51 protein-coding genes and 2 pseudogenes (1 of these 53 only partly in view) are annotated in these 56511 nt (G+C 72.2%); 23 read left to right on the top strand and 30 right to left on the bottom strand.

Annotated elements, in window-relative coordinates:
• A protein-coding gene (locus QIT00_RS29120; protein WP_282538431.1) for a transposase crosses the window boundary here: on the top strand, positions 1 to 1588 show its 3' portion. It extends 41 nt beyond the left edge of the window; the window shows 1588 of its 1629 coding nt (coding positions 42–1629); its start codon lies beyond the left edge, outside the window; it ends in the stop codon at positions 1586 to 1588.
• Between the two features lie 19 nt (positions 1589 to 1607).
• Here the strand turns inward: QIT00_RS29120 and QIT00_RS29115 are convergent, their stop codons facing one another.
• Complete coding sequence (locus QIT00_RS29115) at positions 1608 to 1799, bottom strand: hypothetical protein (protein WP_282538411.1); 192 nt, start codon at positions 1797 to 1799, stop codon at positions 1608 to 1610.
• Positions 1800 to 1885: 86 nt separating this feature from the next.
• Here QIT00_RS29115 and QIT00_RS29110 point away from each other — a divergent pair, with 86 nt between their 5' ends.
• Entirely contained in the window at positions 1886 to 2029 is a 144-nt protein-coding gene (locus QIT00_RS29110; protein WP_282538410.1) for a hypothetical protein, read from the top strand.
• 70 nt (positions 2030 to 2099) lie between these two features.
• On the opposite strand, the gene QIT00_RS29105 is transcribed toward QIT00_RS29110, so the two are convergent.
• Positions 2100 to 3809, bottom strand: a complete 1710-nt coding sequence (locus QIT00_RS29105) for an IclR family transcriptional regulator domain-containing protein (RefSeq protein WP_282538409.1) — start codon at positions 3807 to 3809, stop codon at positions 2100 to 2102.
• Positions 3810 to 3990: 181 nt separating this feature from the next.
• On the opposite strand from QIT00_RS29105, the gene QIT00_RS29100 reads away from it, so the two are divergent.
• Positions 3991 to 5184 (top strand): 4-hydroxybenzoate 3-monooxygenase, encoded by a 1194-nt coding sequence (locus tag QIT00_RS29100; protein WP_282538408.1) that lies wholly within the window; start codon positions 3991 to 3993, stop codon positions 5182 to 5184.
• A 288-nt stretch (positions 5185 to 5472) separates the two neighbouring features.
• Here the strand turns inward: QIT00_RS29100 and QIT00_RS29095 are convergent, their stop codons facing one another.
• A complete protein-coding gene (locus QIT00_RS29095; protein WP_282538407.1) occupies positions 5473 to 6816 on the bottom strand; it encodes an MFS transporter in 1344 nt (447 codons plus the stop codon).
• A 252-nt stretch (positions 6817 to 7068) separates the two neighbouring features.
• On the opposite strand from QIT00_RS29095, the gene QIT00_RS29090 reads away from it, so the two are divergent.
• Positions 7069 to 7806 carry a GNAT family N-acetyltransferase gene (locus QIT00_RS29090; protein ID WP_282538406.1) on the top strand — a complete coding sequence of 246 codons (738 nt, stop codon included), beginning with the start codon at positions 7069 to 7071 and terminating at the stop codon, positions 7804 to 7806.
• Between the two features lie 157 nt (positions 7807 to 7963).
• Here the strand turns inward: QIT00_RS29090 and betA are convergent, their stop codons facing one another.
• Positions 7964 to 9622 carry a choline dehydrogenase gene (gene betA, locus QIT00_RS29085; RefSeq protein ID WP_282538405.1) on the bottom strand — a complete coding sequence of 553 codons (1659 nt, stop codon included), beginning with the start codon at positions 9620 to 9622 and terminating at the stop codon, positions 7964 to 7966.
• Between the two features lie 273 nt (positions 9623 to 9895).
• On the opposite strand from betA, the gene QIT00_RS29080 reads away from it, so the two are divergent.
• Complete coding sequence (locus QIT00_RS29080) at positions 9896 to 10696, top strand: VOC family protein (protein ID WP_282538404.1); 801 nt, start codon at positions 9896 to 9898, stop codon at positions 10694 to 10696.
• 281 nt (positions 10697 to 10977) lie between these two features.
• Here QIT00_RS29080 and QIT00_RS29075 read toward each other — a convergent pair whose 3' ends face one another.
• The 4 genes from QIT00_RS29075 to QIT00_RS29060 all read right to left on the bottom strand — a co-directional run bounded on the left by QIT00_RS29075 (position 10978) and on the right by QIT00_RS29060 (position 13432).
• The gene (locus tag QIT00_RS29075; protein ID WP_282538403.1) at positions 10978 to 11388 is read right to left on the bottom strand and encodes a PTS-dependent dihydroxyacetone kinase phosphotransferase subunit DhaM; all 411 of its coding nucleotides are present in this window, start codon (positions 11386 to 11388) and stop codon (positions 10978 to 10980) included.
• Positions 11385 to 11990: a dihydroxyacetone kinase subunit DhaL gene (gene dhaL / locus QIT00_RS29070; protein ID WP_282538430.1), complete on the bottom strand. Its 606-nt coding sequence runs from the start codon at positions 11988 to 11990 to the stop codon at positions 11385 to 11387. The genes QIT00_RS29075 and dhaL overlap by 4 nt, the downstream gene beginning before the upstream one ends.
• A gap of 71 nt (positions 11991 to 12061) precedes the next feature.
• On the bottom strand, positions 12062 to 13054 hold the full coding sequence (dhaK, locus tag QIT00_RS29065) for a dihydroxyacetone kinase subunit DhaK (RefSeq protein WP_282538402.1): 993 nt from the start codon (positions 13052 to 13054) through the stop codon (positions 12062 to 12064).
• 147 nt (positions 13055 to 13201) lie between these two features.
• Positions 13202 to 13432 (bottom strand): hypothetical protein, encoded by a 231-nt coding sequence (locus tag QIT00_RS29060; RefSeq protein WP_282538401.1) that lies wholly within the window; start codon positions 13430 to 13432, stop codon positions 13202 to 13204.
• Between the two features lie 227 nt (positions 13433 to 13659).
• On the opposite strand from QIT00_RS29060, the pseudogene QIT00_RS39035 reads away from it, so the two are divergent.
• Positions 13660 to 13815, top strand: a pseudogene (locus QIT00_RS39035) (SLC13 family permease); the annotation flags it as partial.
• Between the two features lie 202 nt (positions 13816 to 14017).
• On the top strand, positions 14018 to 14566 hold the full coding sequence (locus QIT00_RS29050) for a hypothetical protein (RefSeq protein ID WP_282538399.1): 549 nt from the start codon (positions 14018 to 14020) through the stop codon (positions 14564 to 14566).
• Between the two features lie 81 nt (positions 14567 to 14647).
• Here the strand turns inward: QIT00_RS29050 and QIT00_RS29045 are convergent, their stop codons facing one another.
• From QIT00_RS29045 to QIT00_RS29025, 5 genes are all read right to left on the bottom strand, one after another.
• A complete protein-coding gene (locus tag QIT00_RS29045; RefSeq protein ID WP_282538398.1) occupies positions 14648 to 15133 on the bottom strand; it encodes a hypothetical protein in 486 nt (161 codons plus the stop codon).
• Positions 15134 to 15388: 255 nt separating this feature from the next.
• Positions 15389 to 16273 carry a geranyl diphosphate 2-C-methyltransferase gene (locus QIT00_RS29040; protein WP_408909877.1) on the bottom strand — a complete coding sequence of 295 codons (885 nt, stop codon included), beginning with the start codon at positions 16271 to 16273 and terminating at the stop codon, positions 15389 to 15391.
• A gap of 32 nt (positions 16274 to 16305) precedes the next feature.
• Positions 16306 to 17601 (bottom strand): family 2 encapsulin nanocompartment cargo protein terpene cyclase, encoded by a 1296-nt coding sequence (locus tag QIT00_RS29035; protein ID WP_282538396.1) that lies wholly within the window; start codon positions 17599 to 17601, stop codon positions 16306 to 16308.
• Between the two features lie 100 nt (positions 17602 to 17701).
• Entirely contained in the window at positions 17702 to 19114 is a 1413-nt protein-coding gene (locus QIT00_RS29030; RefSeq protein ID WP_282538395.1) for a family 2B encapsulin nanocompartment shell protein, read from the bottom strand.
• 493 nt (positions 19115 to 19607) lie between these two features.
• Positions 19608 to 19973 carry a hypothetical protein gene (locus QIT00_RS29025; protein ID WP_282538394.1) on the bottom strand — a complete coding sequence of 122 codons (366 nt, stop codon included), beginning with the start codon at positions 19971 to 19973 and terminating at the stop codon, positions 19608 to 19610.
• 130 nt (positions 19974 to 20103) lie between these two features.
• Between QIT00_RS29025 and QIT00_RS29020 the strand changes: the two genes are divergently transcribed.
• From QIT00_RS29020 to QIT00_RS29000, 5 genes are all read left to right on the top strand, one after another.
• Positions 20104 to 20307: a SpoIIE family protein phosphatase gene (locus QIT00_RS29020; protein WP_282538429.1), complete on the top strand. Its 204-nt coding sequence runs from the start codon at positions 20104 to 20106 to the stop codon at positions 20305 to 20307.
• Positions 20308 to 20541: 234 nt separating this feature from the next.
• On the top strand, positions 20542 to 21051 hold the full coding sequence (locus QIT00_RS29015) for a hypothetical protein (protein ID WP_282538393.1): 510 nt from the start codon (positions 20542 to 20544) through the stop codon (positions 21049 to 21051).
• 84 nt (positions 21052 to 21135) lie between these two features.
• Entirely contained in the window at positions 21136 to 21978 is an 843-nt protein-coding gene (locus QIT00_RS29010) for a DUF4097 family beta strand repeat-containing protein (RefSeq protein WP_282538392.1), read from the top strand.
• A 58-nt stretch (positions 21979 to 22036) separates the two neighbouring features.
• Positions 22037 to 23098 carry an ATP-binding cassette domain-containing protein gene (locus QIT00_RS29005; RefSeq protein WP_282538391.1) on the top strand — a complete coding sequence of 354 codons (1062 nt, stop codon included), beginning with the start codon at positions 22037 to 22039 and terminating at the stop codon, positions 23096 to 23098.
• Between the two features lie 83 nt (positions 23099 to 23181).
• The gene (locus QIT00_RS29000) at positions 23182 to 23934 is read left to right on the top strand and encodes an ABC transporter permease (RefSeq protein WP_282538428.1); all 753 of its coding nucleotides are present in this window, start codon (positions 23182 to 23184) and stop codon (positions 23932 to 23934) included.
• 274 nt (positions 23935 to 24208) lie between these two features.
• Here QIT00_RS29000 and QIT00_RS28995 read toward each other — a convergent pair whose 3' ends face one another.
• The 11 genes and pseudogenes from QIT00_RS28995 to QIT00_RS28950 form a co-directional block, all read right to left on the bottom strand.
• The gene (locus QIT00_RS28995) at positions 24209 to 25747 is read right to left on the bottom strand and encodes an ABC transporter ATP-binding protein (protein ID WP_282538390.1); all 1539 of its coding nucleotides are present in this window, start codon (positions 25745 to 25747) and stop codon (positions 24209 to 24211) included.
• Positions 25744 to 26241, bottom strand: a complete 498-nt coding sequence (locus QIT00_RS39030) for an ABC transporter permease subunit (RefSeq protein ID WP_408909878.1) — start codon at positions 26239 to 26241, stop codon at positions 25744 to 25746. Before QIT00_RS39030 ends, QIT00_RS28995 begins: the two co-directional genes overlap by 4 nt.
• Before the next feature lie 39 nt (positions 26242 to 26280).
• A pseudogene (locus QIT00_RS39025) lies at positions 26281 to 26400 on the bottom strand (ABC transporter permease); the annotation flags it as partial.
• Between the two features lie 152 nt (positions 26401 to 26552).
• On the bottom strand, positions 26553 to 27488 hold the full coding sequence (locus tag QIT00_RS28985) for an ABC transporter permease (protein ID WP_282538427.1): 936 nt from the start codon (positions 27486 to 27488) through the stop codon (positions 26553 to 26555).
• A 272-nt stretch (positions 27489 to 27760) separates the two neighbouring features.
• A complete protein-coding gene (locus QIT00_RS28980; protein ID WP_282538388.1) occupies positions 27761 to 29344 on the bottom strand; it encodes an ABC transporter substrate-binding protein in 1584 nt (527 codons plus the stop codon).
• Positions 29345 to 29390: 46 nt separating this feature from the next.
• Positions 29391 to 30185, bottom strand: coding sequence for a class I SAM-dependent DNA methyltransferase (locus tag QIT00_RS28975; protein ID WP_282538387.1), 795 nt, complete (start codon positions 30183 to 30185; stop codon positions 29391 to 29393).
• On the bottom strand, positions 30182 to 31456 hold the full coding sequence (locus tag QIT00_RS28970; protein WP_282538386.1) for an MFS transporter: 1275 nt from the start codon (positions 31454 to 31456) through the stop codon (positions 30182 to 30184). The genes QIT00_RS28975 and QIT00_RS28970 overlap by 4 nt, the downstream gene beginning before the upstream one ends.
• Positions 31453 to 32502, bottom strand: coding sequence for a dipeptide epimerase (locus QIT00_RS28965; protein WP_282538385.1), 1050 nt, complete (start codon positions 32500 to 32502; stop codon positions 31453 to 31455). The genes QIT00_RS28970 and QIT00_RS28965 overlap by 4 nt, the downstream gene beginning before the upstream one ends.
• On the bottom strand, positions 32499 to 33707 hold the full coding sequence (locus QIT00_RS28960) for a PLP-dependent cysteine synthase family protein (protein ID WP_282538384.1): 1209 nt from the start codon (positions 33705 to 33707) through the stop codon (positions 32499 to 32501). The genes QIT00_RS28965 and QIT00_RS28960 overlap by 4 nt, the downstream gene beginning before the upstream one ends.
• Positions 33704 to 34546 (bottom strand): Rossmann-like domain-containing protein, encoded by an 843-nt coding sequence (locus QIT00_RS28955; protein ID WP_282538383.1) that lies wholly within the window; start codon positions 34544 to 34546, stop codon positions 33704 to 33706. The genes QIT00_RS28960 and QIT00_RS28955 overlap by 4 nt, the downstream gene beginning before the upstream one ends.
• Positions 34543 to 35802, bottom strand: a complete 1260-nt coding sequence (locus QIT00_RS28950; protein WP_282538382.1) for an ATP-grasp domain-containing protein — start codon at positions 35800 to 35802, stop codon at positions 34543 to 34545. The genes QIT00_RS28955 and QIT00_RS28950 overlap by 4 nt, the downstream gene beginning before the upstream one ends.
• 162 nt (positions 35803 to 35964) lie before the next feature.
• Between QIT00_RS28950 and QIT00_RS28945 the strand changes: the two genes are divergently transcribed.
• Together QIT00_RS28945 and QIT00_RS28940 are read left to right on the top strand one after the other, a co-directional pair.
• Entirely contained in the window at positions 35965 to 37473 is a 1509-nt protein-coding gene (locus tag QIT00_RS28945; protein ID WP_282538381.1) for an alpha/beta fold hydrolase, read from the top strand.
• Positions 37474 to 37538: 65 nt separating this feature from the next.
• Positions 37539 to 38114: a GNAT family N-acetyltransferase gene (locus QIT00_RS28940; protein WP_282538380.1), complete on the top strand. Its 576-nt coding sequence runs from the start codon at positions 37539 to 37541 to the stop codon at positions 38112 to 38114.
• Here QIT00_RS28940 and QIT00_RS28935 read toward each other — a convergent pair.
• A complete protein-coding gene (locus QIT00_RS28935; protein WP_282538379.1) occupies positions 38099 to 38953 on the bottom strand; it encodes a LysR family transcriptional regulator in 855 nt (284 codons plus the stop codon). The genes QIT00_RS28940 and QIT00_RS28935 overlap by 16 nt on opposite strands.
• Before the next feature lie 162 nt (positions 38954 to 39115).
• Here QIT00_RS28935 and QIT00_RS28930 point away from each other — a divergent pair, with 162 nt between their 5' ends.
• The 5 genes from QIT00_RS28930 (at position 39116) to QIT00_RS28910 (ending at position 46451) form a co-directional block, all read left to right on the top strand.
• A complete protein-coding gene (locus QIT00_RS28930) occupies positions 39116 to 39916 on the top strand; it encodes an EamA family transporter (protein WP_282538426.1) in 801 nt (266 codons plus the stop codon).
• A 97-nt stretch (positions 39917 to 40013) separates the two neighbouring features.
• Positions 40014 to 42800, top strand: a complete 2787-nt coding sequence (locus QIT00_RS28925) for a SpoIIE family protein phosphatase/ATP-binding protein (protein WP_282538378.1) — start codon at positions 40014 to 40016, stop codon at positions 42798 to 42800.
• A gap of 250 nt (positions 42801 to 43050) precedes the next feature.
• Positions 43051 to 44058 carry a zinc-dependent alcohol dehydrogenase family protein gene (locus QIT00_RS28920; protein WP_282538377.1) on the top strand — a complete coding sequence of 336 codons (1008 nt, stop codon included), beginning with the start codon at positions 43051 to 43053 and terminating at the stop codon, positions 44056 to 44058.
• Positions 44055 to 45404, top strand: a complete 1350-nt coding sequence (locus QIT00_RS28915) for an MFS transporter (protein ID WP_282538376.1) — start codon at positions 44055 to 44057, stop codon at positions 45402 to 45404. Before QIT00_RS28920 ends, QIT00_RS28915 begins: the two co-directional genes overlap by 4 nt.
• 12 nt (positions 45405 to 45416) lie before the next feature.
• The gene (locus tag QIT00_RS28910; RefSeq protein ID WP_282538375.1) at positions 45417 to 46451 is read left to right on the top strand and encodes an NAD(P)-dependent alcohol dehydrogenase; all 1035 of its coding nucleotides are present in this window, start codon (positions 45417 to 45419) and stop codon (positions 46449 to 46451) included.
• Here the strand turns inward: QIT00_RS28910 and QIT00_RS28905 are convergent.
• From QIT00_RS28905 to QIT00_RS28890, 4 genes are all read right to left on the bottom strand, one after another.
• Entirely contained in the window at positions 46423 to 47229 is an 807-nt protein-coding gene (locus QIT00_RS28905) for a DeoR/GlpR family DNA-binding transcription regulator (RefSeq protein WP_282538374.1), read from the bottom strand. The two genes, QIT00_RS28910 and QIT00_RS28905, sit on opposite strands and share 29 nt — an antisense overlap.
• 153 nt (positions 47230 to 47382) lie before the next feature.
• Positions 47383 to 48837: an argininosuccinate synthase gene (gene argG, locus QIT00_RS28900; protein ID WP_282538373.1), complete on the bottom strand. Its 1455-nt coding sequence runs from the start codon at positions 48835 to 48837 to the stop codon at positions 47383 to 47385.
• A 165-nt stretch (positions 48838 to 49002) separates the two neighbouring features.
• On the bottom strand, positions 49003 to 50349 hold the full coding sequence (gene gdhA / locus QIT00_RS28895; RefSeq protein ID WP_282538372.1) for an NADP-specific glutamate dehydrogenase: 1347 nt from the start codon (positions 50347 to 50349) through the stop codon (positions 49003 to 49005).
• A gap of 131 nt (positions 50350 to 50480) precedes the next feature.
• Positions 50481 to 51347, bottom strand: coding sequence for a class I SAM-dependent methyltransferase (locus QIT00_RS28890; RefSeq protein WP_282538371.1), 867 nt, complete (start codon positions 51345 to 51347; stop codon positions 50481 to 50483).
• A gap of 140 nt (positions 51348 to 51487) precedes the next feature.
• Between QIT00_RS28890 and QIT00_RS28885 the strand changes: the two genes are divergently transcribed.
• Complete coding sequence (locus QIT00_RS28885) at positions 51488 to 52090, top strand: TetR/AcrR family transcriptional regulator (protein ID WP_282538370.1); 603 nt, start codon at positions 51488 to 51490, stop codon at positions 52088 to 52090.
• A 240-nt stretch (positions 52091 to 52330) separates the two neighbouring features.
• Here the strand turns inward: QIT00_RS28885 and QIT00_RS28880 are convergent, their stop codons facing one another.
• Positions 52331 to 52762, bottom strand: coding sequence for a (2Fe-2S) ferredoxin domain-containing protein (locus tag QIT00_RS28880; protein ID WP_282538369.1), 432 nt, complete (start codon positions 52760 to 52762; stop codon positions 52331 to 52333).
• A 197-nt stretch (positions 52763 to 52959) separates the two neighbouring features.
• Here QIT00_RS28880 and QIT00_RS28875 point away from each other — a divergent pair, with 197 nt between their 5' ends.
• From QIT00_RS28875 to QIT00_RS28865, 3 genes are all read left to right on the top strand, one after another.
• The gene (locus QIT00_RS28875; RefSeq protein ID WP_282538368.1) at positions 52960 to 53682 is read left to right on the top strand and encodes an HNH endonuclease family protein; all 723 of its coding nucleotides are present in this window, start codon (positions 52960 to 52962) and stop codon (positions 53680 to 53682) included.
• A gap of 375 nt (positions 53683 to 54057) precedes the next feature.
• Positions 54058 to 54693, top strand: a complete 636-nt coding sequence (locus QIT00_RS28870; protein ID WP_282538367.1) for a PadR family transcriptional regulator — start codon at positions 54058 to 54060, stop codon at positions 54691 to 54693.
• Between the two features lie 37 nt (positions 54694 to 54730).
• On the top strand, positions 54731 to 56455 hold the full coding sequence (locus QIT00_RS28865; protein WP_282538366.1) for an acyl-CoA dehydrogenase family protein: 1725 nt from the start codon (positions 54731 to 54733) through the stop codon (positions 56453 to 56455).
• Positions 56456 to 56511 lie beyond the last annotated feature (56 nt).

The following is a 56511-nucleotide window of genomic DNA, read 5'->3' as shown; positions in this document are numbered from 1 at the left end:
GATCGAGGATCCGTTCGTGGCGACAGGCCCGTCGGGCGTGGCTGTACGTGACCGGCTCAAGCACCTCACCCCGGAAGACGACAAGGTCCTGCGTGCGGTCGGCGAGCACCAGGGCCGGTTGGCATCGGCTGATCTCAGGGCCCGTTGCGAGGCGGGAAAGGATCAGGACAAGGACGCGTGGGCGGCCAGGAAGCGGGAGTTGACCGCGCAGTCCTCGTCCCGCATAGCCGGGACGATCACGAAGGCCACGCATGACCAGTTCGGTCTGGCCCGCCGCTGCCTCCTCGCACACATCCACAACCTTGAGGCCGGAATCAGGACGCTGATGCACCGGCTGTCGCAGCCGATCGGTTCCCATGGCACCAAGAGGGCGCCGGGCGGTTACCGGTCCAGGCGGGAGTGGTTCGTGAAGTCCCGCCGCCTCGCGTGCCTGGAGGCACGTCTGGAACGCGCCCGGCACGACTGGGAGACCGGGCGCGTGCACGTGGTGCGCGGCGGCAAGCGGCTGTTGAAGAACCGCCACCACCTCGAAGCGGCCCAGCTCACCGTGCAGCAGTGGCGGCAGAGGTGGGAAGCCGAGCGCTGGTTCCTGACCGCAGACGGCGAATCTGGGAAACGGTTCGGGAACGAGACGATCCGCGTCACACCCGACGGTGAAGTCTGTATCAAACTCCCCGCGCCGCTCGCCCATTTGGCGAACGCCCCGCACGGCCGGTACGTCCTGTCCTGCAAGGTCGCGTTCGCGCACCGCGGCGCCGAGTGGCGCGACCGCACCTCGGCGAACCGGGCCGTCGCGTACCGCATCCACTACGACGTGGCACGTGGGCGCTGGTACCTCACCGGGGCCTGGACTCGGCCCGTGGTGAAGACGATCCCGCTCGACGCTGCCCGGGCCCAGGGCATGGTCGGTGTAGACACCAACGCGGATCACTTCGCCGCCTACCGGCTCGACCGGCACGGCAACCCGGTCGGTGACCCCAAGCGGTTCCCCTACGACCTGTCCGGGTCGGCCGGCCACCGGGACGCCCAGGTGCGGCACGCCATCACCCGCCTGCTGCACTGGGCCAAGAGGTGCGGCGTGGCCGCGATCGGTATCGAGAACCTCGACTTCACCGCCGAGAAAACCCGCGAGAAGCACGGCCGCAAGAAGCGATTCCGGCAGCTGATCTCCGGCATGCCCACCGGCAAGCTCAAAGCCCGCATCGTATCCATGGCTGCCGAACTGGACCTGGCGGTCGTCGCCGTCGACCCGGCCTACACGTCGAGGTGGGGCGACCAGCACTGGCGTAAGCCGTTGACCAGCAACAAGCGCAAAACGACTCGCCATGACGCCGCTTCCGTGGCGATTGGCAGGCGCGCCCTCGGGCACCCGATCCGGAGACGGACGGCACCGCCCCGGCATCACCAGAGTGATGATGCCGGGCATCGGACCGTCCAGGCCGATCGAGTCAGCCGGGGACGTGAGGAACCCCGCCCACCCGTCACGGAACGTGCACACGATGCACGCAGCCCGACGGGGGTAACGAAACCGCGGGAATCCAGCCGGACATCCAAAACCGTTCGGGATGTCCGCAGTGACCAGGAATAGGCCCGAGGGGCACTCTTGATCACTTAGTTGGAACGGTACAGCCACTCCAGGATGCCCGGCGCCCGGAGAAGAACGCATACAGCGAGAAGCAGCCGAGGACGACCGCGACCGGGGCGTCGGCCCAGGCGCTGAGCACGAACAGCGGCAACGCCATCAGCGCGAAGGTCCAGGTGATGAAAGGCCGGCGGCCGACCGTCTCCAGGAGGCGCATCCCGGGGACGCAGCCCGCCAGGAAGAGCAGGCTGACGGGGGCGGCCCCGAGCGTGCCCGCGGTGTGCTCGTCGAAGCAGTTACGTTTTGCGGAATAAGGCTAGGGACCCCCGGCAGCGTGCCGTCTCCGACTTCCTCCGCGACCGCAGCGCCCTGCGCCGCTACATCACTTGGCTGGCCACGGCGCGGGGCCCGGTCGCCGGGGCGGCGATCGAGGCCCGGTTGCTGTGAGCGCGGTCAGGGCCCTTTACGTACGGCCGGGCCCGTACGGATCGACAACCCACGCCCGGGTGGGCGCCCCTCAGGCCACCGCAATCCGCGAGAACCGCCCCGCGATCCGCAGATCCGCCTCGATCCGAGCGGCCGTGGCCCGCAGCTCCGGCAGCACCTCGTCCCGGACCTGCGCGGGCGTACGACGACTGCTGTGCATGGCGACGTTCACGGCCGCCACCGCGCGCCCGGACGCGTCCCGCACAGGCACGGCGAGGGACCGCAGCCCTTCCTCCAACTCCTCGTCGACCAGGGCGTGCCGGGCCGCACCCACCTCGTCCAGGAGGGCGTCGAGCGCGGCCCGGTCGGTGACGGTGTGCGGGGTCAGCGCCCGCGGTTCGCTCCGGTCGAGCAGGGCGGCACGCTCGTCCGCGGGCAGGTCGGCGAGCAGTACGCGGCCCATCGACGTGGCGTACGCGGGCAGCCGGGTGCCGATGGTGATGTGCACGCTCATGATGCGGCTGGTGGCGACGCGCGCCGTGTACCGGATGGCGTCCCCGTCGAGCACCGCGAGCGACGCCGAGTCGTGCACCGTCCGGACCAGGGCGGCCAGATGGGGCGAGGCGATCTCCGGCAGTGTGCTGCGCGACAGCGGCGCGTGCCCGAGGCCGAGGACGCGCGGCGTGAGCCGGAAGGCGCGGCCCTCGCGGCGGACGAGACCGAGGTGCTCGAAGCTCAGCAGGGCCCGGCGGGCCGTCGCGCGGGCGAGCCCGGTGGCCTCGGCGACGGCGGTCAGGCTCAGCGCGTCCCGGCCCTCGTCGAAGGCGGTCAGTACGGTCAGGCCCCGGGCCAGGGACTCCACGAACCCGGAGCCCAGCTCCTGCTTGGACGCCGTGGTCCAGTCGGCGAGCCCCGCCTCCGGCCGGGGGCGCCGGACAGGCCCTGGGGCCCGCAGCAGCCGCTCCATCGCGGCCACCGTGCGGCGCGCGCCGGGCAGCAGCGAGCGGCGCAGGGACGCGGCAGTGTGCCTGCTGGTGTGGCTGACCACGCTGAGCGCGCACACCGTACGGCCCTCCGGATCGCGCACCGGGAGTGCGACGGCGACGAGTCCCGGCTCGATCAGCTGGTCGTCCACGGCGAGCCCGGCGTCCCGAGCCGCTGCGGCGCGCCCCTCGAACTCCCGGGCGGCGAAGGCGAGTCGAGGAGACTCGGCATCGGCATCGGCATCGGCATCGGTCTCGGGGAGGTCGGGGATGGCGGGAAAGCCCCGGTCGAGCGGGTCCGCGGCGCGCCGCCCACGCCAGTGCGCCCACTGCTCGTCGGTCCAGTCGGCGGCGAACAGGGCGCCGGGCGCGGTGCGTTCGGCGGGCAGCAGGTCGCCGATGCGGAAGGAGAGCGACATGGCGCGGCGCCGGGTCGACTGGTGCACGAAGCGGATGCCGTCGCCGTCCGGCACGGCGAGGGACACCGACTCGTCCAGTTCGTCGGCGAGTTGCTCGGCGAGCGGCCCGAGCGGCCCCGGCACGTGCAGCGCCGCGAGGAAGGCGTTGCCGAGCTCCATCAGGCGCGGGGCGAGCGACGCGGTGTGCGCGTCGAGCCGTACGTACCCCATGCGGGCCAGGGTCGCGGTGACGCGGTCGACGGTGGAGCGGGCCAGGCCGGTCGTGCGGACCAGCTCGCCGACCGGGCAGCGGCCATCGGCGGCGCCGAGCGCACGCAGCACGGCGACCCCGCGCAGCAGCGGCCCGACGGCCTCGGTCGGCGGTCCGCTCGGGTCGGCGGGCGGGGGTGTGGCGGCCATGGGCTACTCCGCTGCGATGCCGGCCGAGCCGTACGGAACCGGCCGTTGACATCGGGACCGGGCGCGCGCAGACTCGGGGCGCTTCTTTAATGAACACAAGTTCACTGGGCGAACAAAGCTTAGCAGTCGGAGCCCTGAGGCGCCCGCGCCGCCGTCGCGCCCCGCACCGAGGAGGACCCTGATGCACCCCGAGCACACGAGTGTCGCCATCGTCGGCGCGGGACCGGCGGGCCTGCTGCTCGCCCGCCTGTTGCACCGCGCGGGCGTCGACACCGTCGTCCTGGAGGGCCGGGACCGGGAGTACATCGAGCGCCGCCAGCGGGCCGGAATCCTGGAGCAGGCCACCGTGGACGCGCTGCGCGAAGCCGGAGCAGGTGACCGTATGGACCGCGAGGGCATCCCGCACGACGGCATCGAGCTGCGCTTCGACCGACGCGCCCACCGCGTCGACTTCCCCGCCCTGACCGGCGGCCGGCGCGTGATGGTGTACGCGCAGACCGAGGTCGTCAAGGACCTCGTCGCCCTCCAACTCGCCGAAGGCGGACCGCTGTTGTTCGAGGCCGAGGTGCGGGAGGTCATCGGCGCGGACACCGCCCGGCCCGTCGTGCACTACCGCCACGGGGGCCGCGACCGCACCCTCGGCTGCGACTACGTCGTCGGCTGCGACGGCTTCCACGGCGTCGTCAGGAACGCCGTCCCGGACGCGGTGCGCAGCACGTACGAACGCGTCTATCCGTACTCGTGGCTCGGCATCCTCGCCGAAGCGCCGCCCGTCTACGACGAGTTGATCTACGCCCACTCGGAGCGCGGCTTCGCCCTCGCCAGCATGCGCTCGCCCCAGGTCGGCCGCCTCTACCTCCAGGTCCCCAACGGCACCGACCCCGCCGACTGGCCGGACGAGCGCGTCTGGGACGAGCTCGACGCCCGCTTCGCCCTCGACGCCGAACCCGGCTGGAAGCTGCGGCGCGGCCCGATCACCGCCAAGTCGGTGCTGCCGATGCGCAGCCACGTCACCGAGCCGATGCGGTACGGCCACGTCCTGCTCGCCGGCGACGCCGCCCACATCGTCCCGCCGACCGGCGCCAAGGGCCTCAACCTCGCCGCCGCCGACGTGATCGTCCTCGCTCGCGCCCTCACCGCCCGGTACCGCGACGGTTCGACGGCGCTGCTCGACGCGTACTCCGACACCTGCCTGCGCCGGGTCTGGCGCGCCGAGCACTTCTCGTACTTCATGACGACGACGCTGCACACCGACCCGGAGCAGAGCGCGTTCGACACCCGGCTCCAGCTCTCGCAGCTGGAGCGGCTGGCGAACTCGGAGCACGCGGCGGCCGAACTGGCGGAGAACTACACGGGGTTGCTGATCTCCGACTAGGGCCTGCCCGGCGGATCAGGCCGGACCCGGTCGACGGTGACCTGCCGGTCGAGTCGAGCCGGGGCGATGGGGGTACCCCCTGCTCGAACGAAGCCGAGAGCTTGGGGGAGCGTGCAGCTGCAAGGCGGAGGAGGGCGTCAACGCGGAGCGTTGGCAACCGACGACAACGCCGTGGGGGTGCCCCCTGCTCTGGGGGCACCTCCCGGCCGAAGGCTGGGGGAGGAGTCGAGAGCTTGGGGGAGTGCGTGCCAAGCCCCGCGACCCCGGCCTGATCCGCCGGGCACGCCCTTAGGCTGGCGTGGACGCGCGGCGGTCGCCGAGTCGGCCGGCGAGGGGGACCAGGGCGATCGCCGCAGCACCCACCAGTCCGGCCACCGCGAACGCCGTGAAGCCCCAGCTCTCGTTGCCGTTCGCGGCGAGCGCCCCGCCCAGCCACGGTCCGAGCACCGCGCCGGTGCGCCCGACCCCGGTCACCCAGCCGAGCCCGGCGGCCCGCTCGCCGGCGCCGTACACGGTGTCGGTCGCGGCGTACACCATCACCTGCGCGCTGAACAGCCACACGCCGGTGATCGCCACGACCGCGTAGGTGACGCCGAGCGGCAGCTGCTCCCTGAGGAGCAGCGCACCCGCGGCCGTGAGCACGAACCACAGCGCGGACACCCGCACCGCTCCGAACCGGTCCGCGGTACGGCCCGCGATCAGCATGCCGACGATGCCGCCCGCGTTGATGACCATCAGGAAGCTCACCGAGGACGTCAGTCCGTAGCCGGAGGCGCGCATCAGCTGCGGCAGCCACGTCGAAACCCCGTACACGAGCAGCAGCCCGCAGAACGAGGCGAGCCAGAGCAGCGGCGTCGACCAGCGCGTGCCCGGCGCGAACAGCGCGCGCACGGCGGCCAGTCGGCCCTTCGCGCCGCCCGCGGGCGCCTCCACCGGCGTGGGCTCCGGCAGCCCGTAGCGCACGGCCACCTCCCGCGCCCGCTCCCGCTGACCGCGCGCGAGCAGCACACCCGGCGACTCGGGCAGCAGCTTCAGGAGCAGCGGTACGGCGATCACCGCGGGCGCGACCCCCGCCCAGAACACCCAGCGCCAGCCGACCGCGGGCGCGACGGTCAGGCCGAGGCCCGTCGCCGCCATCCCGCCCGCGTGGTACGAGGTCATCAGGACGCCCGTGGTCAGCGCGGCCCGGCGCGGCGGCGCGAACTCCAGGACCATCGCCAGGCACAGCGGCATCAGCCCGCCGAGCCCGAGCCCCGCCAGGAACCGCCCGGCACCGAAGAGCCCCGGCGACATGGCGAGCGCGCACCCGGCACTGCCGAGCGAGAACAGGGTCACGCTCGCCACCAGCATCGGCCTGCGCCCCAGCCAGTCGGTGAGGTTCCCGGCGAGCAGCGCGCCGATCAGCATCCCGAACGTGGTCCAGCTCCCGATCGTCCCCGCCGACGCGGGCGTCAGGCCGAGGCCCGGGTCGTCGAGCATGTGTGGCATGACGGCGCCGTAGATGTTCACGTCCATGCCGTCGAAGAACACGGCGAGCCAGCACAGCGCGAGGACGGGAAGGACGGATCGGAAGGTGTGCGCGGGGGCCCGGCCGGGCGGCTGCGGCCCGGCGGACACGCGGGAAGAAGTCATGGCAGTCCCTGAATCCCTGGGAACGAGAGGCTTGTTCGCGTAGCGAACTTCGCTTCACTATTGGGGGCTGCATGAGTTTCGGGGCGGCGGGTGTGGCTGTCAATGAGTGGGACACGCCCTTTTCACACGCCCCTCCACGCGCCCTTTTCACGCGCCGTGATCACGAGCCCGCGGCGGCGGCCCTGCCCCGCTGCGAGCAACGTCACGATCCGGTACGGGAATACGAACGTCCCACCGCACCTTGCACGCGACATGACCGCAGCACACCCCGCCCTCGATCCGCACGCCCCGACGACCTCGGCTCCGCACCCCCTTGACCGGCCCACCCGTTCCGCGCTCACCGGGCCGCAGGCCCACCTCGCTGAGCGGCGCGGGCGGCTGCTGCGCTTCCCGGTCGACGTCTCACCCTGGCTCGCGCTGCCCGAGGACCCGCAGGCCGGGGACTGGGCGGATCTCGCCGCGCTCGTCGGCCCGGGCGGCACGTTCGCGCTCGCCGCGACGACGGACGTGACACCGCCGGCCGGCTGGGCCGAGACGTTCCGCGTCCCCGGCGTCCAGCTCGTCGACGACGGCGTGCGGGCCGCATTCGACGAAGAGGCCGTACGGCTCGGCCCCGCCGACGTCCCGGAGATGCTCGACCTCGTGGAGCGCACCCGCCCCGGACCGTTCCTGACGCGCACCGTCGAACTCGGCGGGTACGTGGGCATCCGCCGCGGCGGCGCCCTCGTCGCGATGGCGGGGGAGCGGCTGCGGCCCGAGGGGTACGCCGAGATCAGCGGAGTCTGCACCGACCCCGCACACCGAGGCCAGGGCCTGGCCGGCCGGCTCGTCCTGGCCGTCTCGGCGGGCATCAGGGCACGCGGCGAGGTGCCGTTCCTGCACACCGGCGCGGACAACACCGGCGCCATCGGCCTCTACGAATCCCTCGGCTTCCGGCTCCGCCGCGAGGTGCTGTTCTTCGGCCTGGAGGTGCCGAGGACGGTCTCTTAGCCGCACCGGGCCCCGTATCGCGCTGAGGCGCCCGTGCCCCGACAGGGGCGCGGGGCTGTGACATTTGCGGCTCCGCCGCGGGGCGCGACCAGCCACGATGGCGCGGCAGTAAAAAGACGGCCGAGAACCGGGGCCCGGGGGCGCAGCCCCCGAACCCTCAACCCTTCCGCGCCCGGTGCCGGTAGAACTCGACCGTGGACGGCGGCAGCGGAGTGTTGCCGAGGATCAGGTCGGCCGCCTTCTCGGCCAGCATCATGACCGGCGCGTAGATGTTGCCGTTCGTCAGGTACGGCATGGCCGAGGCGTCGACGACGCGCAGCCCCTCGACCCCGTGGACCCCCATGGTGGTCGGGTCCGTCACCGCCATGTCGTCGATGCCCATCTTGGCCGTGCACGACGGGTGGTACGCGGTCTCCGCGTCCCGGGCCACCCACTCCAGAACGGCCTCGTCGTCGCTCACCTCGGGGCCGGGCGACATCTCTCCCGCGTCGAACTCCGCGAAGGCGGGCTGCTTCAGGATGTCCCGGGCGACCTGGATGGCCTCGATCCACTCCTTGCGGTCGTTCGGCGTGGAGAGGTAGTTGAACCGCAGCGCCGGATGCTCGCCCGGATGCCCCGACTTGATCTTCACCGAGCCGCGTACATCGGAGTACATCGGCCCGATGTGCACCTGATAGCCGTGCTCGGCGTCCACCGGCGTGCCGTCGTAACGCACCGCGATCGGCAGGAAATGGAACATCAGGTTGGGGTAGTCCACCTCGTCGTTCCCGCGGACGAACCCACCGGCCTCGAAGTGGTTGGTGGCCGCCGGGCCGGTGTGGGACGTCATCCAGCGCATTCCGACGGCGGGCCGATTGCGCCATTTGATGAGCGGGTTGAACGAGATGGGCTGCTTGGAGGCGTGCTGCACATACACCTCCAAGTGGTCCTGGAGGTTCTCACCGACACCCGGCAGTTCATGCACCATCTCGATGCCGAGCCGGGTGAGTTCATCAGGATTGCCGATGCCGGAGAGTTGCAGCAGCTGCGGGGTGTTGATGGCTCCACCGGAGAGGACGACCTCGCCGCCGAACACCTCCTTCTGCTGCTTCCCGTACCGGCGATAGGCGACGCCGACCGCCCGCTTCCCCTCGAAAAGCACCCGGTCCACCTGCGCGAAGCACTGCACGGTGAGATTGGGGCGCTTCATCACGGGATGCAGATACGCCTGCGCCGCGGACCACCGGCGGCCGTCCTTGATGTTGCGGTCGAAGCGGGCGAAACCCTCCTGCTTGTAGCCGTTGACGTCCGAGGTCAGGTCGTACCCGGCCTGCTGGGCGGCCTCCAGGAACGCCTCGAACAGCGGGTTGTCCGCCTTCCCGCGGTCCAGCCACAGAGGGCCGCCCTGACCGCGCCATTCATCGGCGCCGGCCGCGCAGTGCTCCATTCGCTTGAAATACGGCAGGCAGTGCGCGTAGTCCCAGGTCTCCATTCCGGGATCGGCGGCCCAACGCTCCAGGTCCATGGGATTTCCGCGCTGGAAAATCATTCCGTTAATGGAACTCGAACCGCCGAGCAACTTGCCGCGCCCGTGACTGACCCTGCGGCCGTTCATGTAGGGCTCGGGCTCCGACTCGTAGCACCAGTCGTAGAGCGGATTCCCGATGATCATGGTGAGGGCGGCCGGCATGTGCGTGAGCACGTCCCACTTGTAGTCCGGCCGTCCGGCCTCGAGGACCAGCACCCGATTGGCGGGGTCCGCGCTCAGCCGATTCGCCAGGGCGCACCCCGCAGAGCCGCCGCCGACAATGATGTAGTCAAATTCTGCCCGGCCCATGTCGCTCCCTGGTTTCTGGTCGAACGTCTCGTTGCAATCTCGTTGCACGCCCCCGCGGCACGCGCCCAACGTAATGCGTAATCAATTCATCGCGCACAACGGAAGAGCCGAATACGGTGCAACCGGGAAGGGAATTCCCACGTCCAGTCCGTATATCGACGGAGAGCGAGTGGCGCCCGTGTCGGGGGCCACGCACCGTGACCGGTCGGCGCGCGATTGTCAGTGCCGGGTGCCACGCTGAACTCACCGACGACGCACGGAAGGAACCGCTTCATGATCACTACGGACTTCGCCAACGGCGCCCCCTGTTTCCTCGACCTCGGAGCTCCCGACGTCCCGGCCGCCACGGCTTTCTACGGCGCCGTGCTGGGCTGGGACTTCGAGTCCATGGGCGACGGCGGCGGGGACATGGAGGGCGGCATGTTCCGCAGCGACGGCAAGCTCGTCGCCGGGCTCGGCAAGCTCACCGAGCAGGGCGCCCGCTCCGCCTGGATGATCTACTTCAAGGTCGCCGACGCGGACGCGGCGAAGCAGTCCGTCGAGACCGCGGGCGGCACCGTCCGGGTCGAGCCGATGGACCTCGAGGACTGGGGCCGCATGGCGCAGTTCACCGACCCGCTGGGCGGCCAGTTCGCCGTCTGGCAGCCGCGCAAGGACGCGGGCGTCGAGAAGGTGGACGAGCCGGGCTCGCTGTCCTGGACGGAGCTGTACACGACCGACGCCGCGGCCGCGAAGGCGTTCTACACCACCGTCCTCGGCTGGCGGTACAGCGACATGGACCTGCCTGGCGGCGGAGGCACGTACTCGCTCATCACCCCCGCCGATCAGCCGGAGGAGCGGATGCACGGCGGCATCATGCAGATGCCCGCCGAGCACCTCTCGCTGGCGAACGGCAAGCCGTACTGGCACCCGGTCTTCAACGTCACCGACTGCGACGCCGCCGTCGCCAAGGTCACCGAGAACGGCGGCAGTGTGCAGATGGGGCCGGAGGACGCGGAGGGCGTCGGCCGGATGGCGGTCTGCGTGGACCCGGCCGGAGCGGACTTCGTCGTGCTCAAGCCGTCCGAGAGCTGACCCTCGGGCGCGGCTGTCGGGAACGCCCGGCCGGTTCCGTCCGAGCCACGAGCGTGCCGGACGGGCCACTCGACACCACCGACTAAAGAGCGAGCGCGATGGAACTCGGAGATGGTCCTGTGCACCGCGAAGAACGCCCCGAAACTGCACGCGCTGCGCCAGAACAACGCGCGGAGCGCCGGCGGGACTGAGCACCCTCGGTGCGCCGCTCCCCGTAGAGCCGTACGGAGGAGGGCCCGGCCGGTGCGCACCGGCCGGGCCCTCCCCTCGCCTCCGGAGGCTCACTCCTTGCGGTAGCCGTACGCCTCGCGGGCCGCCGTCTCCACCGCGTCCAGGTCCGCGCCCGCCGAGGCCGTGACCACCGCCGCGACCGCGCCCTCCACGAACGGGGCGTCCACCAGGCGTGCGCCGTCCGGGAGTTCGTCGCCCTCGGCGAGCAGGGCCTTCACGGTGAGCACCGCGCTGCCCAGGTCGACCAGGAGCGCGACGCCCGCGCCCCGGTCCACCGAGCGGGCCGCCCGCGCGATCAGCTCCGAGCTCGTACCCAGGTCGCCGTCCTCCGTGCCGCCCGCCGCCGCGACCGGGGCCGTTCCGGCGCCGCCCGCGAGGCCGTTCGCCAGCTCGGCGACGGACGAGGCGACGGCCGCGCTGTGCGACACCAGGACGACGCCCACCCGCTCGTCGTCGCTCATACGGCGCCTCCGGCGGCCTCGGCGAGCGCGGTGAACAGCAGGGCGGATGACGTCGCGCCGGGATCCTGGTGGCCGATGCTGCGCTCGCCCAGATAGCTCGCGCGCCCCTTGCGCGCCTGCAACGGAATCGTCGCCTCCGCGCCCTTGTCGGCGGCGTCGCGCGCCGCCTCGAAGGAGGCCGGCAGGGCGTCGACCGCCGGAATCAGCGCGTCCAGCATCGTCTTGTCGCCGGGCGCGGCCCCGCCCAGCTTCGCCACCGCGTCGACGCCCGCGCGCAGCGCCTGCGCCAGCTCCTCGCGCGACACCTCGCCCGCGTCGCCGAGGGTCTTGCCGGTGGTACGGAGCAGCGTGCCGTACAGCGGCCCGGACGCCCCGCCCACCTTCGAGATCAACTGCCGCCCCGCCAGGGCGAGGAGAGCACCGGGCGCGGTGGCGTCGCTCCCGTCGAGCGCCTCGGTCACGGCCGCGAAGCCGCGCCGCAGGTTGGCGCCGTGGTCCGCGTCGCCGATCGCCGAGTCGAGCTCGGTCAGCCGGTCCGCCTCGCGGTCCACGGCTGAGGCGGCGGTGGTCAGCCAGCGGCGGAAGAAGTCGCCGTCGAGCACGTCCAGCACGTCGTGCACAAGTCCTCCAAGTTCGGTGGTCACCGGCCTGATGCGAGCCCCGGGTTACCTGGTCACATGCCCCAACGCAGCCCGGGCGTGCGCACCGGAGCGTCCCACAGGCGCAGGAGTTCCTCGTCGATCTGGCACAGGGTCACGGAGGCGCCCGCCATGTCGAGGGACGTCACGTAATTGCCGACCAGGACACCGGCGACGACGACGTTCCGCTCCGCCAGGACGCGCTGCACCTCGGCGTGGAAGCCGTACAGTTCGAGCAGGGGCGTGGCACCCATGCCGTTGACGAGCAGCAGGACCGGGTTGCGCGGCCGCAGGTCCTCCAGGACGGCGTCCACGGCGAAGTCGGCGATCTCCCTGGACGTCATCATGGCGCGCCGCTCCCGGCCCGGCTCGCCATGGATGCCGACGCCCAACTCCAGCTCACCGGACGGTAGTTCGAAGGTCGGGCTGCCCTTCGCGGGGGTCGTGCAGGCGCTCAGGGCGACGCCGAGGCTGCGGGAGTTCTCGTTGACGCGCCGCGCGATCGCCTCGACCCGCTCCAGGGGCGCCCCGGCGTCGGCGGCCGCGCCCGCGATCTTCTCCACGAAGAGGGTGGCGCCGGTGCCGCGCCGCCCCGCGGTGTAGAGGCTGTCGGTCACGGCCACGTCGTCGTCCACGAGGACCTTGGCGACCTGGATGCCCTCGTCCTCGGCGAGTTCGGCGGCCATGTCGAAGTTCAGCACGTCACCGGTGTAGTTCTTCACCACGAACAGCACACCCTTGCCGCTGTCCACGGCGGCCGCCGCCCGCACCATCTGGTCCGGCACGGGCGAGGTGAACACCTCCCCGGGGCAGGCCGCCGACAGCATCCCGGGCCCCACGAACCCCCCGTGCAACGGCTCGTGCCCGGACCCGCCCCCGGAGACGAGCGCCACCTTGTCGGCAACGGGCGCGTCCCGCCGTACGATCACCCGGTTCTCGACATCGACCGTCAACTCGGGATGCGCGGCCGCCATCCCGCGCAACGCGTCGGCCACTACGGTCTCGGGGACGTTGATGAGCATTCTCACGGGTACCTCCGACAGATGTTGGCAAGCAGTTGCTTGACGTGCGTGCGTTTTCAGGAAGGTGCCGAATTCCGGGCACAGGGGCGTGCCCGGAATCGTAGGAGGGGAACCGTTCGAGCCCCTTCGAAGCGCGCAGTGCCTCGTGGGGCCTCAATGTCCCTTCAGCGCGGTCATCTTGCTGTAGGGGCTCGGGACGCGCTGCTGGGTCGAGCCGAAATCGACGAGTACCGCGAGCCCGTCCTCGATGCCGATGACCCGGCCGAGGCCGTACGTGTCGTGCGTGACCTGATCGCCCACGGCGAAGTGCTTGGGCGCCGGCGTGTCGGGGGCCTTGAAGGGACTGGTGGGCAGATGACGCTTCGGTGCGGCGGGCTTAGTCATTGCCCCCAGTATGCGCCTGCCGGCGCGCTGCTCCGTACGGTCGTCGACATCGCCCGTTCGCTGCGCAGGTCTCAGACGTGGAGCACCCGCGCCGACGCGGCGCAGTCGCACGGCCGGGTTCCCCCAGCGCTGTCGTTCCCCCCTTCGGTCATGCCTGTTGACCTGCTGGAACGCCGATCGCAGGATTGATCAACATCTGGCCCGGGTTCGCCCAACGGAACGGAACCGTGGACCTGTTGGTGAGGTGGGGTCTTCGGCTGGTCCGGGGCAAGGTGGCCGCCGCGCCCTGGATCTTCTTCTCGCTGACGGGGATCCTGATGTCGATCGGCGCGATCTTCGCCATCGCGTGTGTTGCTCCGCTCGCCATCCCGTTCGCCCGCCGGTACAGGATCGACCAGCTGATGATGGGCATGATGGTCGTCCATGGAGGCATGGCCGGGGCGTTCTCTCCCCTGAGTGTGTACGGCGTCTTCGTGAACGGCTTCCTAGATGCCAAGGCACTGCCGTCCAACTCCTTTGCGCTGTTCGCGACTTCCTTCGTCTTCAACACGGCGATCGCGCTGCTCCCTGGTCGGCCTCGCCGCCATGGTCGTCGGTACGGTCGCCTTCGGCGTCGACATCGGCATCCTCTCGACGACGGTCGCGGCGCTCCTCGCCATCGTGACGCCGGGCGACGCGAAGGAGTCGCTGACCAACGTCAGCTGGAGCACGGTCGTCCTGGTCGGCGGCGTCATCACGTACATCAACGTCCTGGTGACCGCGGGAACGGTGGAGTTCACCAGCGAAGCGATCATGGAACCCGGGTCCCCGCTACTGGCCGTGCTCCTGCTGTGCTACCTGTCCGGCATCGTCTCGGCGCTCGCGTCGTCGATCGGCACCATCGGCATCGCGGTCGCCATCGCCTCCCCGCTGATGGCGGCCGGCGAGCTCGGCGTGATCGGGGTCGCGGCGGCGCTCTCCATCTCGGCCACCGTCGTGGACGTCAGCCCGTTCTCCACCAACGGTGCCCTGGTCCTCGCGAATGTCGACGCGGAGCACCGCGAGGCCTTCTACCGGCGCATGGTGGCGTACGCGGGGCTGATCGTCCTCCTCGCCCCGCTCGCCGCCTGGGCGTTCGCCCTCCTGCCGGTGTGAGGAACGGAGGAACGGTGGTACGGAGGAACGGAGGAACGGAGGAACGGAGGAACGGAGGAACGCCCAAACGGCACAGAGCGATCAGCGAACAGCCAGCGGACGCTTCCCCCGCAGGTCCTCCGCGTCGTACGACCCGGACCTGTCGGCCAGCGTCAGCGTGAACGTCGAGTACACCTTCCGGCCGTCGACCGTCCTGGGGTCCGCGAGGCGGAGGGTCGCCTTCAGCGGCTTGTCCATGCAGGTGGAGAGGCACCAGCTGCCCGTGACCAGGCCCGCGCCGACGGCCCTGCGGGCGTCCCACCGCGCCCAGTCGACGTCGTGGACGCTGGTGAACTCGGACAGCACCAGGCGTTCGGGGCGGCGCCCGGTGCTGGTCGGTGCGGTCTCCTCGCCGGAACGCTGCACGACGTAGGGGGTCGCCGAGGACCGTTCGGCCCGGTCGGTCGTGCCCGGCGAGGCGTTCGCCGACTGGGGCGGTGCGAGCAGGGCGAGTCCGGCGACAGTGGCGAGTCCGGCCGTCAGGGCGGCGTTCGGCAGGGGCTTCCTGGGCATCGTGGTGCGGTTCATGCGGCGGCTCCGTACGCGTGGGGGGGGCGACGACTCGAAGGAGTGTGTGCTGGGTCTCTAAGTCGACATAGCGGGAGGAAAGTTATCGCGAACCCGCGCGGACACGATCCCGACCCGCCGTACCGGGCCCCTCGTACCGGGCCCCTCGTACCGGGCCCCTCGTACCGGGCCCTTCGTACGGAGAGCGCGCGACGGCGGCGGGGCGCGTGGGCCGCCGAGGCCGCACGCGCCCCGCCGCAGGGCTGTCCGCCGGTGTCAGACGCGGTCCGCCGCGATCAGCACGTACTGGAACGACCCGTCCCTGTACGCGTTGATGAACGCCTCCTCGATGCCCGTGACCAGGGACGACGTGGCCCGCAGCTCCCAGTACGGGAGGGTGTCGGGGGTGAGGTCGACGACGGCCTGCGGGACCAGGCGGTTGTCGGCCATGGCGCGCAGGTACTCGCGGCGCGAGTGGATGTTGCACTCGAAGTGCGCGTTGATCTGGGAGACCCACTTCGAGGGCTGGCCGTACCGCGGATTCCAGCACCCGGTGATGGTCACATAGCGGCCGCCGACCTTCAGGACGCGGGAGTGCTCGGCGAACAGGTCGTGCAGGTCGACGTACATGGTCGACTCGTTGTTCCACGAGGCCGCCGCCTGGCCCGTCTCCAGCGGCGTGGCCAGCATGTTGCAGACCCGGGCGCGCACCCGGTCCTCGATCCGGAGTTCACGGGCGCGGTTGTTGGCGAAATCGGCCTGCTTGGCCGACAGGGTGACGCCCTCGACCTTGCAGCCGAAGCGATGGTGCGCCATGACCATCGAGCCGCCGCGGCCGCAGCCGGCGTCGAGGAGTGTGTCGTCCCGGCCGATGTCCCCGAGGTGCCCGAGCAGGAGGTCGGCCTGCGCCGACTCAAGCCGGTGCAGTTCGGCGATCAGCTTCTTCTCGCTCTCGCTGTCCTCGGGGGCGCCGAGGGCGGCGTGGTCCACCGCACCGATGCCGTAGTGGTGGTGGTAGAGACCGTCGACATCGCCGAGCCGCAGGTTCACCGGCCGCGCCTCACCGTCCCAGTAGCGGGCGATGTCCCCCTGGTAGGGCGTCGCCGGGCCAGGGATGCGCGGAGTGCCGGTTGCGGTGGCGGTGAGTTCGGTGCTGGTCACAGATGAATCCATTTCTCTAACCGGAACTTCTCTTACCAGAAGTCGGGCAGGCTGTAGCGGTAGGTGTTGGTCCGGTGCCAGTAGTGGTTGCCGTCGACCCAGGTGGCCACGCCGCGCAGGAAGCGCAGCACACTCGGCACCGGGCAGGCCGCCGCCAGGGACGCGGCCTCGGTCTCGAAGGCGTGCATGAGCTCGTTGTGGACCTCGACCGACTTCAGGTACCCGTCCTGTTCGGACAGGTTCTCCCGTTCGGCGATCACCACGGGCAGGTTCAAGTGCAGCCCGGGCGTGCGGAGTTCCTTCGTGTACGAGTACAGGTCGTTGACGATCGTGGTCGCGTTGCCCGCGAGCGCGATGACCTTCTGCATCGCCTCCTGGGCGTGCAGGTCGGCCGGCAGTTCGTAGCCGCCGACGGTGTCGGTGATGGTCGGGCAGGGACGGAAGTTGTTGAACTGGCGCATCGCCAGGTACTCCCAGACCTCCGGGACCTTGTCCTCCTGCGCCCAGGCGGCCTCCGCGAGGTAGCCCATGTGCAGCCGCGCCATGTCGTGCCGGTACCGGTCGGCCTGGGCGGGGCTGCCCGCCTGGACGAAGTACTCCATGGCTGAGCGGTACGCGCGCCGGGGCGCGTCCGCGTGCAGCGACCGTGCCCACTGCGACTGGTACTCCCGCGTCGTGTAGAGGGGATCGAGCGCGGTGTGTGCGAGCAGCAGACGTTCACCGAGGCCGATCGGCGATCCGCCGTGGTCCTCGCAGTAGCAGTCGTCCACCGCGTTCTCGGCCACCATCAGGCGGGTGGCGATCATCAGGTGGTCGACGGTGGGCGCGTCCGGATGGCAGGCGACCATGTAACGGCCCACGGAGAAACCGTCGAAATCCTCCTCCCAGTCGTCGGGATACAGCGAAACCTCGTCCAGGGCCCAGGACTTGATCCGCCGACTGACCTCTTCGACCCGCACCGGATCGGGCTCGGGGACCGGGTGGAAGTAGAGCCCCGGAACGGGCCTCCCCTCCGCGGGGTCCGACGGTTCCGGCGCCGTCGGCGGTGCGCTGCGCGGCGTCAGGCGCAGGCCCTCCGTACCGAGACCGCTGGGCCCGGCGAGCACCCGTACGAGACCCGCGTCCGGAACCGGGGCGGGAGACGCCTCGGGCAGCGGCGGTACGGGCGGCTCGGCCGGGGCGGGAGGGGAAGGCACGGCGGGCCGGCCGCCGGTGACGGCCGTCATGTCGTGGACGCGGGCCGCCGCATCGGCGAGCACGTGCGCCCCGAAGCGTGACGCGGCGGCCGGCAGACTCGATGCCGGAGGGGTCGGCTCAGGCGCGGGCATCCGTAACTCCTTGGTGAGATGGGCACGGCCCGGGCCCGCGGGCGGTGCGACCGGTCCGGGCGGCGCCGGCCGCCGCACCGTTCCCGCGGGGCCCGGTCCGCTACCTGGACCAGTGGCCGATCTGCACGTTCTCCAGGACGCCGACCGCGTCCGGCACGAGGATGGCGGCGGAGTAGTAGGTGCTGACCAGGTACGACGTGATCGCCTGCTCGTTGATGCCCATGAACCGGACCGACAGGCCCGGCTCCAACTCGTCCGGCAGACCGGTCTGGTGCAGGCCGATGACGCCCTGGTTGTCCTCGCCGGTACGCATGCAGAGGATCGAGCTGGTGCGTTCCTTGGTGATGGGGATCTTGTTGCACGGCAGGATCGGCACCCCTCGCCAGGCCGGGACCTGCTGACCGCCCAGGTCGACGTGGTCCGGGTAGATCCCGCGCGCGTTGAACCCGCGCCCGATCGCCGCGATCGTCTTGGGATGCGCGAGGAAGAACTTGGAACCGCGCCGGCGGCTGAGCAGTTCGTCCAAGTCGTCCGGGGTGGGCGGTCCGGAGTGGGTCTGGAAGCGCTGCTTGAAGTCGGCGTTGTGGAGCAGGCCGAACTCCCGGTTGTTGACGAGCTCGTGCTCCTGGCGCTCCCGCAATGCCTCTACGGTGAGCCGGAGTTGCTCCTCCGTCTGGTTCATCGGGTGGTTGTAGAGGTCGGCCACCCTCGTGTGCACCCGCAGAATCGTCTGGGCGACCGAGAGTTCGTACTCGCGCGGCTTCAGCTCGTAGTCGACGAACGCGCTGGGCAGCTCGTGCTCGCCGGTGTGGCCGGCCGACATGGCGATCTCCGCCTCGCCGCGGTGGTTCTGCGGCCGTCCGGAACGCGACCTGAACTCCTCTACGTGGTCCCGCAGTTGGGGCGCCGAGGCGATGACCGCCGCGAAGTCCGTGCGGGACAGGGTCAGGAGGGTGCCGGAGGTCTCGGCGATCGCGGTGTGCTGCCAGCGGGCGTCGCCGTCGAGCAGCGCGTGCTCGCCGAACCGGTCGCCGTCGGCGAGTACGTCGAGGGCCACCTCGTCGTCGTAGCTGCCCTCGGAGGTCTGGCTGACGCGGCCGTGCGCGATCAGGTGGAGCTGTTCGGCGGGCGCACCGCGCACCACGAGCGTCTCGCCGCTGCCGAAGTCGCGCTGCACGCACCGGTCGGCGAGGGCCGTCAGCACGTCCACGTCGTCGAAGCCGCGCAGCAGGGCCAGTTCGCCCAGCTCGCGCGGGATCACCCGGACGTCGGCGCCGTCCTGGACGAACTCCACGCGTCCGTCTCCGACGGTGTAGCTGAGGCGGCGGTTCACCCGGTAGGCGCCGCCCTTCGTCTCCACCCAGGGGAGCATCCGCAGCAGCCAGCGGGAGGTGATCTCCTGCATCTGCGGGGCGGACTTGGTCGTCGTGGCGAGGTTGCGGGCAGCCGCCGTACCCAGGCTGCTTTGCCGAGGCGGCTCGAGGCGCGTTTCCGGGCTGGATTCGACAGTCATGTCGGACGAACTCTCCTTGTTCAAAGCGGAGTTGGCGCACGAGGGCGCCGCGGAGCGAAGAGGAGGGGAGGGGGAGGGGAGAGGGGGTGTGCGGGAGTGGGGCTTCGAGATCAGTGGGGCTTGGAGATCAGTGGGGCTTCGAGATCGCTGGGAACGCTAATGGCCGCTTCGCCCGCCCGGCCATGGCAAGTCGGGGACATTAACTCGAAGCGATGATCATGCTTGTCCGGTGTTTGCGCAGGTACCGATGAGATCCAGCCGGGTTCGCCGCCCAGGTCCGCGCTCACGGGCGGCGGATGCGCGGCCAGGTGGGGGGAATTCGGCCAGGACCGTGCTTTCCGCGCTTGACGTGGGGGCGCCCGGTTCCGCCGCGAACGAGCGCGGGGCCGCGGGGGCCGCGGGGGCCGCAGGGGCGGCCGGGTTCGGGGCAAACGCGTGCGGCGCCCGGGGGTCCGGGCGCCGCACGGTGTTCAGCGGTGGTGCTGCTCGATGCTCAGGGGTTGCACCGCGCGGGCCACGCCTGCCGGGACCACTTGACCCAGGGGCGCCACGACTCCAGGTTGTACGTCGGGTCGACGTTGATGACGTAGCCGCGCGGGTCCTGCATGACCCAGGGCTGGTACATCAGGTCCCGGCCCAGCCACGGGTCCGCGACCACCGGGTGCACGGACTCGGGAAGCGCCCGGTGGTCCACTTCCTGGACCAGGGTGTTCCCCTCCACCTCGTAGCACGTCGGTACGGCCCCTCCCTGCGCGGTCTTGGCCCACGGAGCGTTGAACCCGCCGAGGAACTCGCCCTTCGCTCCCGTGATCGCGACACTGCCGTCCTCCCGCTCGTCGAGCGAGGCCCCTTCGGGCACCTGGACGTCGTGCGCGTAGGACTCGGCGCCCGGCCGTGCTCGATGACGGTCGCGATCTGCGCCGAGCCGTCCGACTTGGCGACGGGAACGGTGGTGCTGCCGTCGCCGTGGCCGAACTCCCGCTGCCCGCCTGCCTACGGACGGGGTCATCGAGGCCCACGATCCCGCCGGGGCGCTCTATCCGCTCACCGAGCGCATCAGCGACTGGCACGTGAGCACCCCCGAGGATTTCCTCCGGCGACTTCGGCGCGATCTGATCGACCATGTCGGCGGACAGCTGCGGGACGACGTGGCGATGATCGCGATCAAGCGGTCTTCCGCCGCGGCCGTCTGACGGCTCCGAGGAGCCTTCACCGATGCACGGCGCCATGTGGCGTCGAGTGGCGCCAACGGGTGCCGTTCGGTGCCATCGGGTCGTCGAAGCAGTGCTCTGCCGAGTCTGGTGCCACCGATGGTGCGATTCTTCCGAGCTGGTTTTCGCAGGTCAGGGCAGCTGTAGGATGACGTGTGGCATGGATGTCACCGAAGGGGCTTGTGTTTGGCGCCATAGTGGTGCCACTATGACGTCATGAACTTGACCCCGTACGTCGACACCCTCCGCCGCGAACTCGCGGTGGCCGCCGAAGCCGGCGGGGACGGTGGGCGCGAGATCGCGGAGCGGCTGATGGCGCCGCTGGAGTCGGCCGCCCGGCTGACTCTGCTCGACGCGCTCTCCGCCGCCATGGACGAGATCACGCGTGAACTCGCCCCCGGTTCCGTCGACGTACGACTGCGCGGCCTCGACCCCGAGTTCGTCGTGGTGCTGCCGGACGGCGGTCGGGAGGAGACGGTCGCGGCGGTCCCGGCGGTCCCGGCGGTCGCCGGTGCCGACGAGGCCGCCACCGCCCGGGTCAATCTGCGGCTGTCTGCTCACCTCAAGGCGCGTGCCGAGGAGGCCGCGCGCCGCGACGGGCTCTCTGTCAACGCCTGGCTGGTCCGGGCCGTCTCCGCCGCGGTCGGCGGCGACGACCGGCCCCGGCCGCGTACGACCGACGCGGGCCGCGCCGTCGGAACGCATCACACGGGCTGGGTGCGCTAGCCGCACCCGCCGCCACCAGCACCTTCCGCAGCATCACCACAGCATTCCCACAGCACCCCGACGAGCCAAGAGGACGGCACAGCCATGCCTGCTTACGACACCCCCGCACCCCTCTCCGTCACCGCCCACATCAGCGCCGGCACCATCCACTTCCTCGCGGGCGACCGCACCGACACCGTCGTCGACGTCAAGGCCCGCGACCCGAAGCGGGACCTGGACGTACGGACCGCCGACCAGACCCAGGTCACGTACACGGGCGGCGGCCTGACCGTCAGGACGCCGAAGGCGAACAAGCTCGGCCGCACCGGCACCGTGGACGTCACGGTCGAACTGCCCGCGGGCTCAGGCATCGACGTGACCGGCGCCTGGACCCAGGTCCTCGGCGAAGGGCGGCTCGGTGACGTCCGCGTGAAGACCGCGACCGGCGACGTACGCCTCGACGCCACCGGCCCGCTGCGTCTGGACACGGCGCACGGATCGATCACCGTCGACCGCGTCGACGGCGCCGCCGAGATCAGCACCAGCTCCGGCAGCCTGCGCGTCGGCCTCGTCGAGGGCCCCGCTGTCCTGAAGAACTCGTACGGCACCACGCTCGTCGGCGCCGCGACCGGGCAGCTCACCGTGAGCGGCGCCAACGGCGACATCGACATCACGCGCGCCGAGGCCTCCGTCGCCGCCACCACCGCCCACGGCACCCTGCGCCTGGCGGAAGTGGCCCGCGGAACCGTCGAGTTGGAGACCGCCCACGGCTCCATCGAGATCGGCATCCGCAAGGGCACCGCCGCCTGGCTGGACGTCAACTCCCGCTCCGGGCACGTACGCAATCTGCTCACGTCGGCCGAGGGCCCCGACGACGCCGAGGAGACCGTCACTGTCCGCGCCCGCACCCGGCACGGCAACGTCGACGTCCGCCGCGCCAAGGCCTGACGCCTACGCCCGGAACCCGCGCCACCACCTCCACCACACCTTCCAACCGGGAGAGCCCATGCCTTCCTCAGCCATGCCCGCCACCGGGCGCCCCGTCGACGGCCACGCGCCGCTCGCCATCTCAGCCACCCGACTGCGCAAGTCGTACGGCGACAAGCTCGTCCTCGACGGCATCGACCTGCACATCCCCGCCGGGTCGGTCTTCGCCCTGCTCGGCCCCAACGGCGCCGGAAAGACCACCGCCGTCAAGATCCTCTCCACCCTCATCGCCGCCGACCCCGGCTCCGGCGCCCTGCACGTCGGCGGCCACGACCTGGCCGTCGACCCGCAGGCCGTGCGCGCCGCGATCGGCGTCACCGGACAGTTCTCCGCCGTCGACAACCTGATCACCGGCGAGGAGAACATGCTCCTCATGGCGGACCTGCACCACCTCCCGCGCCGCGAGGGCAGGCGCGTCGCCGCCGAACTCCTGGAGCGCTTCGACCTGGTGGAGGCCGCGTCGAAGCCCGCCTCCACCTACTCCGGCGGCATGAAGCGCCGCCTCGACATCGCCATGACGCTCGTCGGGAACCCGCGGATCATCTTCCTCGACGAGCCGACGACCGGCCTCGACCCCCGCTCCCGGCACAACATGTGGGCCATCATCCGCGGCCTCGTTGCCGACGGCGTCACCGTCCTGCTCACCACCCAGTACCTGGAAGAGGCCGACGAACTCGCCGACCGCATCGCCGTGTTGAGCGACGGCAGGATCGCCGCCGAAGGCAGTGCCGAAGAGCTGAAGCGGATCGTCCCGGGCGGGCACATCCGCCTCCGCTTCACCGACCCGGCCGCGTACCGCCACGCCGCCCTGGCCCTGGGCGAGTTCGGCCGGCACGACGAGTCGCTGTCGCTGCAGGCACCCTGCGACGGCAGCCAGCGCGAACTGCGGTCCCTCCTCGACCAGTTGGACGCCGTCGGCATCGAGGCGGACGAGCTGACCGTGCACACCCCTGACCTCGACGACGTGTTCTTCGCCCTCACCGGCACCGGCACCGGCACCGGCACCGGCACCGGCAGCGGCACCGGCACCGGCACCGGCACCCGCCTCCCCGACCAGCAGACCAAGGAGACCGTCCGATGAGTACGAGCATCACCACGCACCCCGTACAGCGTCCCGTTCAGCGCCCCACCCGACGCGCCCACGCCGTGCGCGACTCGGCCACCATGCTGCGCCGCAACCTGCTGCACGCCCGGCTCTACCCGTCCCTCACCCTGAACCTGCTGCTCACGCCCATCATGCTGTTGCTGCTCTTCGTCTATCTCTTCGGCGACGTGATGAGCGCCGGCATCGGCGGTGGCGGGGCGGACCGCGGCGAGTACATCGCGTACATCGTTCCGGGCATTCTGCTGATGACCATTGGCGGGACCGTGGTCGGCACCGCGGTGTCCGTGTCCAACGACATGACCGAGGGGATCATCGCCCGCTTCCGCACCATGGCGATCCACCGCGGCTCGGTGCTCATCGGGCACGTCGTCGGCAGCGTGCTGCAGGCGATCATGAGCGTGATCCTCGTCGGCGCTGTCGGCGTGGCCATCGGCTTCCGGTCCACGGACGCCACGGCCCTGGAGTGGCTGGCCGCGCTCGGCCTGCTCGTCCTGTTCGCCGTCTCCCTCACCTGGATCGCCGTCGGCATGGGCCTGATCAGCCCGAACGCGGAGGCGGCGAGCAACAACGCGCTGCCGATGATCCTGCTGCCGCTCTTCTCCAGCGCGTTCATCCCGATCAGCACGATGCCCGGCTGGTTCCAGCCGATCGCCGAGTACCAGCCGTTCACCCCGGCCATCGAGACCCTGCGGGGGTTGCTGCTCGGCACGGAGATCGGCCACAACGGCTGGCTGACGGTCGCCTGGAGCGTGGGTCTCGCGATCCTCGGCTACCTCTGGTCCACGGCGCGGTTCAACCGCGATCCACGGTAGACCGGGCAGGTCCGTCCAACTCGCCCGGCGGCAGGGCGGCGTACCCCGACCGTGTCGGTGGCGCGCCGCCCCGCGGGCGTCTCCCGACCGCGCACCGTTCCCGCGCCGGGAGGAGAATGGAGCCACGGCAAGCCCCGCGCACCCGCCCGGAGGAGAGCTGCCATCGGCGACGACCCGGACCGTGTGACCGCCCTGGACGACGCCCTCGACGCCCTGGCGCGGCGCTCCGTCGACGCCTCGGGCTCCGACGGCATGGAGTGGGAGTACCTGCTGGTCACCGCCCGGAAGGCGTGACGCCCACAGCCGCCTCCTTTCCCAACAGCGCTCTTGTGAACGGGTGTTGTGGACCAGTCAGAACAGTGCGGGTGCTGCCCTCCTCGACCGTCTCGCCCGCGTCGAGCACCGCGATCCGCGAGGTCAGCGCCGCCGTGTCCAGGTCGTGGGTGATCAGGACCAGACACAGTTCGCCGCGCTCGCGCCGGAGCGTGCCGAGTGCGTCGAGGAGGCCGCGCCGGGTGACCGTGTCGAGGCCCGAGGTGATCTCGTCGCAGATCAGCACCCTGGGCCGGGCCAGCAACGCTCGTGCCAGAGCGGCCCGTTGGAGCTCGCCGCCGGACAACCGGCCGGGGCGCCGCCGTACGACCTCCTCCGTCAGGCCCAGGCCCGCGAGGGTGGAGACCGCCTCTGCGAGGGCCGCGCCCCGGTCGAGGCCGCGCAGCCGTACCGCCGTACGGGCCACCTGGTCCAGGACCTGGCGGTGTTCGTCGAACGCGGCGCGGGCGTCCTGGAACACGTACTGGACGGCGGCGAGTTGCTCGCGGCCGCGGGCGCGCAGGCTGCGGGGCAGGGGCGAGCCGTCGAGCAGGAGCGTTCCGTCGTGGTGCCGGTGCAGCCCGGCCAGGCAGCGGGCCAGGGTGGTCTTGCCGCTGCCCGAGCGGCCGACGACCGCCAGGGACTCGCCCGTACGGAGGGTCAGGGCGGGGGCGCGCAGCACCGTCGTACGGCCATGGCGGGCCGTGAACGGGCTTGTCCGGAGGACCACTTCACCCTCGCCGTCGTCCGGCTCGACCGGCTCCACGGCGCCGTCCGCCGCCAGGAGAGCGGCCGTCCAGGGATGCCGTGGTGCCGACCAGAGGCGTGCGGCCGGGCCCGACTCGACCACCTTGCCCTCGCGCATCACGAGCACCTCGTCGGCCAACGCCCGCACCACGTCCAGGTCGTGGCTGAGCAGGACGACGGCGATGCCCGTCCGGCGCAGCGCCGCGAACCGCTCGACGACATGCCGTTTGGTGACGGCGTCCTGCCCGGTCGTCGGCTCGTCGGCCACCACCACGCGGGCGCCGAGCAGCAACGCCTGGGCCAGGACGACGCGTTGCTGCTGGCCGCCCGAGAGCTGATGCGGGTAGCGCGTCAACATCTCAGCCCCATCCGGCAGTTGGGCTGCCGCCAGGGCTTCCAGGACGCGCTCGCGGGCCGCTTCCCCGCGCTCGCGCCGCGGCAGGTGTCGCACCTGGGTGCGCGCGATGTCCCACAGCAGGGCGCCGACGCGGCGTACCGGGTTGAGGACCGCCCCCGGGTGCTGCGGGACATAGCCCACGAGCCCTTCCGGCGTGCGTACCTCACCGGTCACGCGGGCGCCGTGCGGGTACTCGCCGAGCAGGGCGAGCCCGGTCGTCGTCTTGCCGCTGCCGGACGCGCCGACCAGTGCGGTGACCGTGCCCGGCCGCACCCGCAGGCGCACTCCGTCGACGATCGCCCGGCCGCCGACCTCCACCCGCAGCCCGTCGATCTCCGCGACAGATTCCGTGTTCACTTCTGCCTCCTCTTCCGGTGGTCGAGCGCTGAGTCGACGAGCAGGTTGCCGCCCATCGTCAGCGCGACGATCAGCAGGGCGGGTACGACGACGGCCCACGGCTGCACGAACAGGCCGGTGCGGTTGCGGTCGACCATCACCGCCCAGTCGGCCGCGTCCGGTTCTACGCCCACGCCGAGGAACGCGGCCGTGGCCACCAGGTACAGGACGCCGGTGAAGCGGACACCCGCGTCGGCGGCGAGGGTGCGCGTCGCGGAGCGGCCGACGTACCCGACGGCCGTGCGCCACCACGACTCGCCCTGCATGCGCAGCGCCTCGACGGCCGGGCGTGCGGCGGCCTCCGCCGCCGTGGCGCGGACGATCCGGGCCGCGTCCGGGATGTTGACGAGGGCGACAAGCAGCGCGAGCCCCACCGCCCCCGGCGTGAACACGGCCGCGACAAGGAGGATCATCAGCAGCGACGGCACCGCGAGCAGCACGTCCAGGGGCCGCATCAGCAGCTCCTCAAGCCAGCCCCGGTGGGTGAGCGCACTCGCCAGGCCGAGCGGCAGCGCCACCACGTACGCGAGAACCGTCGCCGCCAGGGCGACCAGGACCACCGAACGGCCGCCGAGCAGCACCTGCCGCCAGACGTCGCGGCCGACGAAGTCGGTGCCGAGCCAGTGCCCGCCGCCCGCGGTGAACGAGGCGGCACGGGGCCCCGGTTCGCCCGCGAACAGCGGCCCGAGCAGAGCGAGCAGCAGCGGTACGCCGACGATCAGCACGCCGAGCAGGAAGCGTGAACCACCCTCTCTCGTACGGGACTTCACGCGGCCACCTCCCCGCGCGGCGCGAACCGGCGGGCCACGAGGTCCGCGCCGATGTTGAGCACGACGGTGACTACGCCGAAGACGACCGCGAGGCCCTGCACGACGGGAAGGTCGCGTTCGGCGACGGCGTTGATGAGTACGGTCCCGAGTCCGGGGATCACGAAGAGCGCCTCCACGACGATGACACCGGACAGCAACCAGTCGACGGTGCGGGCGAGTTGCTGGGTCGCCGGGGTGACGGCCGCGGGCAGGGCGTGCGCGTACCGGACGCGGGCGCCGGAGATGCCGTAGCGCCGGGCCTGGGCGACGTACGGCGAGGCGAGCGCGTCGATCATCCCGGCCCGCACGAGACGGGCGAGGGTGCACACCGGCCGGGAGAGCAGGACCAGGACGGGCAGGACGAGCGCGGCCGGATGGGCGAGCAGGTCCGTGCCGTATCCCACGGCGGTCGGCGGCAGCCAGCCGAGGCGGATCGCGAACACGGTGCTGAGCAGCACTCCGCAGGCGAACTCCGGTACGGCGTACAGCCCCAGCGTCGCCGAGCTGACAAGCCGGTCCGGCCACCTGCCCTCGTGCCGGGCGGCAAGCACGCCGAGGCCGACGCCGAGCGGGACGAGCAGCGCGACGGTCAGCGCGGCGAGCAGCAGCGTCGGCCCGAACCCGTCGGCGATGTACGTACTGACCGGCCGCCCCGAGGCGAGCGACGTACCGAAGTCGCCGTGGAGCAGGCCCGCCGCCCAGTCCGCGAGGCGCTCCACGGCGGGCCGGTCCAGGCCCATCGCCTCGCGGATCGCGGCGATCCGCGCCGGGTCGGGCTGGTCCCCGGCGAGCGCGACAGCGGCGTCGCCCGGCAGCGCCTCGGCGAGCGCGAAGACGAGCAGCACGACCGCCGCCGTCTGCGCCGCACCGAGCAGCAGCCGCCGGGCGAGGATGTGTCCGTAAAGTCCCGTCGTCCGCCCGGAGGGCGGGCCCTGCGGCGTCTGGTGCGTGCTCTCGGCGTGCCGGGCAGGCGCCCTCGTACTGGATGTACTTGGGCGTGTGCCCGGTGCGGCGAGTGGGGGTCCCCCCGGCCGGAGGCTGGGGGAGCGTGCCTGGGGGTACCTCCCGGCCGGAGGCTGGGGGAGTCGCGGGGCTGGGGGCACCTCCCGGCCGGAGGCTGGGGGAGGGACTTTACGGACGCGTCCTCGCCAGTGGCGCAGTCCGCTCACGCGAGCCACACCTTGTCGAAGCGTGCCCAGTCCAGGGAGTTGGCGGGCGCGTCCGTCTCGACGCCCCGGACGTTCTTCGCCGTGCCGAGGATCCAGTCCGCGAAGCCCCAGACCAGGAAGCCGCCCTCCGCGTACAGGCGGCGCTGCATCCGCTGGTAGACGGCCGCGCGCGCCTTCTTGTCCTTGGTGGACTGCGCCTGCTGGTAGAGGGCGTCGAAGTCCTGGTGCTTCCAGTGCGTGGCGTTGGTGGTGGAGCCGGTGAGCAGCCGCTGCGAGATGTGCGTCTCGATGGGCATCGCGCCCGAGCGGTACGAGCAGAGGGTGCCGCCGTCCAGGATGTCCTTCCAGTAGCTGTCCTTGCTGCCGGTCCTGACCTTGACCCTGACGCCCGCCTTGGCGGCCTGGTCGCGGAAGATCGAGGCGGCCTCGGTGAACCCGGCGGCGACCGGGGAGGTGTCGAGCGTGACCGTGAGGTCCTCGGCGCCGGCCTTCTTGAGCAGGGACTTCGCCCGGCCGAGGTCCTGCTCGCGCTGCGGGAGGCCGTCGGCGTAGTACTCGTACCCCTTGCCGAACAGGTCGTTGCCGATCTCGCCCGCGCCCGAGAGCGCGCCCGCGACCAGCTCCTTGCGGTCGGCGATGAGGAAGAACGCCTCGCGGACGCGCGGGTCGTCGAAGGGCTTGCGGTCGGTCTTCATCGCGAAGGACTGCATGGCGCTGTTACGGAGCCGGACGATCTCGATCCGCCCCGAGCGCTCATGGGTGCGGCCGGTGGTGGGGTTCAGTTCGTGGGCGTACTCGACCTGGCCGCCGAGCAGGGCGTTGATCCGCGCGGACTCCTCGTTGGCGACGACGATCTCCAGCTCGTCGAGGTGCGGGGCGCCCTCCCAGTAGTCCGGGCTGCGCTTGAAGACGGCGGACCTGCCGGGCGTGAAGGAGCCGTAGCGGAACGGGCCGCTGCCGACCGCCTTCCGGTCGAACTCCTCGGCGCCCTCCGGGACGATGTACGCGCCGAACGTGGCGAGGACGTTGGGGAATTCGGCGGTCGGCCGCTTCAGGACGAACTCGACGGTCCGCTCGTCCACGGCCCGGCTGGCCTTGAGGTCGATGGGCTCCAGGGACGCCTTCGCACGGAACGCCTTCTTCGGGTCGGCGATGCGACGGTAGCTGTAGAGCACGTCCTTCGCGGTGACGGGCCTGCCGTCGTGGAAGGCCGCCTTGCGCAGCGTGACCTTCCAGCGGTCGAGGCCCGCGTTGGGCTCCCAGCCGGAGGCCAGGCGCGGCTCGGCGGACAGGTCGGCGCCGTAGTCGGCGAGCTTGTCGAACAGGGCCTTGGCGCGGGCGACATCGGCGAACAGGTTGGCCAGATGCGGGTCGAGAGTCTCGCTCGCCCCGCCGCCCGCGAAGGCGGCGCGCAGCCGGCCGCCCTGCTTCGGCTTGCCGTCGCCCGCGCCGCCGGCCGCGGAGTCGGTGCCGGAGCCGCAGCCGGTCAGGGCGAGCGCGCCGAGCCCGGCGGCACCGGAGACGGCGAGGAAGCCTCTGCGGCGAAGGCCGGGGAAGCGGGGGTCGGGCGTGTGGTTCATGGTGATGTCCTTGTCGTGGGATACGCGAAGTGGCGTGTGTCGTACGTCAGTTGAGGCGGGCGACCAGGTGCGTCCGATCGGCGTCCGCGACCGAACCGGGAGCGTCGCCCTCGCGCCAGGCCGGTTCCGTGCGCGGCCCGGGGCCGTCGTGCAGGGCGAGCACCTCGAAGCCGTGCCCGGCCAGGACGTGCCGCAGCTCCTGCGGGAACAGCAGCCGCCAGGCGGAGCGCTGCTCGACCGGCTCCGAACCGTCGTCGGCGGTCCACACCCGGGTGCGGCGCAGGAGCTGTGCGGTGCGGTCGACGGACAGGGTGGTGGTGGACTCGTACGCGACGCCCTGCCACGTGAAGCCGTTGACCCGCGGGGCGTCGAGGAGTTCCGTACGGCCGAGGAAGAACGCGCCGTTGCGCATCTCCGCGACGAGGAGCCCGCCGGGCGCGAGGCTGCGGCGCACCGAGGCGAGGAAGCCGTCGAGCTCGCCGTTGGTGTGGCAGTAGAGCAGGGCGCTGTCCAGGCACACCACCGCGTCGAACTCCCTCCCAGGAAGGGTGAATCGGCGCAGGTCCGCGTGCAGATACTCCGGCCCGGCGTGCTGGACGCGGGCGTACGCGAGCATCGCCTCGGAGAGGTCGGCGCCGGTGACCGTGCGGCCCGCGCCGTGCAGGTGGGCGGCGTCCCGCCCGGTGCCGCAGCCCAGGTCGAGGACGCGGGGCCCCGAGCCGTACCGGCGCAGACAGTCCTCGGCCCAGCGCCCGGCGAGCCGCTCGGGGTCGGGGAACCGGGCCTCGTACAGCGCCGGGTTGTCGGTCAGGAGGTTCTCGGTGCTCGTACGGGGAGTCATGTGCGGCTCGCTCCTGGTGTGGCCGTCGCGGGTTCGGTGGGGGAGGGCAGCGCCCGGCGGCGGTGCAGCCAGGCCACCGCGGCGGCGGAGGTGAGGCCGAAGGCCAGACAGCACACCCAGGGCAGCCAGCCCAGGCCGGTGCGCGTGCCGGTGTCCATGGCCCAGCCGACGACCGTGTTGCCTACGGCGGCCGCGACGCCCGACACCACGTAGAACAGGCCGAAGTACGTGCCGGTCAGCTCGGGGCGGCCGAAGCCCGGGATCAGCTCCATCACGAAGGGCTGGGCGATCATCACGCCGAGGTAGAGCAGCAGGGCCCCGGCGAGCACGGGCAGCGCGCGCAGGGCCGCGTCCAGGAGCCCGTCCGGGGCGCCGTCGTACAGCGTCACCGCCAGTGGAGGCACGAAGGACAGCCCCATCAGCGCGACCCCGGCACTGATCCAACGAGCCCTGCTGCCACGGGACTTGAGCACCCGCGTGAGGCGCAGTTGCAGCCAGAGGTTGGTGAGGGTGCCGACGAGGAACACGATGCCCGCCGCGCCGTCCCAGCCGGTAGCGCGGCGGGCGCCGTCCGGGAGCAGCAGATACAGCTGGTTCTCCATGGTGAACAGGCCGACCATGGCGAGCGCGAACGCCACGAAGCGCCGGTTGCCCACGACCTCCCGCCAGTCCGCGACGACACTGTTCCCACTGGCCGCGACCTTGCGTGCCGGGAGTACGAGCGCCTGCGCGACGGTGAGGACGGCGAAGATCCCGGCGGCGGTGAGCGCGGAGGTCCGGAAGTCGACGAGCAGCAGCGCACTGCCGAGCAGTGGTCCGATCAGCGCCCCGGTGGTGGCGAACACGTTGAACAGCGCGAACGCCTCCGCCTTCCGCTCGCCCGCCTCCAGGGCGAGATAGGCGCGGACGGCCGGGTTGAACAGTGCCCCGGCCAAGCCGCTGAGCACGGACGCGGCGAGCAGGACGGGCAGCCCGTCGCCGAGCGCGAACAGCCCGAAGCCGACGGTGCGCAGGGCGCACCCGGCGATGATGACCCCGCGCGCCCCGAGCCGGTCCGCGGCCGAACCGCCGATGAGGAACAGGCCCTGCTGGCTGAGGTTGCGCACGCCGAGCACGATCCCGACGACAGCCGCCGAGAGGCCGAGGTCGTCGCCGAGGTGCAGGGCGAGATAGGGGACGAGGAGATAGAAGCCGGTGTTGACGCCGAGCTGGTTGACCAGGAGGAGCCGGATCGCGAGCGGGAACCCGCGCATCTCGCGCAAGGTGTTCACGCCCGCACCCCCGCACGCGGCCGCACGCCAAGTCCCGTACCGGCAGGGGCGGTTACGGTCCCGTCGGCGCCGCCGATGCCCGTCCACGGGTCGTCCGCGAGCAGCAGATGCCCGTCGAGGTCGACCCAGCGGGCCCGGTCCACGAGGTGCACGGCCGGTGCGATGCCGAGGGTGCTGGCGGTCAGGCAGCCCAGCATCAGCGCGGTGCCGGTGCCCTCGACCAGCTCGGCGATCCGCAGCGCCGCGCTCACGCCACCGCACTTGGCGAGCTTGACGTTGATGCCGCGCACGCGTCCCGCAAGCCGCCGGACATCTTCAAAATCCACGGCGTCCTCGTCCGCGATCACGGGCAGCGGCGAGGCCTCGGCGAGCCGGGCCAGCTCGTCGGGGGTGCCGGGCGGCAGCGGCTGCTCGACGGCCTCCACGCCCAACTCGACGAATCGGGGCAGGAGTTGGAAGGCGGTGGCGAAGCTCCAGGCCCCGTTGGGGTCGAGCAGCAGCCGTGCCTCGGGTGCGGCGTTCCGTACGGCCCGTACGCGCGCCAGGTCGTCGGCGGGGTCCGGGGTGCCGGACTTCACCTTGAGGACGGAGAACCCGGCGCCCACCAGCTCGGCGGCCTGGCTCGCGGCGGCCTCCGGTGTGCTGATGCCGAGGGTGCGGGCGGTGGCGGCGGAAGGGCGGGCCGAGGCGGCGCCGAGGAGGCGGTGGACGGGAAGGCCCGCGCGCTTGCCGACCAGGTCGAGCAGCGCGGACTCCACGGCGGCCGTCACACTCGGCGGAACGCCGGGCCGACCGCTCTCACGCAGGGCTTCGAGGGCGCTCTCGGGACCGGCGAATCCGCTCAACCACTTACTGTTGTCGTGCAGTTGGCGTTCGAGTGCGGCGGCGTCGAGCCCGTAGTAGACACTGCTGACGGCCTCGCCGTGGCCGTACAGACCGTCGTGCTCGACGGTCAGCCAGACGGCGTCGCGGGCGGCCATGGTGGAGCGGGATATTCGCAGGGGTTCGGTGAGCTGGAGGCGCACGGTGCGCAGACTGGACTTCACTGGTGTTCTTCCACTGGGGTGCTGGGGCCGGGCACGTGTGTGCCGGGCGGACTGCCGGGGCCGGGCACGTGTATGCCGGCCGGACTGCCGTGGCCTGCCGAACGACCGCCGAGGGCCGGGGCGGCGAGCGGGTCGGTGACGGTGCGGCACCGGACCCAGCCGGTGGCCTCCACGGCGTGAGGTGAGGGGATCTCCATCGGGCGTACGGCGGCGGTGGCGCGGTCGATGCCGTGCGCGGCGGCGAAGTCGTCGTCGTACACGCTGTTCAGGTAGCGGTGCGGACCGTCCGGGAAGACCGTCGCGACCACCGCTCCCGGATGGACGCGGGCCGCCCAGGCGGCGACGAGCGCGGCCGCCCCGGTGCTCCAGCCACCGCTGACGAACGCACCGGAGGCAAGCCGGCGGCAGGCGTCGGCGGCCTCGGCCGGGCCCACCCAGTGCACCTCGTCGAACGCGTCGTAGGCGACGTTGCGCGGATGGATGGAGCTGCCCAGGCCGCGCATCAGGCGCGGGCGCTGGGGCTGGCCGAAGATCGTCGAGCCGGTGGCGTCCACGCCGATCAGGCGCAGGCGCGGCCAGTGCCGCCGCAGCGGACCGATGACGCCCGCACTGTGCCCGCCGGTGCCGACACTGCACACCAGGACGTCCAAGTGGTCCAGCTGTGCGGCGAGTTCGGCGGCGAGCGAGGCGTAACCCGCGGTGTTGTCCGGGTTGTTGTACTGGTCCGGCCAGTACGCGTCCGGGAGCTGCGTGAGCAGGGCGCGCAGCCGGGCAAGCCGCGCCGCCTGCCAGCCGCCCTCGGCCTCCGGCCGGTCGACGATCTCGACCCGGGCGCCGTGCGCGCGCAGCAACTGCCGCATGGACGGCTCCAGTTCGGCATCGCCGACGAGCACGATCGGATGGCCGAGCGCCTGCCCGGCGAAGGCCAGACCGACGCCGAGCGTCCCCGATGTGGACTCCACCACCGGCGCGCCGGGCCGCAGCTCGCCCCGCTCACGGGCGCCGAGCAGCATCGACACGGCCGCCCGCGCCTTCATGCCGCCCGCGCCGAGCCCTTCGAGCTTCGCCCAGAAGCCGGGCTGCGGACACGGCAGATCGACGCCGACGTGCGCGAGCGGGGTGCCGCCGAGCAGCCGGAGCAACTCCCGGTTGCCCGGCGGGTGTTGGAGGGCAGGCGTGGGGTGCGCGGTCGTCAGGGCGGTCATCGGCCCGCTCCGTAGCGGTGCACGGTGCCCGGCCCGCCGTCCAGCCAGAAGAACGGATACGGCTCGGCGCAGACCGCGCTCACACCGGAGCCGATCAGCCGGGGGAGTACCGCGCTCCCGGTCTGCGCGAACATCACGAGTTGCCTGCCGTGCCGCCGCGCATGCTGCCGCAGCGGTTCGAAACTGCCGTTGCCGAGCGTCATCCCGGACGCGAGCACCACGTCACAGCCCTCCAGCTCGGCGAGCGCGTCGGTACGGACGGGCTCGCCCCACTCGGTCGTACCGCCCTTCAGATCACACGGCACATACGCGAGACCGCGCGCCCGCAGCGCTTCGAGCAGTGAGTTGACGACGCCCACCACGAGCACGGTCGCCCCCGGCTCGGCGTCGATCAGCTCCACCACACCCCGCGCCCGCGCCCGCGACTTCTCCAGCGAGCTGCCGGCGGGCAGGGCGAAGGGCCGCGCACCGTTCCCGGGACCGTGCGGCCAGGCGCGCATCAGATACGCGTCGAGCGCCGCCACCCGCACCGAAAGGTCCGCGTGGCCGAGGAGTTGGGCGATGTCCGCCCCGACGCACTCCTCCACCGCGCCGTCGGACAGCGCACCCGGCTCGACCGCGCAGGACCCGACGGCCTCGCCCAGGCGCAGGCTGAGCACCTCGTTGCGGTACCCGCCGCCGCGCCCCTCGTGGCGTACGGCCTGCCGTGTGGTGAACGCCACCGAGACCCGCTGGGCACTCGGGTCGGGCCCGAACTCCCCGCGCAGCACGCCCGCGACGAGATCCTCGTACGACGAGGCGGTGGACCGTATGCGCGGGACATCGGTGATCGTGCTCATCGGGCGGCCTCCACCTGCAAAGAGAGCGCGGCGAGCAGCGCCTCGACGCGGCTCCGTGCGCCGGGCCCGTCCGCGTCTCCTGCCATGACGTGCCCCAGGTACTCGTTGTTGCTGCCCGCGGCCTTCACCGCCTTGCCCGCCTCGGCGAGCTGAAGCTCCAACAGGCCCTCGGCGCCCCGCACTTGGTCCGCCCCCTCGACCGCCGTCAGCGTCCCCGCCGCCTGCGGTACGAGGAAGCCGATCGCGGCGCTGCTCAGCCCCGTCGTCCTGCGTTCCAGGTCGGGTGCGCGGCCGAGCGCGACGTCCACCGCGGCCGCGGCGAGGTCGATGGCGGTGACGTGCCGGACGAGTTCGGTGATGCGGTTGCCCGCGGGCCGGGGGTTGACCTCCACGACGCGCGGGCCCGCGGCGGTCAGCTTGATCTCGGTGTGCGCCACGACCTCGTCGAGGCCGAGCGCCTTCAGGGCCGCGCAGGCCGTCTCCGCGGCGGCCTCGGCGTCCGCCGTCGCGAGCGCCGCGGGGAACATGTGCCCCGTCTCGATGAACGCGGGCGCCCCGCTCACGCTCTTGTCGGTGACACCGACGACGCGCGCGGAACCGCCGTACGACACGGTCTCGACGCTCACCTCCGGCCCGTCGAGCAGCTCCTCCAGGAGGACGACGGGGTCGCGGCGCTGGCCGCGGGCGTTGACCGGGAAGTCGGCGAGCGCCCGGTGGGCGCGGGCCAGCTCCGCCTCGTCGTCCACCCGGCGGACGAACATCCCCGCGCACAGGTCGACGGGCTTGAGGACCAGCGGGAAGCCGAGCTCACGCGCCGCGTCGGCGGCCTCGGCCAGGCTCCCGCACAGCGCGAACCGCGGCCCCGGCACCCCGGCGTCGGCCAGGACCCGGCGCGTCATGTCCTTGCGGCAGGCGCTCGCGACGGACTCCGCCGTGGGGCCGGGAAGGCCGAGCCGGTCGGCGATCCGGGCGGCCGTGGGGAGGTAGTAGTCGCACGACGTGATCACCCCGTCGAAGCGCAGCGCGTCGTGGGCCCGCTCGACGAAGGGCAGCAGCGCCTCGGTGTCGTTGGTCTCGGCGGTCAGCAGGTGGCGCGCCCCGAGCAGCGGGTGCGCGGTGCCCTCGGGGGCCGAGCGCAGGTAGTGGTGCAGCTCCCGCGTGAGGAACGTGAACTCGTGACCGGCCTCACGGACGGCCCGAGGCAGCAGTCTGCTCATCGATCCCACCCAGCTCTCGATCATCAGCAGATGTGCCACAACGTCCCCTTTTCACCGCGTGATTGAGCATGACGGCCCTGTGCGCGACGGCACTCGTCCGGCCCGTCGGCTTGACCGAGAGGGACCTTATCGACAATCGTTTTCATTGTCATCTGCTGCCGCCACCTCGGCGGCGCCCCCCTTCCCGGAAACGCGAGACCCGTGCCCCCTGCCGTACGCCCCGGCCGCAGCGTGCTCTGCGCCGCCACCGCCCTCACCGCCGCCTTCGCCACGCTCGCTCCGGCACCACCGGCCCGAGCCGCTCAGGCCGCTCCCGCCCTCCGCTTCGGCGCCTGCCCGGACTCGGTCCCCGCGCCGCCCGCGCCGGACCGCGTCGAATGCGGCGCACTCGACGTGCCCCTCGACTGGAGCGAGCCGCACGGCAAGCGCATACGCATCGCCGTCTCCCGCGTCCCCGCCTCCGGAACCCCCGCCGAACGGCGCGGCGCGCTGCTCGTCAACCCCGGCGGACCGGGCGGCTCCGGACTGCCGTACGCGGTGACGAAGCGGGCGAAACTCCCCGAGAGCGTGCGCCGCGCGTACGACGTCATCGGATTCGACCCGCGCGGCACCAGGCACAGCGCCCCCGCCGACTGCGGCCCCATGGGCGGCCTCTTCGACAGCCCGGCCGCCGACCCGGTACCGGTCGGCGCGGCAGCCGAGTCCGCGTACCTGGACTCCCTCGACCGCATGGCCGACGACTGCGCAGCCGGAGTCGGCGAGGCCCTGCCGCACCTGTCGACCACCGCGACCGCCCGCGACATGGACGCCATCCGCGCCGCGCTCGGCGAACGCCGCACGCACTTCCTCGGCGTCTCCTACGGCAGCTACCTCGGCGCCGCCTACGCCCACCGATTCCCGCACCGCGTCGGCCGGATGGTGCTCGACAGCGTGGTCGGACCGTGGTCCTGGTACGACTTCGACGTCCGGCAGAGCCGTGAACTCCTGCGCCAGCGCGCGGTGTTCTTCGCCTGGACCGCCCGGCACGCGTCCCGCTTCGGCCTCGGCGACGACCCGGCCGACGTACGCGACGCCTACGAGCGCACCCGCCGAGGACTCGGGGAATCTCCCCAACACGGCTTCGGCGCAGCCGAGTTCGACCGCGCCGTGTACCGCGCGCTCGGCCGCACCGAACGCTGGGAGCCGCTCGCCGACGGCATCCGCACCTATCTGCGGGACGGCGACGTCACTGGGCTGCGCCCGTCGGAGCCGCACGACAGCCCCGAGTCACGCACCTTCGAGGCCGCCAACCGCACCGTGAAGTGCGCCGACGGGCCCGGCCCCACGCCCGACCGGATCCTCGCGGACATCCGCGCCACCCGCCGCGCCGACCCGCTGCCCGTGCTGACCGGCATGGAGGCATCCACCTGCGCGTACTGGCACCACGAGCCGGCCGCGCGCACCCCGCTCGGCAGCCCCGAGGCCCCGCCCGTACTCCTCGTCGCCTCCGCACACGACCCCGTCACCCCGATCGAAGGCGCCCGCCAACTCGCCCACCGGCTCCCGGGATCGCGCCTGATCACCCTCCACGACGACTACTCGCACGGCGTGTTCGCCAGCCGCGGCAACGCCTGTGTGGACGAGACGACGGCCGCGTACCTCGTCGACGGAACCGTGCCGGACCAGCCCGTGCACTGCACCGGACCGGGACTCCCCGAACCGACCCCCTGACCCCCCTGAACCTCTGACCCTCTGATCCCCTTCAAGCCCCGCCACGACCTACCCGGAGACCAGCCATGGGCCACCCCCTGCCCCCGACGTACACGATCCGCCCCGCCACCCCGGACGACCTGCCGGACGCGCGCCGCCTGATGCTCGACACCTTCTACCGGGACTTCGGCTACGGCTACGTCCCCGCCTGGCACCGCGACGTCATCGACCTCGCGCAGACCTATCTGGACGAGCCGCGCCACCTGCTCCTGGTCGCGCTGCACGAGGGGAACGTGGTGGCGACGACGGGCGTACGGTCCGCCGGCCCCGCCCACCCGCCGCACCCCCGATGGCTCGCCGAGCGCTACCCCTGCGGCACGACCGCACAGCTCGTGCGGGTCTACGTCCATCCGGAACACCGGCGGCACGGCCTCGCGCGGACGCTGGTGCGACAGGCCTGCGCGTTCGCCGCGACGACCCCCGGCTACGACTGCGTCTACCTGCACACCAACGTCAACGCCCCCGGCGCGGAAGGCTTCTGGCGCAGCCTGGCGAAGGAGGTCTTCGACGCCCGCACGACCGGCGAGCACGGCCCCGGGGTGGGGACGGTGCACTTCGAGATCCCGCTGCCCCAGGCGGGAGGAGCTCAGCCCTTGCGGTAGAGGCTCGTGAGGAGTTCGACCGCCGCCTGCGTCGCCGGGTGCGCGTCGTCCCGGCACCAGGCGAGGCGTACGGCGATGGGTTCGGCGTCGCGGACCGGACGGTAGACGATGCCGCGGCGGGCGTACTGGTGCGCGGTGGCCTCGGCGGTCATGCCGACGCAGCGGCCGCTGGAGATCACCGTCAGCCAGTCGTCCACGTCGTGCGTGTCCTCGGTCCGGGGGCGGGCGCCCTGCGGCCAGAGTTCGGCGGTCGTGGTGCCCGTGCGCCGGTCGACGAGGATGGTGCGCCCTTCGAGGTCGGCGAGGCGGACCGAGCGGCGCCGGGCCAGCGGGTCGTCACCGGGCAGGGCGCACAGCCTGCGTTCCAGGCCGACGATCGCGGAGTCGAACCGCCGCTCCTCCAGCGGCCTGCGCACCACCGCCAGATCGCAGGCGCCCTCGGCGAGCCCCGCGGTCGCGGAGTTGACCCGGACCAGGCGCAGCTCCGTACCGGGGTGGGCCTGGGCCCAGCGGCGCTGGAACGCGGCGGTGTGCTTGCCGAGGGCCGACCAGGCGTACCCGACCCGCAGGAGCGTATGGCCCGAGGTGGCCTCCTCGACCAGCGCCTCCGCCTCCCCGAGCACCCGCCGGGCCTGCGCCACCACCCGCAGCCCGGTCGCGGTCGGCGCCACCTCGCGGGAGGTGCGCCGGAGCAGCCGTACGCCCAGGGCGCGTTCGAGCGAGGCGAGCGTACGGGACACGGCCGCCTGGGAGACGCCGAGGGCGATGGCGGCGTCCGTGAAGCTGCCCTCGTCGACGATCGCGACGAGACAGCGCAGCTGCCGCAGTTCCAGATCCATAACTCCATCGTATAGATGACCCATGGGGCGCATTTTGCGTATGGCTGGGGCGGGCGCAGGCTCGGCGGCATGAGCGTCACGGGAGCCTCCGAGTCCGCGGCCGTCCACTCCGGGCCCGCGGCAACCGCCCCTGCCGGTGGGCGGATCGCCGGTGCGGCCGCGATGGCGGGCAGCGGACTGTCCAACCAGACCGGCGCCGCCATCGGCTCGCTGGCCTTCCCCGCCCTCGGCCCGGTGGGCGTCGTGGCGGTACGGCAGTACGTCGCGGCCGTCGTCCTCCTCGCCGTCGGCAGACCGCGGTTGAGGTCCTACACCTGGGCGCAGTGGCGGCCCATGCTGCTGCTCGCCGTGGTGTTCGGGACCATGAACCTCTCGCTCTACAGCGCCATCGACCGCATCGGCCTCGGCCTCGCCGTCACCCTGGAGTTCCTCGGCCCGCTCGCCGTCGCGCTGACCGCCGCGCGCCGCCGCGTGGACGCCTGCTGTGCGCTGATCGCCGCCGCGGGAGTCGTCGTCCTGATGCGGCCGCAGCCGTCCACCGACTACGTCGGCATGGCGCTCGGCCTGCTCGCCGCGGTCTGCTGGGCCTCGTACATCCTGCTCAACCGCACTGTCGGCCGCCGGGTGCCCGGGGCGCAGGGGAGCGCGGTCGCGGCCGGGGTCTCGGCGCTGATGTTCCTGCCGGTCGGGCTCGTCGTGGTGCTGCGGGATCCGCCGGGCCTCGCGGCCGTCGGCTTCGCCGTCGCCGCGGGGGTGCTGTCGTCGGCGGTCCCGTACCTCGCGGACCTGTGCACCCTGCGCCGGGTGCCGGCCCAGGCGTTCGGGCTGTTCATGAGCGTCAACCCCGTACTGGCCGCCCTGGTCGGGTGGATCGGACTCGGGCAGGGGCTCGGATGGACGGAGTGGGCGAGCATCGGCGCGATCGTCGCCGCCAACAGCCTGAGCATGCTGACGCGGAGATGAGGGGGGCGGCGGCCGCGCACCGCGCTGTTCGCCGCAGAAGGGCTGTCCGCCGCACGAGGATGGCCCGCCGCGACCCCCCGGTGGGAAAATCGCCGTAATGAGAGATTCGCGGCGTTCTCCGACCCGGTCCACAGCGGGGTGGGACCTGCCGCGCCGTTCACCGGGCCAGCGGCTGCGGTCGCTGTTCAGCCCGCGAAGCGTCGCCGGGCAGGTGTTCCTGCTCCAACTGGCCGTCGTCGTGCTGCTCGTCGCCGCGACGGTCACCGCGCTGGTCCTGCAGGCCCGGCACCAGGCCACCGAGGCCGCCCGCGACCAGGTGCTCAGCACCGCCGAGGCGTTCGCGAACGCGCCGGGCACGGCCGAGGCCCTCGACGGCCCCGACCCGACCGCCGTGCTCCAGCCCCGCGCCGAAGAGGCCCGCAGGCGGTCCGGCGTCGACAACATCGTCGTCTCGACGCCCGAAGGCATCCGCGTCACCCACCGCAATCCGGAGCTGATCGGCCGGCATGTGGTCGGCCCCTACAGGGCGGCGGCGCGCGGTGAGGCCTTCACCGAGATCTACGACGGCCCGATCGGCGTCTCCGTGTACGCGGCCGTCCCGGTCTTCCGTCTTGACGGCTCGGTCGCCGGCATCGTGTTCCCCGAGATCACCGTCCAGAACGTCAACGAGGCCGTCGCCCGCCAGCTCCCCGTCCTCTTCACGGCCGGCGCGGGCGCCCTCGCCCTGGCCGCCGCGGGCGCCGCCCTGGTGAGCGGCCGCCTGCGCCACCAGACCCGCGGCCTCGGCCCGACAGAGATCACGCGGATGTACGAACACCACGACGCGGTGCTGCACTCCGTCCGCGAAGGCGTCCTCATCGTCGGCGGCGACGGACGCCTCCTCCTCGCCAACGACGAGGCCCGGCGCCTCCTCGACCTGCCCGAGGACGCCGAACGCCATACGGTCGCCGACCTCGGTTTGGCCCCCGGCATCGCCGGACTCCTCGCCGCCGGACGCCGCGCCACCGACGAGGTGCACCTGGCGGGCGACCGGCTGCTCGCCGTCAACGTCCGCCCCGTCGACCACGCCGGCAGTACCTCCACCGGGACCGCCGGATGCGTCGCCACCCTCCGCGACACCACCGAACTGCAGGCCCTCACCGGCCGCGCCGAGATCGCCCGCGAGCGGCTGCAACTCCTGTACGACGCGGGCGTACGCGTCGGCACCACCCTCGACGTCGTCCGGACCGCCGAGGAGGTGGCCGAGGTGGCCGTGCCCCGGTTCGCCGACGTCGTCACCGTGGAGCTGCTCGACCCCGTCCTGCGCGGCGAGGAGGGAGACGGTCCGACGACGGAGATGCGCCGCACCGCCATCGTCGGCCTGGAGGGCGACCACCCCCTCTACCCGGTGGGCGAGCTGATCCGCTTCACGCCCACCGCACCCGCCGCCGCCGGGATCCTGCGCGGGCACGCCGTACTCGAACCGGATCTCGGCACCGACCGGGCCTGGCGCGCGGGGGACCCGGACCGCGCCCGGCGGATCCTGGAGCACGGCTTCCACTCGCTGATCGCCGCGCCGCTGACCGCCCGGGGCAGAACCCTCGGCACGGCCACCTTCTGGCGCAAGGGCGCGTCCCCGCCGTTCGACGAGGACGACCCCTCCTTCGCCGAGGAGTTGGCGGCCCGCGCGGCCGTCGCCATCGACAACGCCCGCCGCTACACCCGCGAGCACACCCTCGCCGTCACCCTGCAGCGCAGCCTCCTGCCCCGCGCTCTGCCCCAGCAGTCCGCCCTCGACGTGGCCCACCGCTATCTGCCCGCGCAGGGCGGCGTCGGCGGTGACTGGTTCGACGTGATCCCGCTGCCCGGCGCGCGCGTCGCCCTCGTCGTCGGAGACGTCGTCGGCCACGGACTGCACGCCGCCGCCACCATGGGCCGACTCCGTACCGCCGTGCACAACTTCTCCGCGCTCGACCTGCCGCCCGACGAACTCCTCGCCCACCTGGACGAGTTGGTGGCCACGCTCGACGCGGAGGAGGCCACCGACTCCGACGCCCCGGACGTCACCGGCGCCACCTGCCTGTACGCGATCTACGACCCGGCCGCCGGTGTGTGCACCGTCGCCCGCGCCGGACACCTCGGCCCGGCGCTCGTCCACCCCGACGGCTCCGTCACCTTCCCCGACGTACCCGTGTCGCCGCCCCTCGGGCTCGGCGCGGGCCTGCCCATCGAGACCGCGACCCTGTACCCGGCCGCCGGGTCCCGCCTCGTCCTCTTCACGGACGGCCTTGTCGAGCGCCGGGACCGCGACATCGACACCGGACTCGCCCTGCTGCGCGACACCCTCGCCGCCCACCCCGGCAGCGACCCGGAGACCACCTGCGCGCAAGTCGTGGACGCGCTGCGGCCCGAGACGCCCCTGGACGACATCGCGCTCCTCGTGGCCCGTACCCACCTGCTCGACCCCGATCAGGTGGCGCTCTGGGACGTGCCGGACGACCCCGCCGCCGTGCCCCGTGTCCGCGCCGACGTCACCCGGCGCCTGGAGGTCTGGGGCTTCCCGGAGAGCGTGTTCACCACGGAGCTGATCGCCAGCGAACTCGTCACCAACGCCATCCGCTACGGCATCCCGCCCATCCGGCTGCGCCTCCTGCACGACACCAGCACCCTGGTCTGCGAGGTCGCGGACGCCAGCAGCACCGCCCCCCACCTGCGCCGCGCGGCCACCACCGACGAGGGCGGACGCGGCCTGTTCCTGGTGGCCCAGTGCGGCACCCGCTGGGGTACGCGCTACACCGCGCGCGGCAAGGTCATCTGGGCCGAGCAGTCCCTGCACGAGCCGACCGCCGAACCGGAGGCGTCCGCGGACGACCTGCTCGACCAGTGGGCGGACGACGAGCTCTGACGACGCCCGGGCGCGGTGGAGGGCTGCGACGGGGGGGCGAGCTGCCCGTGTTCCCCCCGGTCCTGTTGCCCGAAACGGTCGGATGCGGCGAGTACACCCGCCTGCGGCCACGCCCTGCTCGCCTCGCATGCCCGTTTGGCTGTCCATGCGGGCAAAATATCTCACACTTTCTGTGATCTCAACGATTGATTTAACGTTCACGCCGTGGTTACAGTCCCGGCAATCAATGGCGGAGTTCAGGAGCGAGCCGATGCGTGCAGTTCTGGTCAGTGGTCCCGGGCAGGTCGCGGTGACCGAGCAGCCCGACCCCACACCGGGGCCCGGCGAGGTGGTCGTCGAAGTGACGTCGTGCGGTCTGTGCGGGACGGACATGCACATCCTCGACGGTGAACTCCCGTCCGCCACCTACCCGTTGGTGCCCGGGCACGAGGCGGCCGGACGCGTCGTCGCCCTCGGCCCCGGCGTCACCGGACCGAAGGTCGGCACCCGCGTGGCCGTCGACCCCAACATCCCGTGCGGGGCGTGCCACTACTGCCGGATCGGCCGCGGCAACCTCTGCGAGGACTACCGCGCGGTCGGCGTCACCCGCGCCGGAGGCTTCGCCGAGTACGTCGCCGTACCGGCCCGCTGCGCCTACGCACTGCCCGAGGGGCTGTCCGACGCGGCCGCCGGTCTCGTGGAGCCGCTGTCCTGCGCGGTGCACGGACTGAACCGGCTGCCGCGCCGGCCCGGCGAGCACCATCTGATCTACGGCGCGGGCACCATGGGCCTGATGATGGCCGCCGTCGTACGGGGCGCGGGCGCCGCCTCCGTCTCGATGGTCGACCTCAACCAGGACCGGCTTGACTTCGCCAAGTCCTTCGGCGCGGACCAAGTGGCCGTCGACGCCCACGCGTTCGACCGCCCGCACGGCTTCGAGGTCGTCATCGACGCCACCGGCGCCATCCCCGCCATCGAGGACGGCCTCGGCCGGGTCCGCAGGGGCGGCACGTTCCTGCAGTTCGGCGTCAGCGACCCGGCGCACAGGGCCGCGTTCTCCCCGTACGCCGTCTACCACAGCGAGATCGACATCATCGGCTCGATGGCCGTGCACCACAGCTTTCAGCCCGCCATCGACCTGCTCGCCGCCGGGCTCGACCTCGACCCGCTGGTCAGCGACGTCATCGGGCTCGACGCCTTCGACACCGCCCTCGACACGTTCCGGGCGGGCACCGGCCGCAAGGTCCACATCGCGCCCCACGGGACGGTCCCGGCATGAGCACACCCGCCGCCACTACCGCGAAACGCCGCCATCCGCTCGACCGGATCGGCATCCCCAAGCCGCTGATCTGGGGCTATGTCGGCCTGCTCTTCTTCATGATCGGCGACGGCGTCGAGACCAGCTACCTCTCCAAGTACTTCGGCAGCGACCTCGGCTTCTCCGAGACCGGCGCGGGCGCGATCATCACCGTCTACGGCGTCACCGCCGCGATCGCCTCGTTCCTGGGCGCGGGCCTGCTCTCCGACCGCTGGGGGCCGCGGCGCGTCATGGCCGTCGGCGCCGGCGTCTGGATCGCGTTCCACGTCCTGATGCTCACGGTGGCGATCCCCGCCGAGAGCTACCCGCTCGTGATGGTCACGTACGGAATCCGGGGCTTCGGCTATCCGATGTTCGCGTACGGATTCCTCTCCTGGATCATGGCCGTGGCGCCGAAGGACCACCAGAGCAAGGCAGTCGGCTGGTTCTGGTTCTTCTACAGCTCCGGCTACCCCATCATCGGCTCGTTCCTCTTCGCCGCCGCCATGCCCCTCGTCGGCTTCTACGCCACGCTGTGGGTCTCCCTCGCGGTGATCGCGATCGGCACGGTCATCGTCCTCGTCCTGCTGCGGGAACGCACCGGCTTCACGGGCCTCGCACCCGGCCGGGACTCGCGCGCCGAGCTGGCGGGCACGTTCCGGATCCTCTTCGAGAAGCCCAAGCTCGGCGTCAGCCTGATCATCCGGCTCATCAACACGACGCCGTCGTTCGGCATGTGGGTCTTCATGCCGTTCTTCGTCCGGGACCTCGGCTTCAGCGACGGCCAGTGGAACAGCCTGCTCGTCATCATGATGGTTACCAACCTCGGCGCCCTCCTCGTCTTCGGCGTCCTCGGCGACAACTGGAGCGGCCGCAAGACCTGCGCCCTGTTCGGCGGCGTCCTCGGCGCCGTCGGCTGCCTGGCCTGCTACTACCTGCCCGCGGCCGCCGGCTACAACTTCCTCGTCGCGGCGATCGCGGTCGCGGTCTACGGAGCGGGCCTCGCCGGATACGTACCGCTGCCCGCGATGATGGTCGCCCAGGCACCGGAACGCCGAGGCCAGGTCATGGGCGTCTACACCCTCGGCGCCGGCCTGAGCGTCGCAGCCGGACCCCTCATCGGCACGCTCTCGTACAGCGCTTGGGGCTTCCAGGGCCTGATGTGGATCTACGCGGGCCTGCTGCTCGTCAACGCCGCGCTCTGCCTGTACGTGAAGTCGCCGGGGGACGGGATGCCGGACGAGGACGCGGTTCCGGCCGGCCGTCACGACGAGCGACACCCGCCCGCCCCGCCCGCCCCGCCCGCCCCGCCCGTCCCGGCCGCCTGACGAAAGGCCCCCATGCCACCCCACCTGCCCACCACCATGCGCGCCGCCGTGCTGCACGGCCCCGAGCGGCTCGTCGTCGAGGAACGCCCGGTCCCGGCCCCCGGCCCGCGCCAGGTCCTCGTACGTGTCGACGCGGTCGGCACCTGCGGCTCCGACGTCCACTACTACCGGCACGGCCGCATCGGTGACTTCGTCGTCGACGCCCCGATGGTCCTCGGCCACGAGCCGTCCGGCACGGTCGTCGCCCTCGGCCCCGGCACCACCCGCCACGAGGTCGGCGGGCGCGTCTCCGTCGAACCGGGCACGCCGTGCGGCACGTGTACGGAGTGCCGCCTCGGCCGCTACAACCTCTGCCCGCGGATGGTGTTCTACGCGACCCCGCCCGTCGACGGTGTCTTCTGCGAATACGCCGCGGTGCACGAGGAGTTCGCCCACCCCGTTCCCGACACGCTCGGCGACGAGGCCGCCGCGCTCCTCGAACCGCTCTCGGTCGGCGTGTGGTCCTGCCGCAAGGCGCGGGTCGCGCCCGGGGACCGGGTCCTGGTCACCGGGGCGGGACCGATCGGGCTCGTCGCCGCGCAGACCGCTCTGGCCTTCGGTGCGAGCGAGGTGGTGATCACCGACATCGTGCCCCAACGCCTCGCGCTGGCACGGGAGTTGGGCGCCACGGCGGTGGACGTGTCGAGCACGCCGCTCGCCGGTCTCTCGTACGACCCGGACGTCCTGCTCGAATGCAGCGGGGTGCCCGCGGTCATCGGGGACGCGGTCCGCGCGATGGCGCGGGCGGGCCGGGCCGTGCTGATCGGCATGGGCGGCGACGAAGTGCCGCTGCCGCTCGCGAAGGTGCAGAACTACGAGCTGGAGGTGACGGGCACCTTCCGGTACGCCAACACCTGGCCCACCGCCATCGCCCTCGCCGCCTCGGGGCGGGTCGCCCTCGACCCGCTGGTCACCCACCGCTTCGGCCTCGCGGAGACGGAACGGGCGCTCACCGTGGGCGCGGAGGACCCCACGGCGATCAAGAGCGTGGTGCTTCCCCAGAAGTGACCTGGGTGACGGTGACCCCGAGCGCGCGGATCGCGTCGGCCTCCGCGCCCGGGGTCCCGGTGTCGGTGACGACTTCCTCGTAGCGGGCGGCGGTGCCGTACGCGTACGTGGCGGTCTTGCCGAACTTGGAGTGGTCGGCGAGGAGCACGGCCCGGCCGGCGGAGTCGAGCATGGCCTCCTTGACCGCGGCGTACTCCTGCAAGGGGTGGAAGAGCCGCCCGTCGAGCACGGCCGTCGCCGACATCAGCGCCAGGTCGGCGTGGATCCGGCCCAGGGCGCGGAGCACGTCGGGACCGGTGCACGAGTCGAACTCGCCGTGGAACCGGCCGCCGAGCAGGGTGACGTCCAACCCCCTCGCGGCGCCCAGGCGTTGGGCGATCCCGACCGAGTTGGTGACGACGGTCAACCCGTCTATGCCGCCGCCGCGCAGCAGCTCCGCGAGCGGGAACAGCGTGGACGAGTCGTCCATCAGCAACGTGGAACCCGCGGTGATCCGCCCGGCCACGGCCCGGCACAGCGCCGCTTTCACCTCGACGTTGGCGCCCTCCCGGAACCGCGTCGCCGTCTCCATGGTGAGCGCCGGAAACGCGACGGCCCGCCCCCGCGCCTTCCGCAGCAGATGCCGTCCGGCCAGGTCGTCCAAGTCCCGGTGCATCGTCATGAGGCTCACGCCGAACCGCTCGGCGAGCACATCGATCCGCGTCTCCCCGTGCTCGGCGACGTACCGCAGAACCTCCTGCCGACGCTGCTCGACGGCGGCCTGGGACGGCCTGGGCACGGGGAGTCTCCTTTCGCGGGACGCCCCTGGAGTGTTGCACGAAGTGCACACTCCAGGGGCGCGGGGAACTGCGCGAGCAACCACATGCGGCCCGCAGCCGGCGATGGAGAGTGGTCGCTACGGCGATGAGCCGCCCAACGGTCGCACGTGGGATCAGTCCGTGCCGTACTCCATCGCCGCCCGATCCAACGCCTCGCCCTCCGCCGAGACCTCCCCGCGGGACGCGATCGCCTCGGCGCCGCCCTGGGGCATCTCCGGCATCGTGCCGATCAGGCCCGTCGCGGCGGCCTGGTCCGCGCCGATCGCGGGGGTGGACGTGCCGATCAGGCCGATGCCGGCGTACTGCTCCAGCTTGGCGCGGGAGTCGGCGATGTCGAGGTTGCGCATCGTCAGCTGGCCGATGCGGTCGAGCGGGCCGAACGCCGAGTCCTCGGTGCGCTCCATGGAGAGCTTGTCCGGGTGGTAGCTGAACGCCGGGCCGGTGGTGTCGAGGATCGAGTAGTCCTCGCCGCGCCGCAGGCGGAGCGTGACCTCGCCGGTCACGGCGGCGCCGACCCAGCGCTGCAGCGACTCACGGACCATCAGCGCCTGCGGGTCCAGCCAGCGGCCCTCGTACATCAGGCGGCCGAGGCGGCGGCCCTCGTTGTGGTACTGGGCGAGGGTGTCCTCGTTGTGGATCGCGTTGACCAGGCGCTCGTACGCGGCGTGCAGCAGGGCCATGCCCGGCGCCTCGTAGATGCCGCGGCTCTTGGCCTCGATGATCCGGTTCTCGATCTGGTCGGACATGCCCATGCCGTGGCGGCCGCCGATCGCGTTGGCCTCCATCACCAGGGCCACCGCGGACTCGAACTTCTGGCCGTTGATCGTCACCGGGCGGCCCTGGTCGAAGCCGATCGTCACGTCCTCGGTGGCGATCTCGACCGACGGGTCCCAGAACTTGACGCCCATGATCGGGTCGACGGTCTCGACGCCGGTGTTCAGGTGCTCCAGGACCTTGGCCTCGTGCGTGGCGCCCCAGATGTTGGCGTCGGTGGAGTACGCCTTCTCCGTGCTGTCGCGGTACGGCAGGTCATGGGCGACCAGCCACTCCGACATCTCCTTGCGGCCGCCCAGCTCCGTCACGAAGTGCGAGTCGAGCCACGGCTTGTAGATGCGCAGGTGCGGGTTGGCGAGCAGCCCGTACCGGTAGAACCGCTCGATGTCGTTGCCCTTGTACGTCGAGCCGTCGCCCCAGATCTGGACGTCGTCCTCGAGCATCGCCCGGACCAGGAGGGTGCCGGTGACGGCGCGGCCGAGCGGGGTGGTGTTGAAGTACGCGCGGCCGCCGGACCGGATGTGGAACGCGCCGCAGGTCAGTGCGGCCAGACCTTCCTCGACGAGGGCCGCGCGGCAGTCGACCAGACGCGCGATCTCGGCACCGTAGGTCTTCGCACGGCCGGGCACCGAGGCGATGTCGGGCTCGTCGTACTGACCGATGTCGGCGGTGTAGGTGCACGGGACGGCGCCCTTGTCGCGCATCCACGCGACCGCGACGGACGTGTCGAGGCCGCCCGAGAAGGCGATGCCGACGCGCTCGCCGGCCGGAAGGGAAGTGAGGACCTTGGACATAGGAAGATTATGCATGCTCGCGCATGATCATGCAAAGTCGGGTCGTGTCGTATAGAAAGTCGGGCCGTATAAAGCTGCCGTCGCCGCCCCGGAGCGCGAACGCGGGGGCGGCGACGGCAGGCTTACGGGACAGCCGTGAACAGCAGGCTTACGGGGCAGCCGTGATCAGACGATCCCCTGCGCCTGCATCGCGTCCGCGACCCGCAGGAAGCCCGCGATGTTGGCGCCCAGGACGTAGTCGTCGGCGCCGCCGCCGTACTCCTCGGCGGTCCTGCGGCACTCGGCATGGACGTCCCGCATCACGGCGGCCAGGCGGGCCTCGGTCTGGTCGAAGGTCCAGCGGTCGCGGGCGGCGTTCTGCTGCATCTCCAGGGCCGAGGTGGCGACGCCGCCCGCGTTGGCCGCCTTGCCGGGGCCGAAGAGGATGCCCGCCTCGCGGAACACCTCGACGGCCTCGGGGGTGGAGGGCATGTTCGCGCCCTCGACGACGGCGAGCACGCCGTTCTTGGTGAGTGCGACGGCGTCCTCGCGGCGGATCTCGTTCTGCGTCGCGCACGGCAGGGCCACATCGCAGGGCACGTCGTAGAGCGTGCCGCGGGCCGAGAACCGCGCCGTCGGCCTGGCCTCCGCGTACACGGAGAGGCGCTCGCGGCGCACCTCCTTGATCTCCTTGAGGAGTTCGACGTCGATGCCGTCCTCGTCGACCACATAGCCGGACGAGTCCGAGCAGGCCACCACGCGGCCGCCGAGGGCGTGCACCTTCTCGATCGCGTACAGGGCGACGTTGCCCGAGCCGGAGACCACGACCCGGCGCCCGTCGAAGGACGCCCCGCGCGTGGCGAGCATTTCCTCCGCGAAGAACACCGCGCCGTACCCCGTGGCCTCGGTGCGGGCGTGCGAGCCGCCCCACGCGACCGGCTTTCCGGTCAACACCCCCGCGTCGAAGCGGTTGGTGAGGCGCTTGTACTGGCCGAAGAGGTAGCCGATCTCGCGTCCGCCCACGCCGATGTCGCCCGCCGGAACGTCCGTGCGCTCGCCGATGTGGCGGTACAGCTCGGTCATGAACGACTGGCAGAACCGCATCACCTCGGCGTCGGAGCGGCCGCGCGGATCGAAGTCCGAGCCGCCCTTGCCGCCGCCGATGCCCATCCCCGTCAGCGCGTTCTTGAAGATCTGCTCGAAGCCCAGGAACTTCACGATGCCGAGGTTCACGCTCGGGTGGAAGCGGAGCCCGCCCTTGTACGGTCCGAGCGCGCTGTTGAACTCGATCCGGAAGCCGCGGTTGACCCGCACCGCGCCCTCGTCGTCCACCCACGGCACCCGGAAGACCACCTGCCGCTCGGGCTCGCAGAGCCGGTCGACGACGGCGCCGCGCACATACTCCGGGTGCCGCACCAGGGCCGGTCCGAGGGAGGACAGCACCTCGGTGACGGCCTGGTGGAACTCCGCTTCGCCGGGGTTGCGGCGACGGACCTCCGCCTGGACGGCCTCGATGTGCGTGCTGACGTCCATGAATGACTCTCGCTCTCTCGTGCCGGGCGGCCGGGCTGGCCCTGCTAGATCGTCGTCGCCGAACCCGCAGGTGGCAAGGGCACCCCGGGTGTGCGGCGCGCCACGCCGACCGGAATCCGGGCGGATTGCCCTCAGGGGCGAACGGCCGTCACCAGCCACGCCGTGCTGCGCAGCCGCACCCCCACCGGCTCTCCGTCCCGGTCCCCGCCCCGCACCTCGTGGCCGCGCAGATGATCCGTGAGTGCCGCGCGCGCACGCTCGGCCGCCTCGGCGGAGACCTGGCCGGTCATATGGCGTCCCGGGCCGGTCTGCAGCATGAAATCGGCCGCGTCCGCCGCGTCCCGCCCCCACGTGCCGTACGCCTCCACATGCTCCGTCCGTACGTCGGTGAACCCGGCCTCGGAGAGCACCGCGCGGACCCGGTCCCGGTCGGAGAAGGCGAACATGCCCGGCAGGCCCGGCGTGCCGAACTCGCCGACCGGCAGGTACTCCCGCAGCGACAGCATGGCGCCCAGCCACCCGTTGCCCTCGGGCTCGGCCGGGCACACGAACGCGAGCCTGCCGCCGGAGCGCAGCGCACCGCCGATGTTGGCGAACGCGGCGACCGGGTCGGCGAAGAACGTCACCCCGTACCGGCTGACCGCCGCGTCGAAGGCGCCGGGGGAGAAGGGGTGGACCTGGGCGTCCGCCCGTACGAACGTGACGTTGCCGAGGCCCTCGCGCGCCGCGCTCGCGCGGGCCCGGTCCAGCATCGGGGCGGACAGGTCGACGCCGAGCACCCGCCCGTGCTCCGCCCGCCGCGCCGCGAGCCGCGAGGTCTGCCCGGCGCCGCAGCCGATGTCGAGGACCTGCCCGTCGGCGCCGAACCGGGCCGCGTCGAGCAGGGGTTGGTTGAAGCCGGAGTTGATCGCGTCCCAACGGTCCTGGTGCTGTGCCCAGTACGCCCCCTCCGGGCCGTTCCAGGACTCTTCCTGCTCGGTGTTGACGACGTCGCGCATCGGATACCTCCTGCTCGGGTCCGCTGCCGCGAACCTATGATGGGCGTACGCCCAAACAGTATGGGCGGATGCCCAAACTCGCAACGCCCTTCCGGTGTACGGAGGTTGGCGTGGCGTACGACAGTGAGCGAGGTGGTCCCGTGGCACCGCGGGGAGTGGCGATACCGGATGCGCGGGAACGGCTGTTCGCCGCCGCCGAGCGGGTCCTGGAGCGGGACGGGCCCGGTGCGCTGACCAGCAGGGCGGTCACCGACGAGGCCGGTTGCTCCAAGGGTCTGCTGCACACCCACTTCGCGGGGCTCGACGACTTCGTGGCCGAGCTGTGCCTCGACCGGTTCGCCCGCACCGCGCGGCAGGCCGAGCGGCTCCCGGCGCGCGCGGGCGAGGGGTCCGTGGCCCGGACACTCGGCGAGGTGGCGCTCGCGCTGCTCCGCTCCGGCGGGCCGACGATCTCGGCGCTCGCGCTGTCCCGCCCCGCCGCCACGCTCCGGATCCGGGAGGCCTTGGAGGCGGGTGCGCCCGGCTTCGACGCGATCGAGGGGGCGATCGCGTCGTACCTCGACGCGGAGCGGCGGCTCGGCCGGATCGCGCCGGACGCCGACACCGCCGCCGCCGCGCTCGCCGTGGTCGGCGCGGTCCACCACCTGCTGATGACCGCCCGGCCGGGCGGGACGGACCCGTCCCGGCGGGTCGAGCGGCTGGTGGCCCTCCTGGTGGGTGAGGCCGCCGGCCCGCTGTCCTGAACTGGGGAATCGTCGGCCGGATCCTCGGCGACCGGCTCGTGGACCGGTTCGTGGACCGGTTCGTGTGAGTGCCGGGTGCGGGATTCGTCGTGGTTGCTCGCGCAGTTCCCCGCGCCCCTGAGATGGGCACTTCGTGCGCCATCTCCCAGGGGAGGCGCGGCGCAGCCGCATGCCTCCAGGGGCGCGGGGAACTGCGCGAGCAACCACAACGCGACCCGCACCCGGCAACGCACCAACACCTCAGCGGCGCGCAGCCCTCGCGTCCCTCGGCGGAGGGACGAACTGAAGCTCAAGCGCCGCCGGGGGATCCGCGAGGCCCGGCCCTCCCGCGGTGACCCAGGCGAGCAACTCGTCCGTGCAGTCGTCGTCCATGGCGAAGCCGACCCACTGAGCCCTGCCGCCCGCCTGCCGTCCGGCGGTCGAGGGCTGTACGACGATGACGTTGGCCTGGTCGCACGGTCCCAGGCAGTCCGAGACGCGTACGGCGAGCCGGCCGCCCGAGTCGGCGGCGGCCGCGCGGAGCCGGGCGAGCTGCCAGTCGTGGTCGGTCCCCGGGTACTTGCGCGGGTTGCCGCAGCAGCACCCCCGGCACACGACCAGGGTGCACGGCCGCGCCGCCGCCCCGACCCGGAACGTACGCCTGGGCTGTGCGGCGCTGAGTGCGTCGGTCATCGGGGGCGGGCTCCTTCGGGGGTGGTGTGGGGCGTACGTCCCGATCTCATCAGACTCAGGCGCGGCGAGGGCGGGCGGGGGCGGCCCCGAGGCGCAAGTCGGCCGGGCGAGCGGAGAGTTGCCGTCCCCGAGGGGTTCCGGAGTCGTGGGTAGGCTGCGCGCGGACGGGGAGTCGGGTGCGAGGGGTGGCGGAACTCATGGCGCGTCAGAAGTGGTGGGGGCGGGGCTTGGCCGTCCTGGTGGTGGTCGCCGTGGCGGGATGTGCGCCGGCGGGTGGCGAGGGCGGCGCCGGTCCGGAGGCGACCGACGCCAAGCCGTCAGCGGGCGGCGGCGCGGGCGGCGGTGGAGGCGACGAGTACGCCGGGACGTTGCCGGATGTGCCGACCGTCGACCAGGCGCGCACGAGGCTCGCCGGTCTGAAGGTCGCGCCGCACGGCTCCATGTCCGGTTACAGCCGCGATAAGTTCCCGCACTGGTCCGCGCGGGGCGAGAACTGCGACACCCGCGAGGCCGTCCTGGAGCGCGACGGCACCGACGTGCGGCGCGACGAGGAGTGCCGGGCCGTCTCGGGGGCCTGGAAGAGCGCGTACGACGACGAGAGGTTCACCGACTCCACGGACCTGGACATCGACCACATGGTGCCGCTCGCCAACGCCTGGCGATCCGGCGCGGACGACTGGACCCAGACCCGGCGCGAGGAGTTCGCCAACGACCTCACGCACCCCCAGCTGATCGCCGTCTCCGCCACCTCCAACCGCTCCAAGGGCGACCAGGGCCCGGACGAGTGGCAGCCGCCCGCGAAGACGTACTGGTGCGTGTACGGGCGGGCCTGGGTCTCCGTGAAGTCCACGTACGAACTGACCGTGACCGAGGCCGAGAAGCGCGAGCTCGACGAGATGCTGGACACGTGCGGGGCATGAGTGAGCGGCGACTCGTGGCCGATGTGCGGGCCGGGCCCGGTGGGGTCATGACGGACGAAGTCGGCGTGGTGACGGGGGAGTTGACCCGGGTGCGGTGCGGCGGGGGAGCGACGGCGCGGGGCTGGGGCTTCCTTCTTTCTCCCCTCCCCGCCCCTTCCCGGGGCTGTGTCGATATGCGGCTGGCGCCGCGTGGCCTCGCCGGATGGGCCTCCTCAAACGCCGGAGGGGCTGAAATTCAGCCCCTCCGGCGTTTGAGGAGCGGGGGGCCGGGGGCTGGCCCCCGAAGCGCCGCAGGCGCGCGTCCCGGGTGAGACGCGTCTCACCCGACCGGCCCCGGCTTGCTTATGCAACAAGTTGCATAGCAGGATCCCCCGCATGGCGATCGAGCACGCGATCCTCGTGTCCCTCCTGGAGCGGCCGGGCTCCGGCTATGAGCTGGCCCGGCGGTTCGAGCGGTCCATCGGCTACTTCTGGACGGCGACCCACCAGCAGATCTACCGCGTGCTCAAGCGGATGGAGAACGACGGCTGGGTCGAAGCGCTGGTGGTCCCGCAGCACGGGCGGCCGGACAAGAAGCAGTACTCCGTCGCCGACCTCGGCCGGGCCGCGCTCACCAGCTGGCTGCACGACCCGATCGAACCCGAGACCGTGCGGCACGACCTCGCCGTGAAGATCCGGGGCGCCGCCTTCGACGATCCGAGCGCCCTGATCCGCGAGGTCGAACGGCACCGGCAGGCGCACGCCGACCGGCTCGCCCACTATCTGGCCGGCGAGGAACGGGACTTCGGGCGCCGCACCGACAGCGGCCCCTACGGACCGGACGACGCCGAGCGGGAACTGCAGCACGCCGTGCTGCGGGGCGGCATCGCGTACGAACGCATGATGATCGCCTGGCTCGACGACGTGCTCGCCACCCTCCACCGCTTCCGCGACGACCACTTCCGCGACGACCGCTTCCGTGCCGACGCCCCCAGCGCCGACCCCTCCAGTGCCGACCGCGCCGCGCGCTGAACTCCGACCTCCCACCCCGCGAAAGGCGGCACCCCTCATGGCCGACCAGCTCCTCTTCAACCCGCACACCTACGACCCGGCGCACTTCGACCCCGAGACGCGGCGGCTGCTTCGCGCCACCGTCGACTGGTTCGAGGCACGCGGCAAGCGGAAGCTGATCGAGGACTACCGCGACCGCGCCTGGCTCGCCGACTTCCTCGCCTTCTCCGCGAAGGAGGGCCTCTTCGAGACGTTCCTGACGCCTGCCGCCGAGGCGGTCGAAGGCGCCTCGGACAAGCGCTGGGACACCGCCCGGATCGCCGCGCTCAACGAGATCCTCGGCTTCTACGGCCTCGACTACTGGTACGCCTGGCAGGTCACCATCCTCGGCCTCGGCCCGGTCTGGCAGAGCGGCAACGCCGCCGCCCGGGCCCGCGCCGCCGGGCTCCTCGCGGACGGCGAGGTGTTCGCGTTCGGCCTGTCCGAGAAGACGCACGGCGCCGACATCTACTCCACCGACATGCTGCTCACCCCCGACGGCCAGGGCGGCTTCCGCGCCACCGGCTCGAAGTACTACATCGGCAACGGCAACGAGGCCGGCCTCGTCTCCGTCTTCGGCCGCCGCACCGACATCGACGGCCCCGACGGCTACGTCTTCTTCGCCGCCGACAGCCGCCACGACGCGTACCACCTGGTCAAGAACGTCGTCGACTCCTCCAAGTACGTGAGCGAGTTCCGCCTGGAGGGCTACCCCGTCGCCGCCGAGGACGTCCTGCACACCGGGCGCGCCGCCTTCGACGCCGCGCTCAACACCGTGAACGTCGGCAAGTTCAACCTCTGCACCGCCTCCATCGGCATCTGCGAACACGCCATGTACGAGGCCGTCACGCACGCCCAGAACCGCATCCTGTACGGCCGCCCGGTCACCGCCTTCCCGCACGTGCGGCGGGAGTTGACCGACGCGTACGTCCGGCTCGCCGGGATGAAGCTGTTCAGCGACCGCGCCGTCGACTACTTCCGCACCGCGTCCCCCGACGACCGCCGCTACCTCCTCTTCAACCCGATGACGAAGATGAAGGTGACCACCGAGGGCGAGAAGGTCGTCGACCTCATGTGGGACGTCATCGCCGCCAAGGGCTTCGAGAAGGACAACTACTTCGCCCAGGCCGCCGTCGAGATCCGCGGCCTGCCGAAGCTCGAAGGCACCGTGCACGTCAACCTCGCGCTGATCCTGAAGTTCATGGGCAACCACCTCCTGAACCCGGCCGAGTACCCGCCCGTGCCCACCCGCCTCGACGCCGCCGACGACAGCTTCCTGTTCCGCCAGGGCCCCGCCCGCGGCCTCGGCTCGGTCCGCTTCCACGACTGGCGGCCCGCCTTCGACGCGTACGCGCACCTGCCGAACGTCGCCCGCCTCCGCGAACAGGCCGACGCGCTCTGCGAGTTCGTCCGCACCGCCGCGCCCGACGAGGAGCAGAGCCGCGACCTCGACCTGCTGCTCGCCGTCGGCCAGCTCTTCGCGCTCGTCGTGCACGCCCAACTCGTCCTGGAACAGGCCGGGTTGACGGACCTTGACGCGGACGTCCTGGACGAGCTCTTCGCCGTCCTCGTCCGCGACTTCTCCGCGCACGCCGTCGAGCTGCACGGCAAGGACTCCGCCACCGAGGCGCAGCAGACCTGGGCGCTCGGCGCGGTCCGCCGCCCGGTCGTGGACGAGGCCCGCTCGGGCCGCGTGTGGGAGCGCGTGGAGGCGCTGTCCGGGGCGTACGAGATGAATCTTTAGCCACCGTGTGGGGGGGGGGGGGGGGGGGGGGGGGGGGGGGGGGGGGCGGGGGCCGG

Source organism: Streptomyces luteolus, from assembly GCF_029968015.1.
Classification (GTDB): Bacteria; Actinomycetota; Actinomycetes; order Streptomycetales; family Streptomycetaceae; genus Streptomyces; species Streptomyces luteolus.
The sequence above is the reverse complement of the archived record's forward strand: the minus strand, read 5'-3'. Positions and strand labels throughout refer to the sequence as shown.

Coding starts and splice junctions, on each gene's coding strand:
- QIT00_RS29115 (WP_282538411.1), bottom strand. CDS start 1,799: ATGCGCCTCCTGGAGACGGTCGGCCGCCGGCCTTTCATCACCTGGACC.
- QIT00_RS29105 (WP_282538409.1), bottom strand. CDS start 3,809: ATGGCCGCCACACCCCCGCCCGCCGACCCGAGCGGACCGCCGACCGAG.
- QIT00_RS29100 (WP_282538408.1), top strand. CDS start 3,991: ATGCACCCCGAGCACACGAGTGTCGCCATCGTCGGCGCGGGACCGGCG.
- QIT00_RS29095 (WP_282538407.1), bottom strand. CDS start 6,816: ATGACTTCTTCCCGCGTGTCCGCCGGGCCGCAGCCGCCCGGCCGGGCC.
- QIT00_RS29090 (WP_282538406.1), top strand. CDS start 7,069: ATGACCGCAGCACACCCCGCCCTCGATCCGCACGCCCCGACGACCTCG.
- betA (WP_282538405.1), bottom strand. CDS start 9,622: ATGGGCCGGGCAGAATTTGACTACATCATTGTCGGCGGCGGCTCTGCG.
- QIT00_RS29080 (WP_282538404.1), top strand. CDS start 9,896: ATGATCACTACGGACTTCGCCAACGGCGCCCCCTGTTTCCTCGACCTC.
- QIT00_RS29075 (WP_282538403.1), bottom strand. CDS start 11,388: ATGAGCGACGACGAGCGGGTGGGCGTCGTCCTGGTGTCGCACAGCGCG.
- QIT00_RS29060 (WP_282538401.1), bottom strand. CDS start 13,432: ATGACTAAGCCCGCCGCACCGAAGCGTCATCTGCCCACCAGTCCCTTC.
- QIT00_RS29050 (WP_282538399.1), top strand. CDS start 14,018: ATGGTCGTCGGTACGGTCGCCTTCGGCGTCGACATCGGCATCCTCTCG.
- QIT00_RS29045 (WP_282538398.1), bottom strand. CDS start 15,133: ATGAACCGCACCACGATGCCCAGGAAGCCCCTGCCGAACGCCGCCCTG.
- QIT00_RS29035 (WP_282538396.1), bottom strand. CDS start 17,601: ATGCCCGCGCCTGAGCCGACCCCTCCGGCATCGAGTCTGCCGGCCGCC.
- QIT00_RS29030 (WP_282538395.1), bottom strand. CDS start 19,114: ATGACTGTCGAATCCAGCCCGGAAACGCGCCTCGAGCCGCCTCGGCAA.
- QIT00_RS29015 (WP_282538393.1), top strand. CDS start 20,542: ATGAACTTGACCCCGTACGTCGACACCCTCCGCCGCGAACTCGCGGTG.
- QIT00_RS29010 (WP_282538392.1), top strand. CDS start 21,136: ATGCCTGCTTACGACACCCCCGCACCCCTCTCCGTCACCGCCCACATC.
- QIT00_RS29005 (WP_282538391.1), top strand. CDS start 22,037: ATGCCTTCCTCAGCCATGCCCGCCACCGGGCGCCCCGTCGACGGCCAC.
- QIT00_RS29000 (WP_282538428.1), top strand. CDS start 23,182: ATGCTGCGCCGCAACCTGCTGCACGCCCGGCTCTACCCGTCCCTCACC.
- QIT00_RS39030 (WP_408909878.1), bottom strand. CDS start 26,241: ATGCGGCCCCTGGACGTGCTGCTCGCGGTGCCGTCGCTGCTGATGATC.
- QIT00_RS28980 (WP_282538388.1), bottom strand. CDS start 29,344: ATGAACCACACGCCCGACCCCCGCTTCCCCGGCCTTCGCCGCAGAGGC.
- QIT00_RS28975 (WP_282538387.1), bottom strand. CDS start 30,185: ATGACTCCCCGTACGAGCACCGAGAACCTCCTGACCGACAACCCGGCG.
- QIT00_RS28960 (WP_282538384.1), bottom strand. CDS start 33,707: ATGACCGCCCTGACGACCGCGCACCCCACGCCTGCCCTCCAACACCCG.
- QIT00_RS28955 (WP_282538383.1), bottom strand. CDS start 34,546: ATGAGCACGATCACCGATGTCCCGCGCATACGGTCCACCGCCTCGTCG.
- QIT00_RS28940 (WP_282538380.1), top strand. CDS start 37,539: ATGGGCCACCCCCTGCCCCCGACGTACACGATCCGCCCCGCCACCCCG.
- QIT00_RS28935 (WP_282538379.1), bottom strand. CDS start 38,953: ATGGATCTGGAACTGCGGCAGCTGCGCTGTCTCGTCGCGATCGTCGAC.
- QIT00_RS28930 (WP_282538426.1), top strand. CDS start 39,116: ATGGCGGGCAGCGGACTGTCCAACCAGACCGGCGCCGCCATCGGCTCG.
- QIT00_RS28925 (WP_282538378.1), top strand. CDS start 40,014: ATGAGAGATTCGCGGCGTTCTCCGACCCGGTCCACAGCGGGGTGGGAC.
- QIT00_RS28920 (WP_282538377.1), top strand. CDS start 43,051: ATGCGTGCAGTTCTGGTCAGTGGTCCCGGGCAGGTCGCGGTGACCGAG.
- QIT00_RS28915 (WP_282538376.1), top strand. CDS start 44,055: ATGAGCACACCCGCCGCCACTACCGCGAAACGCCGCCATCCGCTCGAC.
- QIT00_RS28910 (WP_282538375.1), top strand. CDS start 45,417: ATGCCACCCCACCTGCCCACCACCATGCGCGCCGCCGTGCTGCACGGC.
- argG (WP_282538373.1), bottom strand. CDS start 48,837: ATGTCCAAGGTCCTCACTTCCCTTCCGGCCGGCGAGCGCGTCGGCATC.
- gdhA (WP_282538372.1), bottom strand. CDS start 50,349: ATGGACGTCAGCACGCACATCGAGGCCGTCCAGGCGGAGGTCCGTCGC.
- QIT00_RS28890 (WP_282538371.1), bottom strand. CDS start 51,347: ATGCGCGACGTCGTCAACACCGAGCAGGAAGAGTCCTGGAACGGCCCG.
- QIT00_RS28880 (WP_282538369.1), bottom strand. CDS start 52,762: ATGACCGACGCACTCAGCGCCGCACAGCCCAGGCGTACGTTCCGGGTC.
- QIT00_RS28875 (WP_282538368.1), top strand. CDS start 52,960: ATGGCGCGTCAGAAGTGGTGGGGGCGGGGCTTGGCCGTCCTGGTGGTG.
- QIT00_RS28870 (WP_282538367.1), top strand. CDS start 54,058: ATGGCGATCGAGCACGCGATCCTCGTGTCCCTCCTGGAGCGGCCGGGC.
- QIT00_RS28865 (WP_282538366.1), top strand. CDS start 54,731: ATGGCCGACCAGCTCCTCTTCAACCCGCACACCTACGACCCGGCGCAC.